Origin of the sequence: Sphingobium subterraneum (assembly GCF_014199435.1) — a bacterium.
GTDB classification, from domain to species: Bacteria; Pseudomonadota; Alphaproteobacteria; order Sphingomonadales; family Sphingomonadaceae; genus Sphingobium; species Sphingobium subterraneum.
On record NZ_JACIJP010000002.1, the window covers coordinates 350,001 to 405,575 of the forward strand.

54 protein-coding genes, 2 tRNA genes and 1 riboswitch (2 of these 57 running past the window's edge) are annotated in these 55,575 nt (G+C 64.1%); of the genes, 24 read left to right on the forward strand and 32 right to left on the reverse strand.

Annotation, left to right across the window (positions count from 1 at the left end):
* Positions 1–1,283 carry the 3' portion of a lipopolysaccharide biosynthesis protein gene (locus FHS92_RS08390; RefSeq protein WP_184079464.1) on the forward strand. 205 nt of this gene lie to the left of the window's left edge, so only the last 1,283 of its 1,488 coding nucleotides appear in the window; its start codon lies off the left edge, out of view; it ends in the stop codon at positions 1,281–1,283.
* 6 nt (positions 1,284–1,289) lie between these two features.
* On the opposite strand, the gene FHS92_RS08395 is transcribed toward FHS92_RS08390, so the two are convergent.
* Positions 1,290–1,718: a CBS domain-containing protein gene (locus FHS92_RS08395; RefSeq protein WP_184079467.1), complete on the reverse strand. Its 429-nt coding sequence runs from the start codon at positions 1,716–1,718 to the stop codon at positions 1,290–1,292.
* Positions 1,719–1,806: 88 nt separating this feature from the next.
* Between FHS92_RS08395 and FHS92_RS08400 the strand changes: the two genes are divergently transcribed.
* Both FHS92_RS08400 and FHS92_RS08405 read left to right on the forward strand, forming a co-directional pair.
* Positions 1,807–2,106 carry a hypothetical protein gene (locus tag FHS92_RS08400; protein ID WP_184079469.1) on the forward strand — a complete coding sequence of 100 codons (300 nt, stop codon included), beginning with the start codon at positions 1,807–1,809 and terminating at the stop codon, positions 2,104–2,106.
* Positions 2,093–2,470: an acyl-CoA thioesterase gene (locus tag FHS92_RS08405; protein ID WP_184079471.1), complete on the forward strand. Its 378-nt coding sequence runs from the start codon at positions 2,093–2,095 to the stop codon at positions 2,468–2,470. The genes FHS92_RS08400 and FHS92_RS08405 overlap by 14 nt, the downstream gene beginning before the upstream one ends.
* On the opposite strand, the gene FHS92_RS08410 is transcribed toward FHS92_RS08405, so the two are convergent.
* The 6 genes from FHS92_RS08410 to hisS form a co-directional block, all read right to left on the reverse strand.
* Positions 2,461–4,023 (reverse strand): DUF4139 domain-containing protein, encoded by a 1,563-nt coding sequence (locus tag FHS92_RS08410; protein WP_221230968.1) that lies wholly within the window; start codon positions 4,021–4,023, stop codon positions 2,461–2,463. The genes FHS92_RS08405 and FHS92_RS08410 overlap by 10 nt on opposite strands.
* Before the next feature lie 136 nt (positions 4,024–4,159).
* Positions 4,160–5,614 carry a DUF4139 domain-containing protein gene (locus FHS92_RS08415; RefSeq protein ID WP_184079475.1) on the reverse strand — a complete coding sequence of 485 codons (1,455 nt, stop codon included), beginning with the start codon at positions 5,612–5,614 and terminating at the stop codon, positions 4,160–4,162.
* A 136-nt stretch (positions 5,615–5,750) separates the two neighbouring features.
* Positions 5,751–6,746: a DUF4167 domain-containing protein gene (locus tag FHS92_RS08420; protein WP_184079477.1), complete on the reverse strand. Its 996-nt coding sequence runs from the start codon at positions 6,744–6,746 to the stop codon at positions 5,751–5,753.
* A gap of 245 nt (positions 6,747–6,991) precedes the next feature.
* Positions 6,992–7,828: a peptide chain release factor N(5)-glutamine methyltransferase gene (gene prmC, locus FHS92_RS08425; protein WP_184079479.1), complete on the reverse strand. Its 837-nt coding sequence runs from the start codon at positions 7,826–7,828 to the stop codon at positions 6,992–6,994.
* A gap of 94 nt (positions 7,829–7,922) precedes the next feature.
* Entirely contained in the window at positions 7,923–9,008 is a 1,086-nt protein-coding gene (prfA, locus tag FHS92_RS08430; RefSeq protein WP_184079481.1) for a peptide chain release factor 1, read from the reverse strand.
* A 100-nt stretch (positions 9,009–9,108) separates the two neighbouring features.
* The gene (gene hisS, locus FHS92_RS08435; RefSeq protein ID WP_246351874.1) at positions 9,109–10,395 is read right to left on the reverse strand and encodes a histidine--tRNA ligase; all 1,287 of its coding nucleotides are present in this window, start codon (positions 10,393–10,395) and stop codon (positions 9,109–9,111) included.
* Positions 10,396–10,609: 214 nt separating this feature from the next.
* On the opposite strand from hisS, the gene FHS92_RS08440 reads away from it, so the two are divergent.
* Positions 10,610–12,580 (forward strand): M61 family metallopeptidase, encoded by a 1,971-nt coding sequence (locus tag FHS92_RS08440; RefSeq protein ID WP_184079485.1) that lies wholly within the window; start codon positions 10,610–10,612, stop codon positions 12,578–12,580.
* A gap of 15 nt (positions 12,581–12,595) precedes the next feature.
* A complete protein-coding gene (gene ppa / locus FHS92_RS08445; protein WP_184079487.1) occupies positions 12,596–13,138 on the forward strand; it encodes an inorganic diphosphatase in 543 nt (180 codons plus the stop codon).
* Between the two features lie 65 nt (positions 13,139–13,203).
* Here the strand turns inward: ppa and FHS92_RS08450 are convergent, their stop codons facing one another.
* Positions 13,204–14,046, reverse strand: a complete 843-nt coding sequence (locus FHS92_RS08450) for an ABC transporter permease (RefSeq protein WP_184079489.1) — start codon at positions 14,044–14,046, stop codon at positions 13,204–13,206.
* A gap of 166 nt (positions 14,047–14,212) precedes the next feature.
* Between FHS92_RS08450 and FHS92_RS08455 the strand changes: the two genes are divergently transcribed.
* Complete coding sequence (locus FHS92_RS08455; protein WP_184079491.1) at positions 14,213–14,884, forward strand: GcrA family cell cycle regulator; 672 nt, start codon at positions 14,213–14,215, stop codon at positions 14,882–14,884.
* A gap of 72 nt (positions 14,885–14,956) precedes the next feature.
* Here the strand turns inward: FHS92_RS08455 and FHS92_RS08460 are convergent, their stop codons facing one another.
* Entirely contained in the window at positions 14,957–15,829 is an 873-nt protein-coding gene (locus FHS92_RS08460) for an outer membrane protein (protein WP_184079493.1), read from the reverse strand.
* 155 nt (positions 15,830–15,984) lie between these two features.
* On the opposite strand from FHS92_RS08460, the gene parE reads away from it, so the two are divergent.
* The 3 genes from parE (at position 15,985) to FHS92_RS08475 (ending at position 19,049) form a co-directional block, all read left to right on the forward strand.
* Positions 15,985–17,964 carry a DNA topoisomerase IV subunit B gene (parE, locus tag FHS92_RS08465; RefSeq protein WP_184079495.1) on the forward strand — a complete coding sequence of 660 codons (1,980 nt, stop codon included), beginning with the start codon at positions 15,985–15,987 and terminating at the stop codon, positions 17,962–17,964.
* Between the two features lie 71 nt (positions 17,965–18,035).
* Positions 18,036–18,254 (forward strand): hypervirulence associated TUDOR domain-containing protein, encoded by a 219-nt coding sequence (locus tag FHS92_RS08470; protein WP_184079497.1) that lies wholly within the window; start codon positions 18,036–18,038, stop codon positions 18,252–18,254.
* A 60-nt stretch (positions 18,255–18,314) separates the two neighbouring features.
* Positions 18,315–19,049 carry an extensin-like domain-containing protein gene (locus FHS92_RS08475; protein ID WP_184079499.1) on the forward strand — a complete coding sequence of 245 codons (735 nt, stop codon included), beginning with the start codon at positions 18,315–18,317 and terminating at the stop codon, positions 19,047–19,049.
* Positions 19,050–19,086: 37 nt separating this feature from the next.
* Here FHS92_RS08475 and FHS92_RS08480 read toward each other — a convergent pair whose 3' ends face one another.
* From FHS92_RS08480 to FHS92_RS08550, 15 genes are all read right to left on the reverse strand, one after another.
* Positions 19,087–19,878 carry a LysR family transcriptional regulator gene (locus FHS92_RS08480; RefSeq protein WP_184079501.1) on the reverse strand — a complete coding sequence of 264 codons (792 nt, stop codon included), beginning with the start codon at positions 19,876–19,878 and terminating at the stop codon, positions 19,087–19,089.
* The gene (apaG, locus tag FHS92_RS08485; protein ID WP_184079503.1) at positions 19,875–20,273 is read right to left on the reverse strand and encodes a Co2+/Mg2+ efflux protein ApaG; all 399 of its coding nucleotides are present in this window, start codon (positions 20,271–20,273) and stop codon (positions 19,875–19,877) included. The genes FHS92_RS08480 and apaG overlap by 4 nt, the downstream gene beginning before the upstream one ends.
* 14 nt (positions 20,274–20,287) lie before the next feature.
* A complete protein-coding gene (locus tag FHS92_RS08490; RefSeq protein WP_184079505.1) occupies positions 20,288–21,496 on the reverse strand; it encodes a trans-sulfuration enzyme family protein in 1,209 nt (402 codons plus the stop codon).
* A 10-nt stretch (positions 21,497–21,506) separates the two neighbouring features.
* Positions 21,507–22,547: a 3-isopropylmalate dehydrogenase gene (gene leuB, locus FHS92_RS08495; RefSeq protein ID WP_184079507.1), complete on the reverse strand. Its 1,041-nt coding sequence runs from the start codon at positions 22,545–22,547 to the stop codon at positions 21,507–21,509.
* Positions 22,548–22,596: 49 nt separating this feature from the next.
* A complete protein-coding gene (gene recO / locus FHS92_RS08500; RefSeq protein ID WP_184079509.1) occupies positions 22,597–23,340 on the reverse strand; it encodes a DNA repair protein RecO in 744 nt (247 codons plus the stop codon).
* A 67-nt stretch (positions 23,341–23,407) separates the two neighbouring features.
* Positions 23,408–24,364 (reverse strand): PAS domain-containing protein, encoded by a 957-nt coding sequence (locus tag FHS92_RS08505; RefSeq protein WP_184079511.1) that lies wholly within the window; start codon positions 24,362–24,364, stop codon positions 23,408–23,410.
* A 111-nt stretch (positions 24,365–24,475) separates the two neighbouring features.
* Positions 24,476–26,440 (reverse strand): excinuclease ABC subunit UvrC, encoded by a 1,965-nt coding sequence (gene uvrC, locus FHS92_RS08510; protein ID WP_184080277.1) that lies wholly within the window; start codon positions 26,438–26,440, stop codon positions 24,476–24,478.
* 210 nt (positions 26,441–26,650) lie between these two features.
* Entirely contained in the window at positions 26,651–27,295 is a 645-nt protein-coding gene (locus FHS92_RS08515) for a F0F1 ATP synthase subunit B family protein (protein WP_246351875.1), read from the reverse strand.
* Positions 27,288–27,782, reverse strand: coding sequence for a F0F1 ATP synthase subunit B family protein (locus FHS92_RS08520; protein WP_184079513.1), 495 nt, complete (start codon positions 27,780–27,782; stop codon positions 27,288–27,290). The genes FHS92_RS08515 and FHS92_RS08520 overlap by 8 nt, the downstream gene beginning before the upstream one ends.
* Before the next feature lie 74 nt (positions 27,783–27,856).
* On the reverse strand, positions 27,857–28,084 hold the full coding sequence (locus FHS92_RS08525) for a F0F1 ATP synthase subunit C (protein WP_070157997.1): 228 nt from the start codon (positions 28,082–28,084) through the stop codon (positions 27,857–27,859).
* A 46-nt stretch (positions 28,085–28,130) separates the two neighbouring features.
* The gene (locus FHS92_RS08530) at positions 28,131–28,889 is read right to left on the reverse strand and encodes a F0F1 ATP synthase subunit A (protein ID WP_221230996.1); all 759 of its coding nucleotides are present in this window, start codon (positions 28,887–28,889) and stop codon (positions 28,131–28,133) included.
* Positions 28,890–28,961: 72 nt separating this feature from the next.
* Positions 28,962–29,297 (reverse strand): AtpZ/AtpI family protein, encoded by a 336-nt coding sequence (locus tag FHS92_RS08535; protein ID WP_184079517.1) that lies wholly within the window; start codon positions 29,295–29,297, stop codon positions 28,962–28,964.
* A 174-nt stretch (positions 29,298–29,471) separates the two neighbouring features.
* On the reverse strand, positions 29,472–29,870 hold the full coding sequence (locus tag FHS92_RS08540; RefSeq protein ID WP_184079519.1) for a YdbL family probable chaperone protein: 399 nt from the start codon (positions 29,868–29,870) through the stop codon (positions 29,472–29,474).
* Positions 29,867–30,058 (reverse strand): YnbE family lipoprotein, encoded by a 192-nt coding sequence (locus FHS92_RS08545; RefSeq protein ID WP_184079521.1) that lies wholly within the window; start codon positions 30,056–30,058, stop codon positions 29,867–29,869. The genes FHS92_RS08540 and FHS92_RS08545 overlap by 4 nt, the downstream gene beginning before the upstream one ends.
* Positions 30,059–30,087: 29 nt before the next feature.
* On the reverse strand, positions 30,088–33,324 hold the full coding sequence (locus FHS92_RS08550; RefSeq protein WP_184079523.1) for an intermembrane phospholipid transport protein YdbH family protein: 3,237 nt from the start codon (positions 33,322–33,324) through the stop codon (positions 30,088–30,090).
* A 142-nt stretch (positions 33,325–33,466) separates the two neighbouring features.
* On the opposite strand from FHS92_RS08550, the gene radC reads away from it, so the two are divergent.
* Positions 33,467–34,201 carry a RadC family protein gene (radC, locus tag FHS92_RS08555; RefSeq protein ID WP_184080282.1) on the forward strand — a complete coding sequence of 245 codons (735 nt, stop codon included), beginning with the start codon at positions 33,467–33,469 and terminating at the stop codon, positions 34,199–34,201.
* Between the two features lie 94 nt (positions 34,202–34,295).
* Here radC and FHS92_RS08560 read toward each other — a convergent pair whose 3' ends face one another.
* The gene (locus tag FHS92_RS08560) at positions 34,296–34,766 is read right to left on the reverse strand and encodes an EF-hand domain-containing protein (protein WP_184079525.1); all 471 of its coding nucleotides are present in this window, start codon (positions 34,764–34,766) and stop codon (positions 34,296–34,298) included.
* Between the two features lie 250 nt (positions 34,767–35,016).
* Between FHS92_RS08560 and purB the strand changes: the two genes are divergently transcribed.
* A complete protein-coding gene (purB, locus tag FHS92_RS08565) occupies positions 35,017–36,330 on the forward strand; it encodes an adenylosuccinate lyase (protein ID WP_184079526.1) in 1,314 nt (437 codons plus the stop codon).
* 61 nt (positions 36,331–36,391) lie between these two features.
* Here purB and FHS92_RS08570 read toward each other — a convergent pair.
* Together FHS92_RS08570 and FHS92_RS08575 are read right to left on the reverse strand one after the other, a co-directional pair.
* Positions 36,392–36,467, reverse strand: a tRNA-Ala gene (locus FHS92_RS08570).
* Positions 36,468–36,635: 168 nt separating this feature from the next.
* Positions 36,636–36,971 (reverse strand): TIGR02300 family protein, encoded by a 336-nt coding sequence (locus FHS92_RS08575; protein ID WP_184079529.1) that lies wholly within the window; start codon positions 36,969–36,971, stop codon positions 36,636–36,638.
* 188 nt (positions 36,972–37,159) lie between these two features.
* On the opposite strand from FHS92_RS08575, the gene aroA reads away from it, so the two are divergent.
* From aroA to ihfB, 6 genes are all read left to right on the forward strand, one after another.
* The gene (gene aroA, locus FHS92_RS08580) at positions 37,160–38,482 is read left to right on the forward strand and encodes a 3-phosphoshikimate 1-carboxyvinyltransferase (RefSeq protein ID WP_184080284.1); all 1,323 of its coding nucleotides are present in this window, start codon (positions 37,160–37,162) and stop codon (positions 38,480–38,482) included.
* Positions 38,479–38,721, forward strand: a complete 243-nt coding sequence (locus tag FHS92_RS08585; RefSeq protein WP_184079531.1) for a CBU_0592 family membrane protein — start codon at positions 38,479–38,481, stop codon at positions 38,719–38,721. Before aroA ends, FHS92_RS08585 begins: the two co-directional genes overlap by 4 nt.
* A 70-nt stretch (positions 38,722–38,791) precedes the next feature.
* Positions 38,792–39,757 (forward strand): methyltransferase domain-containing protein, encoded by a 966-nt coding sequence (locus tag FHS92_RS08590; protein ID WP_184079533.1) that lies wholly within the window; start codon positions 38,792–38,794, stop codon positions 39,755–39,757.
* A 7-nt stretch (positions 39,758–39,764) separates the two neighbouring features.
* Positions 39,765–40,400: a (d)CMP kinase gene (locus FHS92_RS08595; RefSeq protein ID WP_184079535.1), complete on the forward strand. Its 636-nt coding sequence runs from the start codon at positions 39,765–39,767 to the stop codon at positions 40,398–40,400.
* Between the two features lie 194 nt (positions 40,401–40,594).
* On the forward strand, positions 40,595–42,310 hold the full coding sequence (gene rpsA, locus FHS92_RS08600) for a 30S ribosomal protein S1 (protein ID WP_184079537.1): 1,716 nt from the start codon (positions 40,595–40,597) through the stop codon (positions 42,308–42,310).
* A gap of 252 nt (positions 42,311–42,562) precedes the next feature.
* Positions 42,563–42,844 (forward strand): integration host factor subunit beta, encoded by a 282-nt coding sequence (gene ihfB, locus FHS92_RS08605; protein ID WP_184079539.1) that lies wholly within the window; start codon positions 42,563–42,565, stop codon positions 42,842–42,844.
* 50 nt (positions 42,845–42,894) lie between these two features.
* On the opposite strand, the gene FHS92_RS08610 is transcribed toward ihfB, so the two are convergent.
* Entirely contained in the window at positions 42,895–43,443 is a 549-nt protein-coding gene (locus FHS92_RS08610; RefSeq protein WP_184079541.1) for a hypothetical protein, read from the reverse strand.
* A 612-nt stretch (positions 43,444–44,055) separates the two neighbouring features.
* On the opposite strand from FHS92_RS08610, the gene uvrA reads away from it, so the two are divergent.
* The 6 genes from uvrA to FHS92_RS08640 all read left to right on the forward strand — a co-directional run bounded on the left by uvrA (position 44,056) and on the right by FHS92_RS08640 (position 52,693).
* Positions 44,056–47,043, forward strand: a complete 2,988-nt coding sequence (uvrA, locus tag FHS92_RS08615; protein WP_184079543.1) for an excinuclease ABC subunit UvrA — start codon at positions 44,056–44,058, stop codon at positions 47,041–47,043.
* Positions 47,044–47,194: 151 nt separating this feature from the next.
* Positions 47,195–47,285, forward strand: a tRNA-Ser gene (locus FHS92_RS08620).
* 72 nt (positions 47,286–47,357) lie between these two features.
* Positions 47,358–47,798 (forward strand): ParB N-terminal domain-containing protein, encoded by a 441-nt coding sequence (locus tag FHS92_RS08625; RefSeq protein WP_184079545.1) that lies wholly within the window; start codon positions 47,358–47,360, stop codon positions 47,796–47,798.
* A gap of 320 nt (positions 47,799–48,118) precedes the next feature.
* Positions 48,119–48,196: riboswitch (cyclic di-GMP riboswitch) on the forward strand.
* A gap of 148 nt (positions 48,197–48,344) precedes the next feature.
* Positions 48,345–49,472 (forward strand): hypothetical protein, encoded by a 1,128-nt coding sequence (locus FHS92_RS08630; RefSeq protein WP_221230969.1) that lies wholly within the window; start codon positions 48,345–48,347, stop codon positions 49,470–49,472.
* 75 nt (positions 49,473–49,547) lie between these two features.
* Positions 49,548–51,149 (forward strand): ShlB/FhaC/HecB family hemolysin secretion/activation protein, encoded by a 1,602-nt coding sequence (locus tag FHS92_RS08635; RefSeq protein WP_184079549.1) that lies wholly within the window; start codon positions 49,548–49,550, stop codon positions 51,147–51,149.
* Positions 51,150–51,631: 482 nt separating this feature from the next.
* Entirely contained in the window at positions 51,632–52,693 is a 1,062-nt protein-coding gene (locus tag FHS92_RS08640; protein ID WP_184079551.1) for an SDR family oxidoreductase, read from the forward strand.
* 237 nt (positions 52,694–52,930) lie between these two features.
* Here FHS92_RS08640 and FHS92_RS08645 read toward each other — a convergent pair whose 3' ends face one another.
* The 3 genes from FHS92_RS08645 to FHS92_RS08655 are packed head-to-tail and all read right to left on the reverse strand — an operon-like array spanning position 52,931 to position 54,613.
* Positions 52,931–53,647, reverse strand: a complete 717-nt coding sequence (locus FHS92_RS08645; RefSeq protein ID WP_184079553.1) for a GIN domain-containing protein — start codon at positions 53,645–53,647, stop codon at positions 52,931–52,933.
* A gap of 28 nt (positions 53,648–53,675) precedes the next feature.
* Complete coding sequence (locus FHS92_RS08650; RefSeq protein WP_184079555.1) at positions 53,676–54,242, reverse strand: DUF1700 domain-containing protein; 567 nt, start codon at positions 54,240–54,242, stop codon at positions 53,676–53,678.
* Complete coding sequence (locus FHS92_RS08655; RefSeq protein WP_184079557.1) at positions 54,239–54,613, reverse strand: helix-turn-helix transcriptional regulator; 375 nt, start codon at positions 54,611–54,613, stop codon at positions 54,239–54,241. Before FHS92_RS08655 ends, FHS92_RS08650 begins: the two co-directional genes overlap by 4 nt.
* A 462-nt stretch (positions 54,614–55,075) precedes the next feature.
* On the opposite strand from FHS92_RS08655, the gene FHS92_RS08660 reads away from it, so the two are divergent.
* Positions 55,076–55,330, forward strand: coding sequence for an FAD-binding protein (locus FHS92_RS08660; protein ID WP_246351876.1), 255 nt, complete (start codon positions 55,076–55,078; stop codon positions 55,328–55,330).
* Between the two features lie 30 nt (positions 55,331–55,360).
* Here FHS92_RS08660 and FHS92_RS08665 read toward each other — a convergent pair whose 3' ends face one another.
* Positions 55,361–55,575, reverse strand: partial view of a phosphotransferase gene (locus FHS92_RS08665; protein WP_184079559.1) — the end only. The gene runs 853 nt beyond the window's last position; only the last 215 of its 1,068 coding nucleotides appear in the window; the start codon falls outside the window, past its right edge — the gene reads right to left on this strand; the stop codon is at positions 55,361–55,363.

Here is a 55,575-nt window from a genome sequence, read left to right on the forward strand (position 1 = left end):
GTTATGGTCTGGTCAGCGCGCTGGTGCAGGCCGAATCGCTCTCCACCCATCAGGTGCGGCAAGCGCTGGGGATCATGCTTCTGCTCAACGCCGTGCTTGCCGCCGTCCAGCTGGCGGCCGCCCCGCTCGCCGCCGACTATTATCATCAGCCGATGGTGGCCGACCTGCTGCGCGTGCAGGCGCTCATCTATCTGTCGACGCCGTTCACCGCGATCCCGGAAGTGCTGATGGGGCGCAGCCTCGATTTCCGGCGTCCGGCGATCGTCGGCCTGATCGCCGCGCTGGCGGCGGCGGGCGTCGCGGTGGCGGGCGCCATATTGGGCTGGGGCGTGTGGACCCTGGTGTTCGCGCCGATCGTCGGTTTTTACGTGCGCGGGATCGGCTATGCGTTCGCGACGGGGTTCGTGCCGTTCCCCAGCTTCGATTTCCGGGGAGCAGGGTGGATGGTTACCTTCGGCGTATCGCTGCTCGGCGGGCAATTGCTGTGGATCATCCAGAATCAGGCCGACATCTTTATCGGCGGACGCGTGTTGCCCGCGCATGAGCTGGGCCTTTATTCCGAAGCGCTGTTCCTGACGCAGATTTTCGTCAGCAAGTTCATTCCGCCGCTGAACGATGTCGCCTTCCCCGCCTATGCGCGGATGCAGAAGGACCCGACCCGGCTCGCGGCCTCTTTCCGGCGCGGCGTGCGCATATTGATGCTGATCAGTTGCCCGCTCTATTTCGGCATGGCGGCGGCTGCGGGGCCGATCGTCGAGACATTGCTGGGCGCGAAGTGGCTGCCCATGGCGGATTATGTCCGCATTCTTGCGCTCGCCATGCCGTTCATGACGGTGCAGGTAATGTTCGCGCCGCTGAGCAACGCGCTGGGACGACCGGGCACGACCGCCCGCATTTATGGCGTGGGGGCGATCATCATGCCCGTGGCGTTTCTGATCGGTATCCGCTGGGGCGCAACCGGGCTGGCGCTGGCGTGGCTCGCGGGCTTCCCCCTCCTCACCTTTGCGACGATTCGCATTGCAGGCAAGCCCGCCGGCATCGGCGTTGCCGATATGGTGCGGGAAAGCGCGCCCGCGGTCTGCGCGTCCGCCGTGATGGCGCTGATCGTGACGGCGGTGGAGGTCCTGCTGCTGCCCGCCGCCCTGCCCGCGCCGCTCAGGCTGGCCGTGCTGGTGGCGGTTGGCGGGGTAAGCTACCTTCTCCCGCTCTGGATTTTCGCGCGCCCGATGCTGGGCGAGCTGTTCGCACTCGCCCGGCGGCAACCGGCTGCGGCGGACGCCTGACCCGTATCAGGCGCTCTGGATATAGTCGCGCAGCGCGGCGGCTTCCGCCTCGATCTTGTCGATGCGGTATTTCACGAGATCGCCGATCGAGATGAAGCCCACCAGCCCGTGCGATTCGACCACGGGCAAATGGCGGATGCGCCGCTGGGTCATCATCGACAGGGCGGTCATGACCGGCAGGTCAGATGTAACGGTGACCGCCGGGCTCGTCATCACGGACGTAACGGGTTCCGACAGGATCGCCGGGCCGCTGCGTCCGAGCGAGCGCACGACATCGCGTTCCGAGAAAATGCCGATGACTTCGCCCCCATCCACCACCGGCACGCAGCCGATTCGACGCTCGGCCAGGAGCGTGATTGCATCCTGCACGCTTGAATCGCGGCCAAGCTGCACCACTTCATGGCCCTTGCCCTGCAAAATCGCCGATATCGTCATCGATCTCTCCTGTTTCATCGTCGGTTCTCAGTCCGCCCCTTGATGATCCCATTTTCGTCGGCCAAAGGGAAGTCCAAAGGAATGTCGCATGTCTCCAAAAGCGCTAGACGATCCCGAAATTGCCGCCACCGCCTGGGCCCGTTTCCGTGGGTTGATGCGCTGGATGGCGTTGTCGGGCGCACTGTGCGTGCTCGCCGTGCTTGGCTTTCTCTATTGGATCGGCACACCGATGCCGATTCACATGATCATCGCGACAACGGCGGGGGTATGGTGCACGTTCATGCTGGGCACGGCGCTGATGTCGCTCGCTTTCCTGTCCAGCGGCACCGGGCATGACGAGCAGATCGACGATCGGCTGAAAAAGGAAGCAGGCTATGACGAAACGTGACCCGGTGCTGCGCACGATGCCGAGCCCGGCGGACATCAACGCCAATGGCCATATCTTCGGCGGATGGGTGCTGAGCCAGATGGACATCGCGGGTGGTATCATCGCCACACGGGCCGCCAAGGGCGCGGTCGCCACGGTCGCGATCGAGGCGATGGAGTTCATCACGCCCATCCTGTTGCACGACCTGATTTCCGTCTATGCTGCGGTGGAGCGGCGCGGGCGGACGTCGCTCGCCATCCGCATCGATGTCGCGGCGACGCGGACGGGTGTCGATGTTCCCGTGACGAGCGGTCTGTTCACCTTCGTCGCGCTGGACGAGAATGCCCGGCCCCGGCCGCTGCCGCCGGAAACCGATCAATCCTGACGGCGCAGGCTGTAGTCCAGCACCGCCTTACCGTTGGCGGGCAGGGTTAGCGCCCAGAGCCGCCCGCCATCCTTGGGGGTCAGCGTCCTGCCCGACGCGACCAGGTCATAGCCGTCCGTGCGGTCGATGAGGATTTCGACGGGAGCGGGACGATCGAGCGCGCTGGTGAGGGTGACGCGCACGCGGCGCAGCGTGCCGTCATCATCGGTCGAGAGGGTTTCCTGCTGGATGCGGAGCTGATCGTTCGATCCAGCGTCGATTTCGACTTTCTCTCCCACGGCGCGGTCGCGCATCTGCGCATCGGCGAGCAGCAGCTCGTCGTCGGCGCGTTCCTGCATCACCACAAGGCCGCCCGAGGGCAGCGGGATGCCGAGGCCGTCCTTGTCCTTATTCTGCATGCGCAGCGCGATGCCGATCGGGCGACTCGCAGTGTCGCTCTGAAAGGGTGAGAGGGTGGCGCGGTAGAAAAGCGTGAAGGGCACCTTTGCCTTTTGCAGCAGGGCGACCTGTTTCTGGCCGTTGGAAGAAATGTCCACCGGCATGGGCACGCGGTAGAGTTTGAGGTCGCCCAGTTCTTCCTGCCGCGCGATCGAATCGGCGGCGATATTGCCTTTGGCCATGCGCATCGCCTGGGGCGCTGCCGCGACCGCCATTTCATACATCATCGGCATGGGCGGCGCCGGTGGCGGAGGGACCGGCAGGCCCCACGCATCATGCGTGCTGGTGCTGTCCATTGGCCAGCATTGCAGGTTGAGCACCGGCGAAGGCGGCTGGGCGACGAGCGTGCCGAAATCGCTGGTGCGGTTGGGCGCGCCCGCGACCGCGAGCAGCTGCGCGCCGTCGAAACCGGCGCTGTTGCCATTGGCGAGCGTCAGCCAGGCGAACAGGTCGAGCGTTTTGCCGTCCTCCGCCACGCGCGCGACATAGCTTGCGCCCCAATCGAAGCCGGTGGCCAGATAGGTGAGGGTCACGTCGACCGTGGTGGCGCCGGGGCTGGCGGTGTTGACCGTGAACGTGGGCTTGGCCGAAAGGCCTTCCGGCACGCCGTCATAGACGATCGTTTCGGGCAGGCCCGAGCAGCGCAGCGCCTCCACCCCCTCCGCCGTTTGCAGAACGACCGCGTTGTTGGGGCCGGAGCGGATGATCGCGTCGCTTTCGCTGACCTTGCCGGTCTGGCGATTCGTGCGGCGCAGATGAACGCGATTGCCGAGCCACCCGTCGAGCAGCGAGGCGGGCGAGAGCAGACGCGCGTCGCGATTCTTTTCCGATACGCCGCCGGGAAGGCCCGTGACGACCGCGCTCACCGCGAGCATCCCGTCGGCCACGCCCTCGAAACGGATCGTGCTTTCCCCGGCGGGAAGGGTGATGCGGCGCTTTTCCGATACCAGCGCATAGCCGTTGGGCCAGCGCGGATCGATCCGCCCCTCGCCGCGGTTCGGATCGCGATAGACGGTGACCGAAGTGGCGAGCGGCGCGGCGGAGGTGACCACCGGCTGGGCGAGTGCAGGGGAGAGGGCTAGTACGGCCAACAGCATCCCCACGGCTACTTTCACCCACCCCCGTTCGGTCTGAGCCCTTCGACTGCCTGCTTGCGGCAGGCGCTCAGGACAGGCGCAGTCGAGAAACGTCACGCGATGCATCTCGACTACGCTCGATGCGAACGGAGTTTTGGCGATTGGACCCACGTTATTAATACCGGGTCTCGAACGTCGCGGTCACACTGGTCTTGCCATTGGCGGGGACGGCCACGGTCCAGACGACCGAATCGGCATTGCGGCGCTTGCTCGGCGTTGATTCGGAAAGGACACGGGTGTCGGCCCAGTAAAAGTCGAGGCCCGCTTGCACCAGATCGACGCTGATCGCGTCCGGTTTGGCGTTGGTGATGTCGTAGCGCATGGTCGTCCGCCACTTGGTATCGGTGATGCGCGTGCGGGTTTCGACCACCGGCTGCACCTTCACGTCGAACGCCTGGCCGGTGACGAGCGCCAGCTCGCTGCCCATCGGCGTGTGGCCGATGCCGTTCTCGCCGATGAATTGCGGCGCACCGGCGGCGTCCTTCATATAGAAGCGCACCGTCCCGGCCGGAAGAGCGTCGCCCAGCCCGCCTTTGGCGGAGGTCGAGAATTTGACCGTGCTGTTGAAGCTGACGGGCTCGCTTTGAGTGCCCAGCCAGGGGTTCGTATATTCCCACGTCGCCTTGGCGGGGACGCCCTGCACGTCGAGGAAGCTCACCTGCTTGGTCTGTGCGTTGGCGATCGTGGTGCGCGCGCCGATGGGGTAAAGATAGAAGTCGCCCAGCCGTTCGCGCCCCGGCGTTTCGGTGCCGGCAGTGCGGATGCCCGAAGGCGGCTGCGGGCGGTAGATGCTGCGGTTGTAGACCTGCGGCCGGTCCTGCTGGTTGACGCTCCCCGCAACCAGCAGGGTGTTGGCATTATTATAAGTGGTGCCGCTGTTGTTGGTGAGCGTGACCCAGCCCTGCACGTCGATCCGGCCTGCCTTCGCATCGAAGAGCGCGACATAATCGGCGCTCCAGCCCAGACCTGGCGTCAGATAGCGCAGCGAGGCAGGCCGCGTCCCCGCCCGATCGCTGTTCACGCGGACCGAGAGCGTCGGGCGCGCGCGCAGGTTGGGCGGGACCTTGTCGAAGATCACCCGCACGGGCAGGCCGTCGTCGCGCAGCACCTCGATCCGGTTGCCGATCTGCAGCACGACGCCGCCATTGACGGCCAGCACCTTCGCCTGCTCGCGGGTTTCCGCGCCGGTGCCGGGGTTGGTGCGCACGATCGTCACCGTTTGGCCGACCGCCTTTTCCATCAGCTTGTCGGGGGACAGCAGATCGAAATCGAAATTCTGTTCGATGATCGACGTTCCCGCCGCGGCGAAGGACAGGGTTTCCGGGCGGATCTGCGCCGATACATCGGGAAATTCGATCCGGCTGGTGCCGCTGCCGATGTTGAGTTGCCGCACGTCCTGCACCAAAGCAAGATTGTCGTTATAGATGGTGACGGACATATCGCCCTGCGCGCTCGGCCCGGTCGGGTTCTGCGCGGCGGCGCCATTATCGTCCTGCGCGATCAGCGGCGCAGCGGATGCGCTGGCCAGCAGAAGGGCGAGCGTGAAGGCGGCATATTTCGGGGCGATCATCGGCATTCTCCTGCGTCTTTCCTGCCCATGTGCCCGGCGCGGACCACGCGCACAAACAAAAAGGCGATGCATTGCTGCACCGCCTCTTGATCGCTGACACAGGATGATCCTGCGATGAACGGTTCGCCGTATCTGCTTATTGCGCAGCTTCCACGTCTACGCGGCGGGGGCGACCCCGTTTGCGCGGCGCAGGCGCGGGCTCTTCGGCGGTTTCGGATATGTCCGGGCGCGGGATGGCGGGCGGCAGGGCAGCAAGGTCGAGACCCAGGCTCTCCTGCGGCGCTTCGTCCTTCGCGACACGCGGCGGACGGCCGCGACGGGGACGGGGTGCAGGCGCTTCGGGGGCGGACGCTTCCGGCGTCGTTTCGATCACCGCATGTCCGGCACTGCCGTTGGCGACAGGAACCGCATCCTCGGCCGCATCCCGGCGGCGGGGCGCGCGGTCGTCTGAGCGCGGCGTCCGATTGCGGGTGTTGCGGACCGGCTCACGGTCGTCCGCCGCGTCACGGCTGTCTTCGCGTCCCGGGTCGCGCCCATATTCGCGGGGCTGGTCACGGCCCTGATCCCGTCCGGCCTGATCGCGGGCTACGTCCCGATTTCCATCGCGATTGCCGTCGCGGTTGCGGTCCCGGTTACCGTCGCGATTCTGGTCGCGCGGCTCACGCCCCTGATCGCGGGTGTCGCGGCGCGGCTGCTCGCGCATCTGCTGGGGCTGCTGCCCGCGGCCACCGTCACCACGGCCGCCGTCGCTGTCCGCGCTGGTGTAATCCTGCGCGCCATCCTCGAACGAACTGCCTTCGCTGTCCTCGCCGAAATCGTCGAAGCCCTCGTCGTTGCGACGGAAGCGTGCCTGCTGGCCCTGGCCCTGACCCTGTTCTTCCTGACGCGAGCGGTTGTCCGCCAGCACTCGGAAATAATGGTCGGCAAACTGGAGATAATATTCCGCGTTGACCCGATCCCCCGCCAACTGGGCGTCGCGCGCCATGTTGCGGTACTTCTCCAGAAGCTGGGGAGCATTGCCACGCGCGCGGTTGTCGATCCGGTTGCCGTTGTCGCCACCCCGGTTTCCACCATTGGGGCGGCCATTGTTCCGGCCGCGATTGCGGCGGCCGGCCTGACGATTATTGATCAAATCTGGGTCCTTGCTTCAATGCCATCCCTGTTGCACTGTCCCCGGAAGACGCCAATCGCACCTTGCGGGTTCGGGCCGATCATCCGCCCGGACCTCCAGTCTGCCAGAGGTGGGCCGCACCGTCATGACTTGGGGAGTGGAAGGATCCCGTTCCCTCTGAACAGAGACCATTCCTGCGCCCCCTCTAACCGCTCCGGAGGAAAAAACCAAGAAAAATTCGCTTCGCAGCCAGGATGGTTCTGCTTTTATCTGTTCCGCATTTGCACAGACAGGCAACGGGCGCGACCACCCAGATCGCGGTGGAGGGCAACCGCCAGCCCTTCGGCGGCAAACAGCGCGGCAGCACTCTCACCCTGATCAAAACCGATCTCAATGACGGCGATCCCTGCGGGCGCGAGCAGGCCCGGCACTTGCGGGGCGATGACGCGGTAGGCATCCAGCCCGTCGGCCCCCGCGAACAGCGCCAGATGCGGTTCATGGTCGGCCACATCGCGCGGCAAGAGAGCGTGCGTGGAAATATAGGGCGGGTTGGCGAGAATCAGGTCGAAGCGCGTATCCAGCCCCTCCCCCCAATTTCCCTGTGCGAAGCTCGCGCGATCGGCCATGCCGGTGCGCCGGGCATTATCGCCCGCAATGTCCAGCGCAGCTTGCGAGAGGTCGACCCCCAGGCCAGTCGCGTCCCGCCATTCGTCGAGCGCGGCGAGCAGCAGGGCGCCCGAACCGGTGCCAAGATCGAGAATGCGCTGCGGCGGCGTGCGCCCCGCGAAATGCGCGACCGCCACCTCGACCAGCGTCTCGCTGTCCGGCCGGGGGGTGAGCACATCGGCGGACACGCGCAGGGTCAGCGTCCAGAAATCGCGCGTGCCGGTGATGTGCGAGACCGGCTCTGCATCCATGCGGCGTTCGACCAGCGCCGCGAAGCCGGGCGGCACGTCCATGCGGTGGAGATGGAGGATCAGCTCTTCGCGCGTGATCCCGGCGGCGTGCGCCATCAACAGTTCGGCGTCCAGCCGGGGCGTATCACTGACGGTCGCGATGCGGGTGGCGGCGTCGCGGAGGGATTGGGCGGCTTCTCCTGTCACTGCCCCCTCCGTTCGTCTCGAGCGCAGTAAAGAGACATCACGCGTGGCATCTCGACACCGCGCGATGCGGACGGAGAGTGTACAGCACCTGAATTCACCCCACCCCGTCCAGCTGCGCAAGGCGGGCGGCTTCGTCTTCGGCGATCAGCGCGGAGATGACCTCGTCCAGCCCCGGCCCTTCCAATATTTCCGGCAGGCGGTGGAGGGTCAGGTTGATGCGGTGGTCGGTGACGCGCCCCTGCGGGAAATTATAGGTGCGGATGCGCTCGGACCGGTCGCCCGATCCGACCATCGCCTTGCGCGCGCCCGCCTGCTCGCTGTGCGCCCGCTCGCGCTCCAGCTCGTAAAGGCGGGTGCGCAGCACCTTCATCGCCTTGTCCTTGTTCTTGTGCTGGCTGCGCTGGTCCTGCTGGATGACGACGAGGCCGGTGGGAAGATGGGTCAGGCGCACCGCCGAATCGGTGGTGTTGACGTGCTGCCCGCCCGCTCCGGACGCGCGGTAGATGTCGATCTTGAGGTCGGCGTCGTTGATCTGCACGTCGACGTCCTCCGGCTCGGGCAGGACGGCGACGGTGGCGGCCGATGTGTGGATGCGCCCGCCGCTTTCGGTCGTCGGCACGCGCTGGACGCGGTGGACGCCGCTTTCGAACTTCAGCCGCGCGAACACGCCGACACCCGTGACGGAGGCGACGACTTCCTTGAACCCGCCGACTTCGGACGGGCTGGCGGAGATCAGTTCCATCTTCCAGCCGCGTTCGTCGGCATAGCGCTGGTACATGCGGAAAAGATCGCCCGCGAACAGCGCCGCCTCGTCGCCGCCGGTCCCGGCGCGGATTTCGAGCATGGCGGGCTTGTCGTCGGCGGCGTCGCGGGGAAGAAGTTGCAGCGCCAGCGCGCGTTCCGCCTGCGGCAGCTCGACGCGCAGGGACTGCATTTCCTCCTGCGCCATCGCGCGCATCTCGGCATCGGCCTCCGCCCCACTGGCGAGGGTTTCGAGATTGGCGATTTCGGTGTGGAGCGCGGCGAGCGCCCGCGCGGCCTTCACCACCGGCTCCAGCTCGGCATATTCCTTGGAGAGGCGCACGAATTCCTGCGGATCGAGGTCGGGCCGGGCCATGCTCGCCTGCACCTCCTCAAACCGCGCCTCGATCTGCGCGATGCGGGCGGGGGAGATGGTCATTACACCACCCTCCGTTCGCCCTGAGCCTGTCGAAGGGCAGTACTATTCTTAGAGAAGGACAAGGCTTCGACAAGCTCAGCCCGAACGGAGAGGGGTGCGATCATTGTGGTGCCTGATCACCTGTCAGCAGATCAACAATGCTGCCGGTAGCGTCCACGGCACGTCCGAGCGACATACCGTCAAGCAACGAAAAAGGTATCTGACCTAAATGCTCAATGGGCTGCTTGGTCTGCACACCCGTTTGCAAGTTACGTACAATAGCAACATCTTCCGCCAGTTCGTCGTCACCAATTATAACTGCGAACTTGGCGCGGGCATCGTTCGCCCGTTGCATCCGCTTTTTGATATTACCGCGATATCCCATTTCGCAAACAAGGCCGCTGCGACGCAATTCGGATAGAATACGAACAGCAACCTTTTCTGCTGCTTCGCCCATGGGGATAAAAGCAACATCCAAAGCATCGCTTTGGATGTGATCAAGCAACATCCCCAGCCGCTCGATCCCCGCAGCCCATCCGACAGCCGGAGTCACCGGCCCGCCCATATTCTCGATCAACCCGTCATAGCGCCCGCCGCCGAGCACGGTGCCCTGTGCGCCGAGGCGGTCGGTGACGAATTCGAAGGCGGTGTGGCGGTAGTAATCGAGGCCGCGCACCAGCCGGGCGTTGCGTTCCCACGCCACCCCGGCGGCATCGAGGCCGCTCGTCACCTTGTCGAAGAAGGCGGCGGCTTCGTCGCTCAGATACGCGTCGATGCCCGGCGCGGCGTCGACCACCGCCTTGTCGCGCGGATCCTTGCTGTCCAGGATGCGCAGCGGGTTGCGGGCGAGGCGGTCGACGCTGTCCTCGCTCAACGCGTCGCGGTGTCCTTCGAAATGCGCCACGAGCGCAGCGCGCCATGCGTCGCGGCTTTGCGCGTCGCCCAGCGTGTTGAGCGTGAGCGTCACGCCGTCATTGATGCCCAGTTCCTTGAGCAGCTGGTCGGCGAAGCACAGAAGTTCGACATCGGCGAGCGGTTCGGCCGCGCCGATGATTTCCGCGTCGATCTGGTGGAACTGGCGGTAGCGGCCCTTTTGCGGGCGCTCGTAGCGGAACAGCGGGCCGTGGGTGGCCACCTTCAACGGCGCATATTGCTGCCAGCCTTCGGTAATGTACGCGCGCGCGATGCCGGCGGTGAACTCCGGGCGCAGCGTCAGGCTGTCACCGCCGCGATCCTCGAAGCTGTACATTTCCTTGGCGACGACGTCGGTGCTTTCGCCCAGCGAGCGGGCGAACACGGCTGTCGCTTCGAACACCGGCACCTCGATCCGGCGGAAACCGTAAAGCTTGCGGACGCGCTCAAACGTGTCGACCACATGGGCGAAGCGGTCGGCGCTGTCGCCCAGCATATCCTGCGTGCCGCGGATCGGGCGGGGGGTTTCGGGGCGTTTCGTCTTGTCCTGAGCCATAGGCAGCGCGTCTAGCGGGATTTTCCGTCCAAGGGAACATGCCTGTTTGCGACGGGGCGAAGCCCTGAGCGGGGTGGACGGACGGGCAAAGGCACGTCATTCTGCATCCGCTCTGTCGGGCATTCCAGAACATACGAGATCAGAAAGAGTGTGCATGCGTTTTCTCCTCACCCTTCCGCTGCTGCTGGCAAGCGCGTCCGCGCTGGCCCAGGGGCCTGCGACGGCGCCCGCCGCCCCGCCGCCCGCGAACCGATCCGCGCCCATCGCGCAGCCGGTCGTCAACACCATCCCGGAAGCGCGCGACATCGCCTATCCGGGCACGATGCTGCTGGAGGTCGACGCGACCGACACCGCGCGGCGCATCTTCCGCGTGAAACAGACGATCCCGGTCGCGTCCTCCGGACCGATGACGTTGCTGTTCCCGGAATGGCTGCCGGGTAATCACGGGCCGCGCGGCCAGATCGACAAGCTCGCCGGGCTGCGCATCACCGCCAATGGCGCGGAAGTGCCATGGACGCGCGATCCGGTGGACGTCTACGCCTTTCACATCAGCATCCCCGCCAATGCGCGCTCGATCGTCGCGGAGTTCCAGTATCTCTCCGCCACCGCGCCCAATCAGGGGCGGATCATCGTCACCCAGAGCATGATGAACCTGCAATGGGAGGCTGTCTCACTCTACCCGGCGGGCTATTATGTGCGACAGATCCCGGTGCAGGCGAGCGTGACCTGGCCCGAGGGATGGCAGGCGGCGACCGCGCTGCGCGGCAAGACCAGCGGCGCGACCACCCGTTACGACACGGTCGACTATGAGACGCTGGTCGATTCGCCCGTGTTCGCCGGACGCTATTTCAAAGCGTTCGACATCGGCACAAACGTGAAGCTCAACGTCGTGGCGGACAGTCCCGCGGAGCTGGAGGCCAAGCCTGATCAGATCGCCAAGCACGCCAAGCTGGTGGACGAGGCCGACGCGCTGTTCGGTGCGCGCCATTTCGACCATTATGATTTCCTGTTCGCGATCACCGACGAGATGGGCGGCATTGGCCTCGAACATCATCGCAGCAGCGAGAATGGCGTCGATACCGGCTATTTCACCAAGTGGGATGACGGACCGGGCGACCGCAACCTGCTGCCGCATGAATATGTGCACAGCTGGGATGGCAAGTTCCGTCGCCCCGAACTGCTGTGGACGCCCGATTACCGGACGCCGATGCAGGGCAGCCTGCTGTGGGTCTATGAAGGCCAGACGCAGTTCTGGGGCTATGTGCTCGGTGCGCGATCGGGTCTCTACAGCAAGGAGCAGACGCTCGACGCCTATGCGTCGATCGCCGCACGTCTCGATACCGCCAAGGGGCGCAGCTGGCGGCCGATGGGTGACACGGCCAATGACCCGATCATCTCCGCCCGTCGCCCGAAGGGGTGGACGAACTATCAGCGCGCCGAGGATTATTACAACGAGGGCCTGCTGATCTGGCTGGAGGCGGACGGCATCATCCGGCGCGAGAGCAAGGGCGCAAAAGGCCTCGACGATTTCGCGCGCGCCTTTTTCGGCATCAAGGATGGGGACTGGGGGCAGGTCACCTACACCCGGCAGGACGTGATCGACACGCTGAACGCGGTGCAGCCCTATGACTGGGCGGGCTTCCTTGCGACTCGGGTGGACCGGCCGACGAGCGAAGCGCCCAAGAACGGCTTCACGCTCGGTGGATACCGGCTGGAATATACCGATACGCCCAACAGCACGACGCGCGAGATCGAAAAGGCCCTCAAGGGCGTCGATCAGTCCTATGGCGTCGGGTTGATGGTGAAGGGCGACGGGGAAATTACCGCCGTGATCTGGGACAGCCCCGCCTTTCGCGCGGGATTGACGGTCGGGCAGAAGGTCATCGCCGTCAACGGCACCGAATATACGCCCGATCTGCTCAAGGGCGCGCTGATCGCGGCCAAGGATCCCAAGCGGCCAGTCGAGCTTCTCGTGCGGCGGGAAAAGGCATTTACTACGATAAAGCTCGATTATTCGCTCGGCTTGCGCTATCCGCGCCTCGCCAAAACTGGAGAGGGTGAGGGCAGTCTTGATCGGCTGCTCCAGCCAAAAACAACAACCGCCCCGAGTAGCAACCCGAAGTAACAGGCCTTTTTTTTCATGAATATCGACATGATCGCGGTGGGTGAAGATCCGCCGCACAGCCTCAATGTGGTCATTGAGGTGCCGACCGGCGGCGAACCCGTCAAATATGAGTTCGACAAGAAATCGGGCGCGCTGTTCGTCGACCGCATCCTCCACACGCCGATGCGCTATCCGGCCAATTACGGCTTCGTGCCGCACACGCTTTCGCCCGACGGCGATCCGCTCGATGCGCTGGTCGTCGCGCGCTCGCCGTTCATTCCCGGCTGCGTCGTGCGGTGCCGCCCGATCGCGGTGCTGAACCTGGAAGACGAGCATGGCGGCGACGAGAAGCTGATCTGCGTACCCGACGACGCGACCTTCCCCTATTACAGCGACGTCAGCGAAAAGGCCGACCTGCCCGACATCGTATTCAAGCAGATCGAGCATTTCTTCACACACTACAAGGATCTGGAAGCCGAGAAGTGGGTGCGCGTCGGCACCTGGGGCGGCGCCGAGGAAGCCCGGCAGATCACGCGCGAAGCGATCGAACGCTACGAGGACGCCAAGAAAGCGGGCTGATCGGCTGGCAGTCTGGAAACGATAGAGTGCGCCGGGAACTGGCGCACTTTTTTGTGCCCGCTTGCTCAGGGTTTGATCTTCCAGCCCCGGCGGAGCAGCGCATAAGTGAGCGCGCAGAGCGCCACGTTGAGCACGACCAGCACCGCGAATCCGATACCGACGTCGCTGTCCGCTGCCGACAGGAACCCATAGCGGAAGCCGGAAATCGCGTAGAAGAACGGATTGGCGTGGCTGATCCCCCGGAACAGCGGAGAGAGCCGGTCGACCGCGTAAAAGGTGCCCGACAGCAGCGAGAGCGGCGCAATCACGAAATTGGTGACGGCCGCGGCGTGATCGAATTTTTCCGCCCACAGCGACGTCAACAACCCCATGAACGCCACAAAGGTCGAGCCGAGCAGGGCAAAGGCGACCACCGCCCACAGATGTACGGGCAGTACATGAACCCCCGGCCAGGCGAGCATCGCCAGCCAGATGGCGGCCCCGACCATGAGCGCGCGGGTAACGGAGGCCCCGACCAGCGCGAGCATCAGCTCGCCGGTCGAAATCGGCGGCATCAGATAATCGACCAGCGTGCCTTGAATCTTGCCGACCAGCAGAGAAAAGCTGCTGTTCGCGAAACTGTTCTGCACCATGCCCATCATGATGAGGCCTGGCGCGATGAAATCCGGGAACGGCACGCCAAGCACCACGCGCCGCTGACCACCGAGCGCGACCGAGAAGATCACGAGAAACAGGAGCGTCGTGACGGCGGGCGCCCAGATCGTCTGCAGCTGCACCTTCATGAAGCGGCGCACTTCCTTGCGGTAGAGCGCGCGCGTCCCGGCCCAGTTGATGTTGCGGATTCGCTGGACGCCCGGCTCGGCCAATATGGGTGAGCCGGAGAGACGATTTTCGGGCTGGCTGTTCATCGATTGATCGACTATCGGGTGCTGTTGCCCCCGGCAAGTGCAAATGCAGTGCATCGCACAGGCGCCGCCATTGAAGCGGCGGACGCCGGGGACCATATGAATTTCACGGGCTTGCCCGACATCATTTCGCGCCGGAAGGCGACGCAGAACCAAGGAGTATCGTCCATTGTCCTGGACCGATGAACGCATTGAACAGCTCAAGGGCATGTGGGAAAAAGGCATGACCGCGAGCCAGATCGCGGACGAACTGGGCGGCGTCAGCCGCAACGCAGTCATCGGGAAGGCGCATCGGCTCGGCCTGCAGTCCCGCCCTTCGCCCGTGAAAGCCACGGACGTGCCGCGCAAAAAGCCCGTGACGGCGCGTCCCGAGGCGGAGTCGGACACGACCCCGGAACCCGCGGCAGCGGCCCCGGTTGCGCCCAGCGCGCCGGAACCGGCGCACGCCGCGCCTGCCGAGCCTGCACCTGCCCTCGACGCACCCGCGCCGACTGCGCCCCCCGCGCCCCGAATCGTTTCGGTCGGACCCGGTGGCTTCCTGCGTCAGGGTCCGGGCGACCAGCAGGCGCCGATTCCCCCGGCGCCGCCGCGCCGCCTGGTTCCCGCCAAGCCCAGCCCGGAGATTGCCGACAAGACCAGCCTGCTCGATCTCACGGAGAAGATCTGCAAATGGCCGATGGGCCATCCTGGCGAGCCGGACTTCCATTTCTGCGGCGAAAAGGTGAACCCTGGTTTCCCCTATTGCGTCGAGCATTGCGGACGCGCCTATCAGGCGCAGCTGCCGCGCGGGACGCGCCGTCCGCCGCCGCCCCTGCCCTTTGGCGGACCCCGCGTCCGCTAACGGCCCGCACGCTGACATAAGAAAGGCCGCCCCGGTGACGAGGCGGCCTTTTCTGTTGGATCGGATGTCCGTTTAGAAGCGGAAGCTCGCCGTGACCCGAACGTCCTGCGTCACGAAGCGATCGTTCGTGCGCGCAAAGGTTGTGCTGCCCGACGGGGTGATCACGAACGGGTTGGTGAGCGAGGGAGGCGTACCCTGACCCGCCGTCACGCGATAGTCGTTCGGATTGAAGCGGGTGTATTTGTAGAGGACGCCGATCGAGAAATTGTCGGAGACTTTCTGCTCCACACCGCCACCGGCGACCCAGCCCCAATCATGCTCCTTGCGGTTGGACTCGGTGAACGTGTTGAACGTGTTGGTCGTGTTGAACGCGTTTTCGAACTTGCCGTATGCGACACCGCCGGTTGCATAGATCAATGTGCCGGTCGGCACGGCAAAACCGGCGCGCAGGCGGGCAGCGGCGTTCCAGTCAAGCTTGCGGGTCATGACATAGGCGGCCGGGGTGGTGCTGAAGCCGGAAACGCTGTTGCTGACGAGCGAGCGCCCGCCCTCGATCACGCCACCCACAACGAGGCTGCCCATCTGCATATCGTAACCGGCGTGGACTGCCCAGCCGACCTTGCCGTCACGGTCGCCACGGCAACCGTCCGCTGCGCTGCCACCCTTGGCAAAGCCGCGGCAGAAACCGGGCGAGAAGGCGTTTGCGCCGCCAATGGTCGAAACCGTGTCACCGAAATTGCCGTCGTTGTTGGTGTCGAACCCGATCCGCTCGTTCTTCTCGCGATCGGTGTTGGGCTGCCAGGTGTAGCCGAGAGACCCACCGATATAGGGGCCAGTCCAGTTGGTTGTCGGACCGCTGCTGGACGCGTCGTCCTGCGCCATGGCGGGGGCCGAAAGTGCCAGCGCCGAGACAACGCCGATGGCCAAAGAACGTGCAAACTTCATGATAATCCTCCCAAATGAGCGGCCCGCTAACGCAGGTGCAGCATAGAAGGTTGCCAACTTTGCGGTGAGCTGCGTCGATTAGGGTGGTGAACGGCGCTGGCCTGCCCCATCCATGCCGCTTGCATGAGGGCAGGCCCGCCCCCTATAGCAGTGCCATGTCCGACGATCTCTTCGCCGCAGCCTCCCCGTCCACCACGCAGAATTACGACGCTTCCTCGATCGAGGTGCTCGAAGGACTGGAGCCGGTGCGCCGCCGTCCGGGCATGTATATCGGCGGGACGGACGAGCGCGCGCTTCATCATCTCGCCTCCGAAGTGCTCGACAATGCAATGGACGAGGCGGTGGCGGGGCACGCCACGCGGATCGAAGTGACGCTGGAGCCGGGCAACCGGCTGACGATCACCGACAACGGACGCGGCATTCCGGTCGATCCGCATCCGAAGTTCCCCGACAAGTCGGCGCTGGAAGTGATTTTGACAACCCTGCATTCGGGCGGCAAATTTTCCGACAAGGCCTATGCCACGTCAGGCGGGCTGCACGGCGTCGGCGTCAGTGTCGTCAACGCGCTGTCGGTCGACACGCTGGTCGAGGTCGCGCGCAACAAGGAGCTGTTCCGCCAGCGGTTCAGCCAGGGTCATCCGGTAGGCGGTCTGGAAAAGGTCGGCGCGGCGCCCAACCGGCGCGGAACGAGCGTGAGCTTCGTGCCGGACAGCGAGATCTTCGGCGAGATGAAGTTCAAGCCCGCGCGGCTGCACCGGCTAGCGCGGTCGAAGGCCTATCTGTTCGCCGGGGTCGAGATCCGCTGGAAATGCGCGCCCGAGCTGATCAGCGACGAGACACCGGCGGAAGCGGTGTTCCAGTTCCCCGGCGGCCTGGCCGACCATCTGCGCGAGCAGGTCGGCAGCCGCGAGTGCGCGACCAAGGACTTTTTTTCCGGCACGCAGGATTTCACCGGATCGGTCGGCCGCTCCGAATGGGCGATCGCCTGGCCGCTCTGGTCGGACGGCAGCTACAGCTGGTATTGCAACACCATCCCGACACCCGATGGCGGCACGCATGAAGCGGGGCTGCGCGCGGCGCTGGTAAAGGGCATCCGCGCATTCGGCGAACTGGCTGGCGTCAAGAAAGCAAAGGACATCCAGGCGGAGGACATCATGTCCTGCTGTGAGGTGATGCTGTCGATCTTCATCCGCGATCCGCAGTTCCAGAGCCAGACCAAGGACCGCCTCACCAGCCCAGAGGCCGCGCGCATGGTCGAGGGTGCGGTGCGCGACCATTTCGACCATTTTCTCACCGACAATATGGAGCGCGGCAAGGCGCTGCTCGCCTATGTCATCGACCGGATGGACGAGCGGCTGTCGCGCAAGGCCGACAAGGAGCTGAAGCGCAAGACGGCGACGTCCGGCCGCAAGCTCCGCCTGCCCGGCAAGCTGACCGATTGTTCGTCGAACGCGCCGGAAGGCACGGAAATCTTTATTGTCGAGGGCGACAGCGCGGGTGGATCGGCCAAGCAGGCGCGCGACCGCAAGACGCAGGCGATCCTGCCCATTCGCGGCAAGATCCTGAACGTCGCGTCGGCGACCAGCGCCAAGATCCTTGCCAATACGGAAATCGCCGACCTCATTCAGGCGATCGGCTGCGGTACCCGCAAGGACTGCAACCCGGACAATCTGCGCTACGAACGCATTGTCATCATGACCGACGCCGATGTCGACGGTGCGCATATCGCGACGCTGCTGATGACGTTTTTCTTTCAGGAAATGCCGGAGCTGGTGAAGCGCGGGCACCTCTACCTCGCGCAGCCGCCGCTCTACCGGCTCGTGTCGGGCGGCAAGAGCCTCTATGCGCGCGACGACGCCCATCGGGTCGAGCTTCTGGAAAAAGAGTTCAAGGGCAAGAAGGTCGAGGTCAGCCGCTTCAAGGGGCTGGGTGAGATGAACCCTTTGCAGTTGCGCGAGACGACCATGGACCCCAAGACACGCGGCATGATCCGCATCACCTTGCCCCAGGAATATGAGGAACAGGCGGTGGTGCGCGATCTGGTCGACCGGCTGATGGGCACCAATCCGGCGCACCGCTTTGCCTTCATTCAGGAGAATGCGGCGGCGGTGGACGAAGACATGATCGACGCCTGATCGGCTCTGTCCGGCGCAACGGCGGCAACCTCCTGACTACCCCCGCGTTGGCGGGAAATCAGGAGACCATCATGACAAAGTCACACGAGCGCGAACCCAAGAAAGGCGATCACGTCACCTGGAACAGCCATGGCGGCGAAGCGGAAGGCACCGTTGTGCGCAAGCAGACCAGCCCCACGCAGATCAAGGGCCATAAGGTTGCCGCCAGCAAGGACAACCCGCAGTTCATCGTTGAGACGGACGATGGCAAGCGCGCCGCGCACAAGGCCGAAGCATTGCACAAGCGGTAGGAATAACGCCCGTAAGGGCAGGGAACGGATACGGCTGCGCCACATTGGCGTTCAGCCGCTATGCGCCTGTCTTCTGTCTTTGGTATCATCAAAATGGCGGCGGTGATCGTCCTCCTGCTGCTGGGCGGGCTGATTGCCTTTGCGTTCCTGAAGCCCGGCCCGCAGGATGTGCCATGGACGGCGCTGCGCCTCGGTGACCCGGTCGGGATATTCACCGGACGCAAGATCGCCGCGCTGACGGCGCAACGGGAGCAGTGCATCGGCCTGTTGCGCAATGCCGGGCTCGTGGTTGAAGCATTGCCGCCGTTGCGCTTGTCCGAGCAATGCGCCGCGCCTGATCGAGTCAGGCTGGCACCGGGGCAGGCAATGCTGGTGCTCAGCCCGACATCGGTTGCACCTTCCTGCCCCGTAGTGGCGGCGACGGCCGTCTGGCACTGGCAGGTGCTCCAGCCCGCAGCCCAGCGGATCTTCGGCACATCGCTCCGCGAAATCGAGCATCTCGGCAGCTTTTCCTGTCGCCGCATCTACGGCCGTGAAACCGGCACATGGAGCGAGCACGCCACAGCGGACGCGCTTGACGTGAGCGGCTTCGTGCTCGCCGATGGCCGGCGCATCTCGGTCGTGCGCGACTGGTCGGATACCGGAGACAAGGGGACGTTCCTGCGTATCGCGCGGGATGGAGCATGCGGGCTGTTCGCGACGGTGCTGTCGCCGGACTATAACGCGGCGCACCGGGACCATTTTCACCTCGATCAGGCGGAGCGAGGGAGCATGCGCTGGCGCGTCTGCCGGTGATCCGAACTCTGTGCTGGCTCGGTACTTGCGCGTGCTCTCAGGTCGTCAGCGCCTCGACCAGCGCCTTGACCTTTTTCTGTCGCCATTGCGGCAGCGGCGCGATCAGCCAGTAGCCGAGGCGAGCGGCCTGCGGTTCGCCGACCGGGCGGACGCGTCCCTCCGCAAGCGCGCGTTCGGCGAGCAGCAAGGGGACGGTCGCGCGGCCGAAGCCATGCGCCGCCGCCGCGATGGCAAGACCTCCGTCCGCCACGCGCATGACCGCCGGTTCATCGCCCGATGGCGAACCCGGCCAGTCGATCCGTGCATCCGCTCCGCCGCCGGGCGCCTCGACCGTGACGCTCAGCGCGTCACCGATCGCCACGCCCTCATGCTCGCCCTCACCATCGGTCAACCGCACGGCGAGATCGAGGTTCGCTTCGGTGAAATCGAGCGTCTCGTCCACCGCGATCAGGGTGAAATGCAGCCCGGGCTGGCGCGCGGCATAATCGGCAAGGCGCGCCTGCAGCCAGCATTCGGTGATGTCGCGCGGCGCGGCGATGGTGAGCGCCATGCTCGATTGCCCGGCCTGCATCGCCCGCACGGCTTCCTCGAACATCAGGAAACCACCCCGCAGTGCTTCGAGCGCGCCTTCGGTCTCGGGCGTCAGTTCCAGCCCCTTGGGCGTGCGGCGAAACAGCACGACGCCCAGCATGTCCTCCAGCGCGCGGATCTGCTGGCCGACGGCAGCGGGGGTTACCGCCAGCTCGTCGGCCGCGCGGGTAAAGCTCAGATGACGGGCCGCGGCGTCCAGCACGCGCAGGCCGTTGAGCGGCAAATGGGTGCGCTTCATTCGGCCACCGCGGGCGCGACGAGGGCGAAGCGGGGAATGGCGACACGCAGCGCCCGCCCGTCCGCCGCGATCATCGTGTAATAGCCCTCCATCACGCCGGTCGGCGTGGCGAGCGGGCAGCCCGAGACATAGTCATAGGATGCACCCGGCTTCACCACCGGCTGCTCGCCGACGACGCCTTCGCCCTCGACATGATGGACTGCGCCGCGTCCGTCGGTAATCTGCCACTTGCGGGTGAGAAGCTGGACCGGCGCATCGCCTTCATTCTCGATCCGCACATGATAGGCCCAGAACCAGCGCCCGCGATCCGGCTCCGACTGCTCCGGCAGGAAGCTGACGGCGACGCGCACGATGATGTCATCGGTTTCCGCGAAAAAGGGGAAAAGCGCCTTCATCGCGACAGAATCCCCTATAGTCCGGCGGCAGTCAATGCTTGATCCAGGTCTGCGATGATATCCTCGGGATCTTCCAGCCCGACATTGATGCGAATCATCCCCTCGACCACGCCCATCGCCTCGCGCCCTTCGGCACCGACGCCGTGATGCGTGGTCGACGCCGGATGCGTCAGCAGCGTGCGCGAATCGCCGATGTTGTTGGAAATGTCCGCCAGCTCGAGCGCATTGAGCAGCGTGTGCGCCTGTTCCCGCCCGCCATCGAGGATGAACGAGAAGATCGGCCCGCACGCCTTCATCTGTGCCATGGCGAGATTGTGCTGCGGATGGCTGGCAAGCCCGGGATGCAGGATCTTCGGCACACGCGTCTCGACAAATTTGCCGACCGCCAGCGCGTTTTCCGACTGACGGCGGGCGCGCATGTCGAGCGTTTCCAGACCCTTCAACACCACCCAGGCGTTGAACGGCGCGAGCGTCGGGCCGGTGTTGCGCTGGAAGGGAAGCAGCACATCGTTGATGAAAGCCTCGCTGCCGCACACGGCCCCAGCGAGCACGCGGCCCTGCCCGTCCATCAGCTTGGTTGCGCTATAGGCAACGACATCCGCACCGAAATCCATCGGCCGCTGGAGCGCGGGGGTGCAGAAGGCGTTGTCGACCACCGTCGTGATGCCATGCGCCTTGGCGAGGCCGCAGACAGTGGCCAGATCAACGATGTCCATCGTCGGATTGGCGGGCGTCTCGAAGAAAAACACCTTCGTATTGGGACGGATTGCCTGCTCCCACGCGGCGTTGTCGCGCGAATCGATCGTGGTCGTCTCGATCCCGAACCGGGGGAAGAGGCTGTCCGTCAGCCAGCGGCACGATCCGAACGCCGCGCGCGCCGCAACCACATGGTCGCCCGCGCTGAGCTGGCACAGCAACGCCGCCGTCATCGCCGCCATCCCGCTCGCCTGCGCACGGCACGCGGCCGCGCCCTCCATCAGGGCGATACGCTCTTCGAGCATCTGCACGGTCGGGTTCTGCAGCCGGGAATAGGTCATCCCGTCATCGTCCCCCGCAAAACGCGCGGCGGCGGTCTGCGCGTCGTCATAGCAATAGCCCGACGTCAGGAAGAGCGCTTCCGACGTCTCGCCCTGCTCGCTGCGCCATGTGCCGCCGCGCACGGCCTGCGTTGCAGGACGCCATTGGGAAGTGATCGCGCGATTTCGTCCGGTGGTGCGTTTCATGCTTGGTTCCTTACAGCGCCGCGAGCACCGCGTCGCCCATTTCACTCGTCGTCATCGTGCCGCCGAGATCCGGCGAGCGTGCGCCGCCCGCCAGCGCCTTGGCGACGGCCGCTTCGATGCGATCGGCGGCGGCACCCTGGTCCAGCGAATAGCGCAGCATCATCGCAGCGGAAAGAATAGTCGCAAGCGGATTGGCCTTGCCCTGCCCCGCGATGTCCGGCGCGCTGCCGTGGATCGGTTCGTACAGGCCCTTGCCGTTCGCATCGAGCGAGGCGGACGCCAGCATGCCGATCGACCCGACGCACATGCTCGCCTGATCCGAGAGGATGTCGCCGAACAGGTTGCCGGTGACGATCACGTCGAACTGGCCGGGATTGCGCACCAGCTGCATCGCGGCGTTGTCGACATACATATGGCTGAGTTCGACGTCGGGATAGTCCGCCGATACCTCGATCACCACGTCGCGCCAGAGCTGCGAGGTTTCAAGCACGTTCGCCTTGTCCACCGAGCAGAGCTTGCCCCGGCGGGCGCGGGCAGCGCGAAAGGCGCTGTGCGCGATGCGGCGCACTTCGGCCTCGTTGTACGACATGATGTCATAGCCTTCGCGCAGGCCATCGGCGGTCTTGCGCATACCCTTCTCGCCGAAATAGACGTCGCCGTTCAGCTCGCGCACGATGACGAGGTCGATCGCGCTCGCGACTTCGGGGCGCAGGGCGGAGGCATCGGCGAGTTCCGCGAACATCTTCGCCGGGCGCAGGTTGGAGAACAGCACCAGTTCCTTGCGCAGGCCGAGGATCGCCTGTTCCGGGCGCAGATGCCGCTCCAGATGGTCGCAGTCGAAATCGCCGACCGCGCCAAACAGGATGGCGTCGGCGCGCCGCGCCACGTCGAGCGTCTCGGGCGGCAGCGGATGGCCGACCGCCTTGTACGCCGCGCCGCCCACCAGCGCTTCCTCATAGGTCAGGTCCAGCCCGAGCGCATCGAGCACGCGACGCGCCTGCGCGATGACCTCCGGCCCGATCCCGTCCCCCGCCAGCAGCGCAATCCGCATGTCATTCTCCCTCAAAAATGCTGCCGCCCGCATATGAACAGGAGCGGGCTTACGCAACCGCTCTTTTGAGGCGCTCGACCAGGCGTTCGCGCGCGGCGAGCACATCCGCGCGCCGTTCGATGAGAATCGAGCGGGTGAGGAAGTGGCCGGTGAGCGCCAGCCCGTCGAGAATGTCGGCCCACTCGGCCACCGCGCTCCCCTCCGGCCGCAGGAAGGCGGGCAGCGGCAGGAGCTTCGCTTCATAGCCGACTGCCCCGGCATCGCTGACCCCTGCTCCGGATCGTGGGCTGACGAACCGAACGCTGGCCTCGTCCGATCCGGTGACGGTGCAGCCGGACAGGTCCAGCCCGAAGCCCAGCTCGGCGAGGAGCAGAAGCTCGTAGCGCACCAGCGCCACCGCCCATCCCCGCGCCGCAGGAGCCGCCTCCACCGCGTTCAGCACGCCGTCGAGCGCAGCGTAGAGCGCCGGATAGGCATTGTCCTCCGGCAGGGCAGTGGCGGTGAGCGCGCAGGCCCAGTCGATCGCGGCGGCGGCGAGCGGCTCCGCCAGCAGGGGCGCGATGCTGTGCGCGAGTTCGACCGTCAGGCCCGCGAGCTGTTCACTGGTGCGCGCGCGAAAGTCCGCCTGCACCCGGTTACCCGGAACCAGCACCGCCCGCATCGCCCGCGACCGCCCGCCCCGCACATAGCCGCTCGCCAGCCCGTCGCGCGGCGTCAACGCCCGCACGATCGCACCATGCTCGCCATGATGGCGAACCGCGCAGAGAATGGCGGGGGTGGTCAGGGAGGGCATGTGTGGTTCTGCTACCCCCTACCGCCATGCCGGTCGATGACCGACCCCGACAGGGGAGCGGCGGGCATCACCCGTTGCGGAACCGCAAGGTGACGGTGAGGCCGCTGGCCTGCCAGTCGATCGTCAGCTCACCCTTGCGGGCGCGAACGATGCGGTCGATCAGCTTGAGGCCCTGTCCGCCGGCGCGGTCCTGCGCCTCCACGGCTTTCGTCGACTGTTCGGTCCAGATGAGGCTGAGTGCGGCGGGTTCGGCGTGGGCCGTGACGTCGATCGTCCCGCCATGGGCAAGCGCACCATGCTTGGCAGAGTTGACCGCGAGTTCGCCCAGCACCAGCGCAATCGCATCGGCCTGCCCCTGTTCGATCAGCGCGGCGGGCAGGGGCGCGATGGCAATGGCGCAGTGGGGCGACTGGAATGGCGAAATCAACGCGGGAATGAGCGTCGCGAGGTCACACGGCACGTCCTGCGTCGAAAACAAGGCCTGCGCCGCACTCAGCGAAACGAGCCGACTCTGCATATCATCGGCAAATTTTTCATGCTCCGGATTGCCGCGCGCGAAGCCGAACAGCAGGCTCGCGATCATCGTGTAGGTGTTCTTGAGCCGATGCCGAAGTTCCGCCGCCGACACCACCAGCGCCTGACGCGCCAGTTCGGTCTCCGTCACGTCGCGAGACACCGCCAGAAAGCCCGTGTCCTGCCCACGCGTATCGGTGACGCGCGACACGGTGACATGCCACCAGCGTGGATTCCCTTTTGCGGTGGGGCAAAAGGCCTCGAATCGAACGGTCCTGCCGGACAGCGCATCGGGCATCGCCGCCAGAATGGTCTGTTGGCTCTCCTGCGGCCAGAAGGACGCCCAAGGCCGTCCCCGCAGATGATCAAAATTGTCGATCTCCATGGCGCACAGGCCGTTGCCGTTCATCCACTGAACGGAGCCATCCAACCCCAGCAATTTGACGCAATCTACGCTCTGATCAAACACAGCCGCCAAGGTCTCTGCGGAAAGGGCAGCCGTGTTCAGCACAAATTTCCGTTCCTTCCCGTCGGCACCCGACGAACGCCGATGCCGGACGTCAGATAGCAATTCGGCGCATGGGGTTAAAGGTGCAATCCAACCGAACTCGATCGCTCCCCCTCACCCGTGAAAATAGTCATACACCGTCTGCGCGACCGCCTTTGACACACCGGGCGCGCGTTGGAGGTCGTCGAGGCGGGCTTCGCGGACGGCCTTGGCTGTGCCGAAGTGCATCAGCAGCGCCTTCTTGCGCGCGGGACCGATGCCTGGAACTTCGTCCAGCGAGGAGACGGTGATCGCCTTGCTGCGTTTCTGCCGGTGCGCGCCGATGGCGAAGCGGTGCGCCTCGTCGCGCAGGCGCTGGACGTAGAAGAGCACCGGGTCGTTGACCGGCAGGCTGATTTCCCGCCCATCAGGCAGGTGAAACACCTCGCGCCCGTCGCGGCCGTGGTGCGGCCCCTTGGCGACGCCGACAAGGGGGACATCCTCCACGCCTAGGTCGGCCAGGATCTGCCGTGCCGCATTCAGTTGCCCCTTGCCGCCGTCGATCAGGACGAGGTCGGGCCAGTCGGTACGGTGATCGTCGGCATCGGGCGCGCTCGGTGGCACCTCGCCGGGCGAATCGCTCCCCGCTTCCTCCTTCAGCAGCGCGCCGAAGCGGCGCTGGAACATCTCACGCATCATCGCGAAATCGTCGCCGGGCGCGGTCTCCGGGTTCTTGATGTTGAACTTGCGATAGGCGTTCTTGCGGAACCCCTCCGGCCCGGCGACGACCATCGCGCCGAGCGCGTGGCTGCCCTGAATATGGCTGTTGTCGTAAATTTCGATGCGTTCGGGCGACTCGCCCAGGTCGAACAGGTCGGCGAGCGAGCGGAGAAGTTTGCCCTGCGTTGTACTTTCCGCCTGCCGCCGTTCGAGCGCTTCGGCGGCGTTGCGGCGCGCCTGCTCGATCAGCTTGGTGCGCGGACCGCGCTTGGGCGTATCGATGCGGACCTTGTGCCCGGCCTTGACGCACAACGCCTCCGCGATCAGCTCGCACTCCTCCAGCAGCCGGTCGGTGAGGATCTGGCGCGGCGGGGGCACGTCCTCGTAGAACTGGAGGAGGAAGGCGCTCAGCACCTCGTCCTCGCTGACTTCGCTGGTGTGAACGGGGAAGATGGAATGGCTGCCGCAATTCTGGCCGCCGCGCACGAAGAAGGCCTGAATGCACATCGCTCCGCCGTGGGCGGCGAGCGCGAAGATGTCCGCATCTTCCAGCCCCTCGCCGTTGATCGCCTGTGCGGTCTGGATGAAGGTGAGCGCCTTCAATCGGTCGCGGAACACGGCGGCGAGTTCGAAGTCCATATTCTCCGCCGCACGCTGCATCGCATCGGCGAGCTTGGCCTGCACGCCGGTCGCCTTGCCGGAGAGGAAATCCTCGGCATCCGCCACCAGTTCGGCATAGCCCGCCGCGTCGATCCGCTCCACACAGGGGGCCGAACAACGCTTGATCTGGTAGAGCAGGCAGGGGCGGGATCGGTTGGCGAAGAAGCTGTCGGTGCAGCTGCGCAGCAGGAACAGCTTCTGCATGGCGTTCAGCGTGCGGTTGACCGCGCCGCCGCTGGCATAGGGGCCGAAATAGCGGCCCTTTGCCTTGCGCGCGCCGCGATGCTTCTGAATACGCGGGAAGGGATGGTCGTGGCGAACGAGGATGAACGGGAAGCTTTTGTCGTCGCGCAGCAGCACATTATAGGGCGGTCGGTAGCGCTTGATGAGCTGCGCTTCGAGCAGCAAGGCTTCCGCCTCGCTGTTGGTGGTGACGATGGTCATCGAGCGGGTCTGCGCGACCATGCGCTGCAACCGTTTGGGCAGGCGCGTGATCTGCACATAGTTGCTCACGCGGTTCTTGAGTGCCTTCGCCTTGCCGACATAGAGCACATCACCCCGCGCATCGACCATGCGATAAACGCCCGGCCGGGCGGGCAGCGTGGCGAGCACGTTGCGGATCGCGGCGACGCCCGCGTCGATATCCGGCTGGCCCAGGCCGCGCACGGCATAAGCGGAATTCTCTTCGCTGAAACGGTCGGGAACGGGGGGAAGCGCCATCATGCCGATGTAGAAAGACCGGACTGGATTGCCCAGCCCGGTCAATAAGAATATTCGCGCGAGTAGCGTTCTATCGGCCGGGCGATATGCTCATGACAACCGTTCGTCCTGAGTCGGGACTGAGCTTGACGAAGGTCCGTATCGAAAGACAGCCCTTCGATACGCCATTTCGACTTCGCTCAAGGACTACTCAGGACGAACGGCTCGTGGTTAGTTGATGGTACCCAGCGCCTTGATGGTGCTGTCGACCATCGCCTTGTCGGCCTTGGCATCGTGGTTCTGCGCGATGAGCGCGGCGGCGGCCGATGTCGCGGCGGACACGGCGCGGCTGCGGATGTCGGCGATGGCGGCGCGTTCGGCGGCACCGATCTTGTCTTCGGCCATCTTCTGACGGCGCTTGACCAGCGCAGCGGTGCTCGTCTTCGCGTCGGCCAGCAGCAGGGCGGCTTCTTCCTCGGCACGAGCGCGCAAGGCGGCGGCGTCGTTTTCAGCCGAGGCGAGCTTGGCCTGATACTCGGCCTTCAGCGCTTCGGCTTCGGCGCGCAGCTTGGCGGCTTCGTCGAGCTGGGCACGGATCGTCGCGATGCGGCTGTCGAGGCCACGCGTGATGAGCGCAGGAACCTTCTTCCAGATCAGCACGCCGATGAAGATCAGCATCGCGAGGCTGACGATGGCGGTCGCGTTCATAAAGCCGCCGGCTCCGCCGATCGCGGGATCGGGCGCATGCGCTTCGGGACCGCCATGCGCTTCCGTCATGGCGTGAACGTCACCCTGCAGATCCTGCGTCTTGTCCGCCTGATCGAGATTGTGGGCAACCGCGTGCGACGGGTTGGTCATGTTCATTTCCTCAGCCATGGGCCAGAGCCGCCTTTACGGCTGCCGCGGCGGCTTCCGGTGTTGCCTGCGCACCGGAAATCTTGGCGACCATGTCACGGGCGGCATCGGCCGACACCGCTTCGATCTCCTGAAGAGCCGACACCGATGCGGCGCGGATCGAGGCTTCCGCCGCGCTGATCTTTTCGGCGATCTTGGCGTCGGCGGTAGCGATCTGCTTTTCCGAAGCCTTGGCGGCCTTGGCTTTTGCTTCGGCCACCATAGCCTGCGCTGCCGCGCGGTTGTCGGCATCCTTGGCGCGCTGTTGCGCCTCGATTTCGTCGGCACGGGCAAATGCCGCCTTGGCTTCGGCCAGATCGCCAGCGATCTTGCTGTCGCGCGCTTCCACCGTCGACTGGATCTTGGGCACCATGCCCAGACCGATGACGAAGAAAACCAGACCGAACGTAATCAGCAGCCAGAAGATCTGGCTGGAATAGGTTGCGGCGAGTTGCGCTATCTGAGGCATTGCACCCGTCCCAAGAATGAGCGTGCGCGGGCGGCGATCATCGTCCGCCCGTCACACAAGAAAAACGTCGGTGTTTAGGCGACGAAGATCAGGATCATCGACACAACGAACGCGAGCAGACCGAGAAGTTCGGCGGCCGCGAAGCCGATGAACAGACGGCCCTGCTGGCCATCAGCGGCCGACGGGTTGCGCAGCGCGCTTTCGAGGAACGAGCCGAAGACGTTGCCCACGCCCAGAGCGGCCATACCGGCACCGATTGCAGCCAGACCGGCACCGATCAGCTTTGCGGCTTCTGCGTCCATAACGATAACTCCTTTTCTAAACCTGTATAAAATGTTGACGAAATTCTCAGTGCAGATGCTCAGCGTCGTTGATGTAAAGCGACGTGAGCAGTGCAAACACATAGGCCTGAATGCAGGCGACCAGCATTTCCAGCGCGCTGATGCCGATCATCAGCGCGAAGCTGGGGATGCCGACGAGCGCGCCGTAGCCGACGCCCGCATTGGTCGAGTTGATGACGAAGCCAGCCAGCACCTTCAGCAGCACGTGCCCCGCCGTCATCGCGACGAAGAGCCGCAGACCCAGCGAGAAGGGGCGCACCATAAACGAGACCAGCTCGATCGGGAAGATCACCGGGATCATCGGCAGCGGCGTGCCGTGCGGCACGAACAGCGAGAAGAAGTGCAGCTTGTGCTTGAAGAAGCCAACGATCAGCACGATCGAGAAGCTGAGCACCGCCAGAGCACCGGTCACGGTGAAATGGCTGGTGAAGGTGAAGGGGTGCACGCCCACAAGGCCGAGCGGCAACAGGCCGAGCAGGTTCGCCAGCAGGATGAACATGAAGAGCGAGAAGACATAGGGCATGTACTTCTTGCCCGCGCTGCCCGCATTTTCGAGCAACAGCTTGTCGATGAAGCCGGTGAAGAATTCCACCGCCGCCTGCCAGCGACCGGGAACCAGTTCGCGCTTCATGCCGCCCGCAACGAAGATCCACAGCACGATGGTGGTCGCGACCATCCACAGTGCGCTGTTCGTGAAGGCGATATTGTGACCCGCGAGCTGCCAGTGATCGGTGCCGAACAACGGCTCGATCGAAAACTGATGCATCGGATCGATTTTACCAGACTCTGCCACGCAAGACCCCTGAACGCTCGTTCTGTTACTGCGACAAAAGCGCCCTCATTCCTTTGGACGCTTCGTCGAAATCCGGATGATGTTCCTGAAGGCCACGATGATCCCCATAAAGAGGAAAACCAGCAGGAGCCATGGGCTGGTTGGGTGGCCGAATTTCCCGAACATTTCGTCCAGGAACCATCCAACCAACGCACCACCGGCAAGCCCCCCGATCAGTTCGGCCAGTACGCGGTTGCCGAGGCGGGTGTTCTCATCCGCTTTCGGGTCGGTCTGACCAGTCCTGACCTGTTCCTGACGCTCGGCCCGCGCGATTCGCTGTTGCAGCGATGCGATGCGGGCGTCTTCGTCAGCCGGGTCCTGCCCGGGTCCATCCTCCGCCATTCCGGCCTCCTTTCCCGCGCGTATCGCGCAATCGAGAAAGGCCATGAACGCAAGAGACTGCACCCGTCAAGGCGCGGCCCGTTTAGAAAGGGGAGGGATACAAGTCAACCGGAGAGCGCACCGGTGCGGCCAAACTCTTTCGCATGCGCGAACGAGACGCGAAAACAGCCGGTATCAGCCCGCCGTCGCGCAGTAGGACGGCAGCGCAATGGGCGCTGCGCCCTTGGTCTGCCATGCGCCGGAGCCGATGCGGTAGACCTGGCCGGTCTTCACGCGGTTGGACAAAGTCTGGCATCCGGTGGCGGCGGCGACATCCGCGACGGTCACCCCGCGCTTACTCGCAAGGTCGGTATAGGCGGCACGGCGCTTGATGTTGATCGCCTCGACTTCGGCGCGCACGTCCGCGCCGACCGACCCGGCAATGCCGAGATAGCCGTCGGATTGCTCGCCCACGGCACCGCTCGCCATGGCGGCCGCGACCACGCCGGATTGCGCGCGGGCGGGGGCGGACAGGACCAGACCGGTGGCGACGACGCCCAGCGCGGCGGCGATGAAAAAGGCTTTGCGTGTCATTGCGGGAACAACTCCGGATTGTTGGTGATCAGCTCTTGCGCGTCCTTTTGCAGACGCACGACCACTTCCTGCTGCACCTTGACGTTGAGATTGATTTCGATCGGCTTGTCGGGAGCCTTCACGGTGATGCACCCGCCGAGCGAGAGCAGCAGCAGCGCGCCCAAGACGGGCGGGGCCGGTGACTTCATCCGCCATGCGCGATCATCCTCATATGCTCTCATTTCTTTTCCCCTGATACGCCAGTGTCGCTTTCGCGCGGCTGAACGGCAAGATGGTTTTGTTTGACCGGCTGAAATCCGTCGCCGAGCTGGCTGCGGATCAGGTAGCTCGGGTCGACGAACGACTTGGCGGTGTTCATAAGTCCCCGGAACGGCGCGCTAATCTTGATGTTGAAGATGAACGGCAGGCCGATGAACTGGCGCGCGATCGGCTTGGGCACGGCGCTCAGCTCACCCCGGTTGACGCCGTTGAAGGCGACCTGCGTGACGATTTCCCCGTCGATCGCCCCATCCATAAGGATGGTCAGGCACTTATATTGCAGGTTTTTGAGCGCGTCGAAGGCAAGTCGGCCGAATCGCCCCAGATTCTCGTTCGACACCTGCCCGACATAGGCGAGCGTGCCGCCCTGCCGGTTGCGATCGCAGGGGACGTCGAGCCCCTCGATATGCTGGATCACCAGCGGCGGCATTCCCTGTTGCCGGGCCACCAATATGCCGCCCACGATGCGGCCGCCCTGCGCGTCGAACACCATCGGCAGCAAGCCATCGAACGTGCCGGTGGCCGAGATATTGTCGAGCTCCATCGTATTGATGAACGCGCCCGCATCCATGCCGAGCACCCGGAAGGTGAGGTTGCGGGCGCGTTCCGCCCCGAAATCCATGACGCTGGGGAGCAATGTCAGTTCGCCGCCGGAGAAGGGCCAGCGCCCGCCCTCGACACCGACCTGCTGGTTCGGGAGGAGCTGGTAACGGATCACGCCGTCGACGACTTCGATGCCCGGGTTGATGCTGCGCACGGTAGCGACCTGCCCCGGTGCGGTGACGAGGCCGATGAGGTCGGTGAAGCGCAAGGTCGTCGACAGCCCCTCGACCGGACCGAAGGCGGCGGCGAGGTTCATGCCCTGCGTGGAAAATTCACCCGTGCTCGTTACGCCGCGCGACGTCCAGCGCACCTGCCCGCGCCCGGTGACCGTGCCGCGCGCGTTGGCGACCACGCCGAGCGCGAGGCGCGTCACATCCTCTGGCTGGGTCGCGGCATCAAAGCGCAGCGCATCCACCACCATGTCCGCCTGTCCCGTGCCGGAACCGAGATCATGCGTTACCACCACCCGGCCGACCGGCGCGTCGGTGCGTGGCACGACGAACAGCCCCTGCGCATCAATGCGGCTGTTGGCGAGGGTCAGGCGGAAATCGCGCGACACGAGCGGATTGAAACGGTCGGGATTTGCGGCGTCGATCACGGTGATCGCGCCGTTGAGGGCGAGGGCGCTGTTGACGAAACTCCAGCGCGCATTGCCGTCGCGCACCAACAGGGGAACGGCGCCGATCTGCCCCTCGATCCCGCCCGCGGTGCCACCCAGCCCACCGCGCAGCGACCCGCCGGCCAGCGTCGCAGCGGAGAGACGGATCGGCGTGTCGGAACGCCCGATCAGCAGCTTTGCATGGGCGAGAGTGAAGCGCCCGTCGGCCAGCGTCGCCCGCGCCATGTCCGCGGTCAGGAGCATCGGATTGTCGCCCAGCGCACCGTTTATCCGCAGCGCGCGAATCGTCCCGCCGCCCGCCACGCGGCCGTTGTTGACCGCCAGCAAGCCAGCGGAAGTGGTGGGGCACAAACGCAGGTTCGTGCGGCCGATGACCAGCGATCCCGTGCGCAGGCTGGTGAAACGCAGCGGCGCGCAGGCGGGATTGACGCTAAGCGCGCCATTGCGGCGCAGGGTCGCCTCGACGGGCAGGGACAGGCCGCGCACGCTGCCCCCCGCGAGCGGTCCGTCAAGGGTCAGCGCGGTAAAGATCCGCGTGACGCCGCCCGCGGAAGCAACGAAGCGGACTGGCTCCAGCGCGAGCCGCGCGCCCGACGCGACATAGGGCTCCGCGAAGAGTTGCCCGGATACGCCCCCGTCCGGCGCGGCGCGCAGACGCAAGGCGGCCACCGGCAGTCCACCTCCCTCGCTCGCCAGACTACCGGTCAGGGTCCAGGCGCTCATGTCCTTTTGGGCGGGCCAGCGCGTATCGAACCGCCCGCCCTCGCTCAAACGGATATGGGCGCCGCTGCCGCTTGTGAAATCGAGCGCGGAGAGCGTGGCCTCTCCCGCATTGCCTGCACTGCTGGCGGCAAAGCGGAAACGGGTGCGGTTGTCGCGCTGCGCGGCGGCCAGCGCATCGGCGAGGCGCCGAACGAGGGGAGCAACCGGCGTGCCCGACCCGGCCGTGCGCAGGCTGGCGAGGCCCGATGCGCTCAACCCGGACAGATCGGCGACGTCCCCCTGCCCTTTCGCCTGCATCCGTCCACCACCGAAGGACCCGGCAGCGCGGATGCTCCCTGTGCCGGTGTGCAGCGTGCCCGCCCGAAGCGCCGCCAGCCCCAGCGTGGCCTCGCCCCTCGTCGCTTTTGCCATGCCGTCGAAACGGCCGGCGAGCGTCGGGCCTGCAAGCGTTACGCCCTGCGCCCGCGCCGCGCTGGCCGCCCCTTTGACGCTGCCCGTCCAGTGGTCGAGTTGCGGGGAAAGACGCAGGTCGATCTGCGCGGCGAGGGCTGCGAGCGTCACTCCTCCATCCGCACAGCGCAGGGCGGGCGCACGCACGGGTCCGGTCACATGGGGGCTGCCCTCGCGCAGCCGGATGGCGAGATAGGCGGTCAGGCGGGGCGCCACGCACCCGGCCATCGCCGCATTGTTCATCAGGGCGGCGAGTTGCCCGGCGAAACCGGATTGCAGATTGCCGCTGCCCGCGATCGTCATGCCCATCGGTCCGGCATCGGTTTCCAGCCGGATCCGCGAATCGCTGAGGCGCAGATCGATGTCGGGCAGGCTGAACGGCGCGGTCGAGGACGAATCGCGAAATTTATCCAGTTCGCCCAGCCGCAGCGTGCCGCCCCGGGCATCGCCATAAAGCCGCGCGCCTGTGACACGCACGGCCACGACACGCGGTTGCACCGCGCCATAGCCCAGATCGATCTCGACGGCCTTTGCGAACAGTTCAGGCCGCACCGGATCGCCCAGCACCAGATTTTCGATCCGCTGGGTGCGCACGCCCACCTGCACGAGATCATAGCGGGCGCGGACATCGCGCGCGGCAAGCGAGCGGGCGATGAAATCATCGGCAATCGGCTTGCGCTGGATCCACAGCACGCCGAGCACCAACACCACAAGGCCCAGCGCGACGAGCGTCCAGCGGAGGCCGCGACGCCGCGCGGCGGGCGAGAGGTCGTCGCCTTCCGATGCCGCCGCTTCCGTCATTTCGTTCCGCCTGTCACGCGCGCTCACACACTCCTGTCCCGGTATCCTTGTGCCCATTGCTGCCCAAACGCAAACTGAACGGCGAATATCCTTGCCGGGTGCGCGGCCAGTGCTTAGCCCTTGCACGATGAGTGGGGGCACGATGAACGGGGGATTGTTCGACGACGGGGCCGCGCAACCGCAACAGAGCGTGCGCGATGGGGCCAGCCATGACGGGTTCGGGCATCGTGCCCGGCTGCGCCAGCGGCTCGCGGAGGGCGGGCCGGACGCCCTGATGGATCATGAGCTGGTCGAATATCTGCTCGCGCTGGCCATTCCCCGCCGGGACACGAAGCCGCTCGCCAAGCGGTTGATCGCCGAGTTCGGCGGCATCGGCGGTCTCCTCAATGCGGACTGGCAGGCCTTGTCGCGAATCACCGGGATGGGCGACACCAGCATCGCCGCGGTCAAGATCGTGCAGGCGGCGGCGCTGCGCATGCTGCGCGCGCAGGTGAAAGACCAGCCGGTGCTGGCGAGCTGGCAGGCGCTGCTCGATTATCTGCGCGCGGACATGGCGCACATGACGATCGAGCGGGTGCGCGTGCTGCACCTCAACGCGCGCAACATGCTGATCCGTGACGAGCATATGGGTGACGGATCGGTCGACCAGGCCGCGATCTACACGCGCGAGGTCATCCGCCGTGCGATTGATCTGGGATCCAGCTCGCTCATTCTCGTCCACAACCATCCGAGCGGGTCGCCCCAGCCCAGCCGTCAGGACATCGACATCACCCGCCAGATCGTCGAGGCGGGCAAGCCGTTCGGCATATCGGTCCATGATCACATCATTATCGGCGCCGAAGGATATTCCAGCATGCGGGCGATGGGGCTGCTTTAGCGCGTCTGGTCGAACGGAAGCAAAAAAGGAGCAGCATGGTTGATCCATGCTGCTCCCGGTGCGACCCGATTGTACGGGTTATCATGTGGACGGATTAACCGCCCAGATAGGTGGTCAGTTCAGCCTTGGTGATAGTTGCATTTTTGTCGGCGTCGGCCGTCGTAAAGGCGCCGTCCGCCCAAGCGGTCACTTCAGCAGCCGGCATCTGCTTGCCGGTCGCCTTCATTTCCTGCTCCTTCAGAGCGACAAGCCACTTGGAAAATTCCGGTTTGGAAAGCTGACCGGACTTGTCGGCGTCATAAGTCGGGAACTCTGAATCGACAATCTTGGCGATGTCCGAAGCGCCCGCAGGCTGCGCGGCCGCCGTCGTAGCCGTGTCCGCTGTTGCGGGCGAAGCCGGAGTTGCGGGTGTTGCCGGGGTCGCGGCGGTGGCGCCCGTCGCGCTATCCTGCACTGCGCCCGTTGCCGGGGCGGCCGGAGCAGCCGGGGTCGCTGGTGTCACGCTTTGCGCAAAGGCGGGGGCCGCCGCCAGCAGGGCAGCACTGGTCAAAAGAGTACGGATCATAACATTCCTCCACTTGGTGAAAATGCCGTGAGGCACGAAAGCTGTTCACCCCCAACGCCCAGTTAAGGACGTGGTTTCGCCGGGCAACCCTCCCGTTCCCATCCGTCCGCGTCTGCGTACCGCCCATCCCACCGCCGTGCGAAAAGTGCGGCGAGATGTTGACGAAAAAGGCGGCCTTCGCGCCATTGCCCCTGCCCTGTCATACTGCTAGGCGGCCGGTGATCCTTCCTTTTGCAACAAGAGTCGCCTTATGGTTCCGCGCTATTCCCGCCCCGAAATGTCCGCGATCTGGGAGCCGGAAGCGCGCTTTCGCATCTGGTTTGAGATCGAGGCGCACGCGACCGACGCGCTCGCGGAACTCGGCGTGGTCCCGAAAGCGGCAGCCAAGGCGCTGTGGGACTGGTGGGCGACCAACCCCGCAATCGACGTGGCCGCCATCGACGCGATCGAGGCTGTCACCAAGCATGACGTGATCGCGTTCCTGACCTGGGTTGCGGACAATGTGGGCGAGGAAGCCCGTTTCATGCATCAGGGCATGACCAGTTCCGACGTGCTCGACACCTGCCTTGCGGTGCAGTTGGCGAAGGCATCGGACATCCTGATCGCCGATCTCGACGCTCTGCTCGCCGCGATCAAGCGCCGGGCGTTCGAGCATAAGCTGACCCCGACAATCGGCCGCAGCCACGGCATCCACGCCGAGCCGGTCACCTTCGGCCTCAAGATGGCGGAAGCCTATGCCGAATTTTCCCGTGCGAAGCAGCGCCTGATCGCCGCGCGTGCGGACGTCGCGACCTGCGCGATTTCCGGCGCAGTCGGCACCTTCGCGAACATCGATCCGCGCGTGGAGGACCATGTCGCTGCCAAACTCGGCCTGACCGTCGAACCCGTTTCCACCCAGGTGATCCCGCGCGACCGGCATGCGATGTTCTTCGCGACGCTGGGCGTCATCGCCAGCTCGATCGAACGGCTCGCGACTGAGGTGCGCCATCTGCAGCGCACCGAAGTGCTGGAGGCGGAGGAATATTTCTCGCCCGGCCAAAAGGGATCGAGCGCGATGCCGCACAAGCGCAACCCGGTGCTGACCGAGAACCTGACCGGCCTCGCCCGCATGGTGCGCAGCGCCGCCCTGCCCGCGATGGAAAATGTCGCGCTCTGGCATGAGCGGGATATTTCCCACAGTTCGGTCGAGCGGTTCATCGGCCCGGACGCGACCATCACGCTCGACTTCGCGCTGGGGCGGCTGACAGGCGTGATCGACAAGCTGCTGATCTACCCCGAGCGGATGATGAAGAATCTCGACAAGATGGGCGGCCTTGTCCACTCGCAGCGCGTGCTGCTCGCCCTCACGCAGGCGGGCGTCAGCCGCGAGGACGCGTACCGCCTCGTTCAGCGCAACGCGATGAAGGTGTGGGAATCCGATGGGGCGCTTTCGCTTATGGAGCTGCTGAAAGGCGACACCGATGTCACCGCAGCGCTTTCACCGGAGGCGATCGAGGAGAAATTCGACCTCGGCTATCATTTCAAGCAGGTCGACACGATCTTCGCGCGCGTATTCGGCGAGTAGCGCTCCACAAAGCCGCCTGCGCGCGCAACGCGCCTGTGCATGATCGGTGGCGAAAGGGAAATGGTGGAGCCTAGCGGGATCGAACCGCTGACCTCCTGCATGCCATGCAGGCGCTCTCCCAGCTGAGCTAAGGCCCCATATCCATTTGCGCAGCGGCGGCCGGGAAGCGGGCCGATGCGGGGACCATGCCTTTAGCAACAAGGCGCCCGGTTCCCAAGGGTTTTTCGGGCCGGGAGCGTCCTGAAACATCCCCCGATCCGGTGAGGCGCTGCCTTTAGGCGAGCAGCGCCCCTTTTTGCAAGTGCTTAATTGTCGTCGCTGTCGTCGTCGGTCCCGGCATCAAGGCCGAGATCGTCGTCACCACCCAGATCGACGTCATTGTCCGGCGAGTCGCCGTCCTCATCCACGTCGATATCGATGTCCAGATCCTCGTCGACCACGGCGAGATCGGCATCGACCACTTCCACGACCTTCTTGGGCGCTTCCTCATAGGGAAGCGGCTGCTTGGACTTGAGGATCGGTTCAGGATCCCACGCGCCGCCGCAGTTGATGCAGGTGACGGGCGAATCCTTGCCCAGATCGTAAAAGCGCGTCGCGCATTTCGGGCAGGTCCGTTTCGTGCCCCATTCAGGCTTCACCATGTGCCGCCGTCCATCCTTCAGATATAATGCAAAATCGCCAAAGCCGCCCGAAGGACAGTTCCTCCGCGCGAAGTGAGGCGCGCCTTGCCATAGCCGGACGGCGCTGTCAAAAGCCGGGTCGATTTTTGTGCAAAGAAAGCGTCCGTCCCGCAATGTCGTCTTCCGATTCCGTATCCGCTGCCGTTTCCATGCGCTTCGATGCCGCGCCGGGCGCTCTGTCGGGGACGGTCGAGGTGCCGGGCGACAAGAGCATATCGCACCGCGCGCTGATGCTGTCCGCGCTGGCGGTGGGCCGGAGCCGCGTCGAGGGGCTGCTGGAGGGGGAGGATGTGCTTGCCACCGCGGCGGCGATGCGGGCGATGGGGGCACGGATCGAGCGCGAAGCGGACGGCATCTGGCATATTGATGGCGTGGGCGTCGGCGGCCTGCTGCAACCGCAGACCGCGCTCGACATGGGCAACAGCGGGACGTCGACCCGGTTGCTGATGGGTCTGCTCGCCAGCCACGACCTGACCGCGACCTTCGTGGGCGACGCCTCGCTCAGCAAGCGGCCGATGGGCCGGGTGATCGATCCCCTGAGCCAGATGGGCGCGGAGTTCACGGCGAGTCCGGGCGGGCGGTTGCCGCTGACGATGCGCGGGACCGTGCCCGCCGTGCCGATCACATATCGCCTGCCGGTCGCGAGCGCGCAGGTCAAAAGCGCGATCCTGCTCGCAGGGCTGAATACACCCGGCATTACGCGTGTGATCGAGCCGATCCCGACGCGCGACCATAGCGAACGGATGCTGACCGGTTTTGGGGCGCATATTAACATTTCTAATAACGCTGACGACGAGCGGGTTATCGAAGTCGAAGGTGAAGTTGAATTGAGGTCAATGAACATCAAAGTTCCTGGCGATCCGTCTTCAGCAGCGTTTTTATTGGTTGCTGCATTAATAGTCCCAAATTCAATAATTACAGTTAGAAATGTGACAATGAACCCTACTCGTGCAGGCTTGGTAACTCTCCTGGAAAACATGGGCGGGAAAATTATTAGGAAAAACCCTCGCTTTTTAGGTGGTGAGAGTGGTGAGATCGTATACGATCTTCAGGTTATGCATTCGGTCCTTACGGCAATCGAACCCGATCCGGCTGCCGTGCCGAGCATGGTCGACGAATTCCCGGTCGCCTTCGTCGCCGCCGCGCTGGCGCAGGGCCGCAGCGTGTTTCGCGGCCTGCACGAACTGCGCGTCAAGGAAAGCGACCGCATCACCGTCATGGCGGACGGACTGCGCAGCATCGGGGCGCGGGTCGAGGAGATCGAGGATGGCCTTGTCATCGACGGCACGGGCGGCGAGGCGCTGGAGGGAGGCGCGACGATTGCCACGCACCTCGACCATCGCATCGCGATGAGCTTCGCCGTCGCGGGGCTGGCGTCCCGCAAGGGCGTGACCATCGACGACATGCGCCCGGTCGCGACCAGCTTTCCGGGCTTTGTCGACCTGCTGCGCGCTCTGGGCGCGGGCGTGTGAGCTCGCTCACAGCCAATATCGTCGGCTTGCTGGGCAGCGCACTGATGGTGATCGCCTATGCGTACAGCAATGTGACGAAGCAGATGAACTTCGTGCTGTTCAATGCCCTCAATCTCGTCGGGGCGATCCTGCTCGGCGCATCGCTCACCGTGCATTACAACATGGCGTCGATGGCGCTGGAGTTCGTATGGGGCGGGGTCGCGCTGTTCGGGCTGATCAAGGCGTGGCGGGGGCGTTGACCGTTCTTGCACTTTTGGTCGTGATGTAAGATGCCAACGATTGCGGGGTGAAACAGGGGGGAATTTGTTGGTGTCTGAGCATCTGAACTGCAATGCGTGCGAAGCACCCCTGGGCCCGTGGCTCTCTATGTCCATCGACGCGATTAAAAATCAGCCCACCCCTTATTCGGCGGTTAAAAAATGCTCGGCATGCGGGCTGGGAATGCTCGATCCCTTACCCCCGGCGGACGCTATCCCCTCATTCTATGTGCTTGACAGCTATTATACCCATGGCGATGGACATGTTGTAAAACGCCCCCCCACAATCGCCGACAAGATATTGACGAAATTGGCGTGGCTGATGGACAGACGACGTCCTTTCGAACCAGCACAAATCGCGGAGCGCCTGCCAAAAGGCGGAAAAGTGTGCGATCTGGGTTGCGGGCACGCACACCATCTGAAAAGATTCCTCGACCTCGGGTTCGAGGTGACTGGCGTTGACCCTGATGCCGCAGCACGAGAATTTGCCGCATTGGCGGGGATCACTGTCGAGGCCGGAACGGGCGAAGATGTACCCGATACGTTGTCCGAGGGCAGCTTTGATCTGGTCCTGATGACCCATTCACTCGAGCATTGTCGTAATCCTCGCAAAGCGCTGGAGAATGTCTTTCGCCTCACAAAACCCGGCGGTCTCTGTTACATCGAAGTCCCGAACTGCACGGCGGAGCATTTCAAGACATTTACCGTTTGTTCGACGATGTTCGACGCTCCTCGTCATATGTATTTCTTTTCACCGACAAACCTGAAGCAATTGATGAGAAACATCGGTTTTGTGCCAATAGATATGCTCTATGATGGCTATGTACGGCAGTTCGATCAAAGCTGGCGTGGCTGGGAAACCACAATCGCGGACCGGTTAGCTTCACACGATCCTAGTCAGAAACCCCGGCGCCATAGTTTCTTTTCGTCCGTGCTGCTTCTCCTCCGTTCTTTTTGGCGCTCCCCAGACGAAAAATACGACTCGTTCGGGCTGCTGATGCAGCGGCCCCAGGTGTGAGGGTACGTTGATCATCGCCGTTGATGGGCCGGCCGCGTCGGGCAAGGGGACGATCGCGCGGGCGCTGGCCAAGCATTATGGCTTGCCGCATCTCGACACCGGGCTGCTGTATCGCGCGGTGGGGCTCAGCGTGGCGCAGGCCGGGGGGAATGCGCGCGATGCAGGCGATGCGCTGGCGGCGTGCGGGTTCGACGATGCGCTGCTCGCCGATCCGCGGCTGCGTGACGAGGCGACGGCTGCGCTGGCGTCGATCGTCTCGGCCCATGCCGAGGTGCGCGCGGCCCTGATGGCGCGGCAGCGGGCCTTTGCCGCGCAGCCCGGTGGCGCGGTGCTCGACGGGCGCGATATCGGCACGGTGATCGTGCCGCAGGCCGACGCCAAATTGTTCGTTACCGCCAGTCCGGAAGTGCGGGCGCAGCGACGGCTGGCGGAGATGAGAGCGCATGGCCTGACCGGCGACCGTGCCACCCTGACGGCCGAAATCGCCGCGCGGGACGAGCGAGACCGCAACCGCGCCAACGCGCCCTTGCGCTGCGCGGATGACGCGGACTTGCTCGACACCAGCGAAATGGCTATAGACGCGGCCGTCCGACAGGCGATTGCCCTGGTGGACGCGCAGGTGGAACGTCGGCGGCAACGCTGAACTGCAAGGGCAAGGCGGCGAAGCACCTGGCACGGCCAGATCTTCGGGCGCCCTTTTTGTCATTTCTCCCACTCACGCGTTTTCCGGCTGTTTTCTGGGGGATACGCGCGTTCGCATGGGGCGGCGCGGGTGGTTTGGCCAAAGACCTCCGGACACAACCGGATGGCCAGCAACGACGTACAAGGACTGAACTTATGGCCTCTACGGCATTTCCGTCGCGGGATGATTTCGCGGCACTTCTCAACGAATCACTGGGTGGCGAAGACGGCGGCTTTGAAGGCCGCGTCGTAAAAGGCACCGTTACCGCCATCGAGAACGACATGGCGATCATCGACGTCGGACTGAAGAGCGAAGGCCGCGTTTCGCTGCGCGAATTCGCGATGCCTGGCCAGAAAGCCGACATCAAGGTCGGCGATGAAGTCGAAGTCTATGTCGATCGCGTCGAAAACGCCCATGGCGAAGCGATGCTGTCGCGCGACCGCGCGCGCCGCGAAGCCGCATGGGACAAGCTGGAATCCGAGTTCACGGAAAATGCCCGCGTCGAAGGCGTCATCTTCGGCCGCGTCAAGGGTGGCTTCACCGTCGATCTCGACGGCGCCGTCGCGTTCCTGCCCGGCAGCCAGGTCGACATCCGCCCCGTGCGCGACGTCACCCCGCTGATGGACATTCCGCAGCCGTTCCAGATCCTCAAGATGGATCGCCGCCGCGGCAACATCGTCGTGTCGCGCCGCGCCATTCTGGAAGAAACCCGCGCCGAACAGCGCAGCGGCCTCATCCAGACGCTGGCCGAGGGCCAGATCATCGAAGGTGTGGTCAAGAACATCACCGATTATGGTGCGTTCGTCGATCTGGGCGGCATCGATGGCCTGCTGCACGTCACCGACCTTTCCTACAAGCGCATCAACCACCCGAACGAGATGATCAACATCGGCGATACCGTCCGCGTGCAGATCATCCGCATCAACCGCGACACGCAGCGCATCTCGCTGGGCATGAAGCAGCTGGAAAGCGATCCGTGGGAAGGCGCATCGGCCAAGTATCCGGTGGGTGCGAAGCTTTCGGGCCGCGTCACCAACATCACCGAATATGGTGCGTTCGTCGAACTGGAGCCGGGCATCGAAGGCCTGGTCCATGTCAGCGAAATGAGCTGGACCAAGAAGAACGTCCACCCCGGCAAGATCGTTTCGACCAGCCAGGAAGTCGACGTTATCGTGCTCGAAGTCGACAGCGACAAGCGCCGCATCTCGCTCGGCCTCAAGCAGGCGCAGAACAATCCGTGGGATAATTTCGCGGAGCGCAACCCGATCGGCAGCGTGGTCGAGGGCGAAGTCAAGAACGCCACCGAGTTCGGTCTGTTCATCGGCCTGGAAGGCGACGTCGACGGCATGGTTCACATGTCCGATATCGCCTGGGGCATTTCCGGCGAAGACGCGCTCAACCTGCATCGCAAGGGCGAGATGGTGAAGGCCATCGTGCTCGACATCGATGTCGAGAAGGAGCGCATCAGCCTCGGCATGAAGCAGCTTGAAAAGGGTGCGCCGGGCGTCGGCGCGGCCACGAGCGGCGGCACAGGCGGCCTGCAGAAGAACGCCATCGTCACCGTCACCGTGCTCGAAGTGCGCGACGGCGGCCTGGAAGTGCAGGCGGGCGAAGACGGCGTCACCGGCTTCATCAAGCGGGGCGATCTGGGTCGCGACCGCGACGAGCAGCGCTCCGAGCGCTTCCAGCCCGGTCAGAAGTTCGATGCGATGGTCATTGGCTTCGACCGCAGCAAGAAGCCCAACTTCTCGGTCAAGGCGATGCAGATCGCCGAAGAGAAGCAGGCTGTGGCGCAATATGGTTCGTCCGACAGCGGCGCATCGCTGGGCGACATCCTGGGCGAAGCGCTGAAGGCGAAGAGCGAAGGCTGATCCGCAGGGACGGGGCGGTCCGCCTGGGTGGACCGCCGCTTTCCGGTATAAAGACCATGATCCCCTGCTGGATGCCCGGCGGGGGATTTTTTTATCCCCTCTCCATCCTCGAACAATCAAATTATCCAATTCCACAATTTAGTGTATTGAAACGGCACGATTTTATAATAATCCTGCTGATTGTCATTTTCTTCTGCTTTGGGTATGACACTCCCGTCGTGCGCGTGGGGTCGCCCGGCACTGGGAGGGCAAATGATCCGTTCGGAGCTTGTTCAAAAACTAGCGCAGCAATATTCCGATCTCACCTTGATCGAAGTCGAGCGCATAGTGGATCTTTTCTTTAACGAAATCAGCGAGCAACTGGCGTCTGACGGGCGTGTGGAACTGCGCGGCTTTGGCGCGTTCACCACCCGCGCGCGGGAGGCACGCACCGGCCGCAACCCGCGCACCGGACAGTCGGTTTCGATTGACGCAAAGAAAGTGCCGTTCTTCAAACCCGGCAAGGAAATCCGCGATCGCCTGAACGCGAAATAAGTCGAACTTCCGGCGCCGGAGCAAGCGCTCCGGCATCCGGCGTGTTTGCCTCAGTTGGCGGCTTTGCTGATATCGACCTTTTCCACCCATTCCGGGTAGAAGCTGGGTTCCCGGTTCGACCATCCGATGGCGGTCGCCGCGGCCTCGCTGATCGACTGGAGCAGCACGCGCCGCTTGTCCGGATGAAGGTGCGGCAGACTCGCCGCGGCGCAAAACGCGCCCGGCAGCCACGGCCGCGCACCCGCGCCGATCAGCCGTTCATACAGAAAGCGGTAGGCGGCGAAGCTGATCAGCCGGTCCTGCCCCAGATCGAACGCGGATACCGTGACCAAGGGCGCCATGAACGGCTCCACCTGTTCCAGACCGCTGTCGTCGGGGACCATGGCACGAATTTCGTTGATCCGCCCGTAGACCCGCGCCTGCGCCCGGATGCTCGCGGCTTCCACGACGTCACGCGACCACAGTTCCATGGCATCGCGGCGGTTGAGCGCAATATCGAGCGACCGCCGGATGTAGCGCTGCGTGGAAGAAGGAAAACTGGCGAATTCGCGCATCTCTGCCAGGGTGATAGAACCGTCTGCCGACTTACTGAAACCCATATGTGCCTCCGACCCTTCTCGTCTGGACAATGCATCATGCGCCCACTTCGGTTAGCAAAGGCTTAAGCACTTGTATTGCCCCTGTTCATTATCGATCAGAATTTATTGTGCAGCGCAACATAAAATATGCGTGCTTGCGACGGATTGAGGGTGAGAGTCCCTCATCCGCCATGGATTGAATGGCGGGGCGGGCTCACAGGGCAGGCTTTGGCCAAACGAAAAACGCCTCCGGCGCAAGGGATGGCCGGAGGCGTATCCTGATGCTGTCGGGCATTGCAGGATCTCTCAATCTGTTGTGCGGAAAGGTTTACAGGCACCACCACGCAGCGCATCCTGTGCGCTGTCGCTCTGCATGTCACCCCTTGAGCGCCCCACCGCCCCCGCGAATCGATCACTTACGTAGCGTAATACGGGGCTTGGTTTCAATGGAAATGTATAAAACGGACATCGGGCAGGATGCCGTAACGGCAATCCGCCTTTTTTGCCGTAGACCTTCCATTCTGGGTGCGCGCGCCTATCTGATTGTTATTGCATGAGGCCCTTGCCCGCGCAGAACAAATCTGGAACAACTGCCGCTATGAAGACTCCCTTTCTCTTGAGAGCGACCGCCTAATGCTGACCCATATCAGCGTCCGTGGAGCACGCGAACACAATCTGAAGGGCATCGATGTCGACCTGCCGCGTGACAGCCTGATCGTCATTACCGGCCTGTCCGGATCTGGTAAGAGTTCGCTGGCGTTCGACACCATCTATGCCGAGGGGCAGCGCCGCTATGTCGAGTCGCTGTCCGCTTATGCGCGCCAGTTTCTGGAAATGATGCAGAAGCCGGATGTCGAGCATATCGATGGCCTGTCTCCGGCGATCTCGATCGAGCAGAAGACCACCAGCCGCAATCCGCGATCGACTGTCGCCACGGTGACAGAGATTTACGATTATATGCGCCTGCTGTGGGCGCGTGTCGGCATTCCCTATTCGCCCGCCACCGGGCTTCCCATCAGCGCGCAGACGGTGAGCCAGATGGTCGACCGGGTGATGCAGCTGCCCGAGGGAACGCGGCTCTACCTGCTCGCGCCGGTGGTGCGGGGACGCAAGGGCGAATATCGCAAGGAACTGGCCGAGTGGCAGAAGGCGGGTTTCACCCGCGTGCGCATCGATGGCGAATTTTACGAAATTCAGGATGCCCCGGCGCTCGACAAGAAGTTCAAGCACGACATTGAGGTGGTCGTCGACCGCATCGCAGTGCGCGACGACATTCAGACACGGCTCGCCGATAGCTTCGAGACCGCGCTGAAGCTGGCCGAGGGGCTGGCCTATGTCGATCTGGCCGATGGGGCGGTGGCGGAACTCGCACAATCTCTCGTCACGCCAGCGAAGGCCGGGGTCTCAGGCGACGACAGCGCGACCATGCCCGAGATCCCGGCCTTCGCCGGGATGACGGATCAGGGGAAGATGAAAGGTGCGGGCATCCCCGCCAACCGCATTGTCTTTTCCGAAAAATTCGCCTGCCCGGTTTCCGGTTTCACCATATCGGAGATCGAACCGCGGCTGTTCTCGTTCAACGCGCCGCAGGGCGCCTGCCCGGCGTGTGACGGGCTGGGCGAAAAGCTGTTGTTCGACGAACAACTGGTGGTGCCGAACGAAGCGCTGTCCATCAAGAAGGGCGCGGTCGTGCCCTGGGCGAAATCCAACCCGCCCTCCCCCTATTACATGCAGGTGCTTTCCAGCCTGGCGCGTGAGTTTGGTTTCTCGCTCGACACGCCGTGGGCAGAATTGCCCGGCGAAGTGAAGCTCATCATCCTGCACGGCACGGGCGGCAAGCCGGTGACGCTGCGCTTTCAGGACGGGCGCAAATCCTATGAGGTGAAAAAGCCGTTCGAGGGCGTGATCGGCAACCTCAACCGGCGCATGCTCCAGACGGAAAGCGCGTGGATGCGCGAGGAACTGGGCAAGTACCAGACGGCGCAGCCGTGCGAAACCTGTGGCGGGGCGCGGCTGAAACCGGAAGCGCTGAGCGTCAAGATCGCGGGCGAGGACATTTCCATTTCCACGCGCCGTTCCGTCGTGGACGCGCTCGCCTTCTTCACCGCCCTGCCCGACCAGCTCAACGGCCAGCAGAACCAGATCGCCAAGGCGATCCTCAAGGAAATCATCGAGCGGCTGGGCTTCCTCAACAATGTCGGCCTCGATTATCTCAACCTTGACCGGACGTCCGGCACGCTGTCGGGCGGGGAGAGCCAGCGCATCCGCCTCGCTAGCCAGATCGGATCGGGCCTGTCGGGTGTCCTGTACGTGCTGGACGAGCCGTCGATCGGCCTGCACCAGCGCGACAACGACCGGCTGCTCATCACGCTGAAGCGGCTGCGCGATCTTGGCAACACGGTCATCGTGGTCGAGCATGACGAGGACGCGATCCGCAGCGCCGACTATATCGTGGACATGGGGCCGGGCGCGGGCGTGCATGGCGGCGCGATCGTCGCAGAAGGGACATTGGCGCAGGTTCTCGCGAACAAGGGCAGCCTGACCGCCGACTATCTCAACGGCACGCGCCGGATCGAGGTGCCGGTCAAGCGCCGCAAGGGAACGGGCAAGAAGATTACGGTGCACAACGCGCGCGCCAACAATCTGCGCGGCGTGACGGCGAGCATTCCGCTCGGCACCTTCACCTGCATCACCGGCGTGTCCGGATCGGGCAAGTCGAGCTTCACGATCGACACGCTCTACGCCGCGAGCGCGCGGGCCTTGAACGGCGCGCGCATCATCGCGGGCGCGCACGACAAAATCACCGGGCTTGAGCATTGCGACAAGGTGATCGACATCGACCAGTCGCCGATCGGGCGCACCCCGCGCTCCAACCCGGCGACCTACACCGGCGCGTTCACCAACATCCGCGACTGGTTTGCGGGCCTGCCCGAAGCGCAGGCGCGCGGGTACAAGCCGGGCCGGTTCAGCTTCAACGTCAAGGGCGGGCGGTGCGAGGTGTGCTCGGGTGACGGCCTTATCAAGATCGAGATGCACTTCCTCCCCGACGTCTACGTCACCTGCGAGGAATGCCGCGGCAAACGCTACAACCGCGAGACGCTGGAGGTGAAGTTCAAGGGCATGAGCATCGCCGACGTGCTCGACATGACGGTCGAGGATGCGGTGGAGTTCTTCAAGGCCGTGCCGCCGATCCGCGACAAGATGGCGATGCTCGCCGAAGTGGGCCTGGGCTATGTGAAGGTCGGGCAACAGGCCACCACCCTGTCAGGCGGCGAGGCGCAGCGGGTGAAGCTTGCCAAGGAGCTGAGCCGCCGCGCCACCGGCAACACACTCTACATTCTCGACGAACCGACCACCGGCCTGCATTTCGAGGATGTGCGCAAGCTGCTCGAAGTGCTGCATGCGCTGGTCGACCAGGGCAACAGCGTGGTGGTGATCGAGCATAATCTTGACGTTATCAAAACCGCTGACTGGATCATCGACATGGGGCCGGAAGGCGGCGTCAAGGGCGGGGAAGTCGTCGCGGAAGGCACGCCGGAAACCGTCGCGAAGAACAAGCGCAGCTTTACCGGCGGCTATCTTGCCGGGATGCTGGCGGGGGAAAGCGTCGCGGCGGAGTGATCCGACGGCTTGCTTCGGATCCACGCTGCGCTGCCCCCGCCCCCGGACGCAGGGAAGCGGGCGCGGGCCAGGCTGCATCGCGCGCCGCACCCCCATCAAGCCGCTTGCCAGCCCCGATCCGAGCGGCTAGACGCCGCGTTCCAGAGCATGCGGAGCGGTGGCCGAGTGGTCGAAGGCGCTCGCCTGGAAAGTGAGTATACGTCAAAAGCGTATCGAGGGTTCGAATCCCTCCCGCTCCGCCATTCAGTCTGCCCCTATCCAATCTCCGGCCGATACTGGCTCGCATATCACAGCTCGGGCTGAAGGAAGTGCCCGTGATCACGATCACGGGTTTGTCCGAAGCGCAGGAGCGCAGAATTCGCCTTGCCGATAACAGGATCGCACTCCTCGCAGGCTGGGATCCCGATCTGGTGCGGTCGGAACTGGATTTCGTCGAAAGAAGCGGACTGGAAGCGAAACGAGACTTTACCAGCCCCATTCGACAGGTGATCGTCGCACGGTATGTCTTCTTGGCCCACATGATTGCATCGATCGTGTTCGATTGGAACATCGTCGGCGAGACAACAAGAGGGCAGAGTTTCATGCGGTCGCGACGTCGAACGGCATCGTCCGCCGCGGCTCGGACGGATATTGACGCTTCATCATCGACAACCGGTTCTACACAGGTCCGTCAACGCGCCCGCTCTGCTTTTTGCATTTTATCTGGGCTGACAGCGTTGTATCGGACCCGGGAGTCCGTAGCTGAAAGACTGTGACATAGCGGTCATTATCGCGCCATGCTAGGATTGTCGAAAGGCGTCATTCGAATGCGCAAGCTCGTCGTGGTTTGATCGACGCCGCCGACTATTCATCAATCCACCATTTATACACCAACTTCGGTATTTCTTATTAGGTGCCGGACGTTGCCGGGGTCAGCTCTATTGCCTCGCGACGATGAAACGGCACTGTGACTGAAATCGCTCAACAGCTATCCTGCCCTGCCGTTACCGTCGGAAAAAGTAGCTAGCGGCGCATTCACCTTCATTTTCCTGAACTATTTCAATAGCTAGGATTTGATAGATGTGGATCACATTGATCCCGACAAAGGCAAACCGGTGGCGACGCCGGGACGCAAAGCTTCCGGCCTTGGACACAAGGTAGCGGGGTTGCCGAAACTAACGCGGCTCGGGGTGCGAGTGGTCGGCTGATGGCCGATAACATGGCCACGAGCCGGCGTCTGCCCGCACAGTCCGATGAACGAAGAACTTCGTGCGAACCCTGGCTGCCTATCCCGACAGGAGGCATCACAGGAGACGATGGACATGGCACATTCAACATCTGCAAAGACAATAGGGCAGGGTCCCCTGCCGATTATGGCTGCGTGTTCGGCACTGGCATTGCTGCTGAGTGCGTGCGAAACGAGCGGCAGCGGTCGCATCGCAAGCGTCGGCACCCCGCCGCCCGGTTCGGGCAGTGGCGGTGGAACCGCTGATAACGAAAGCGGCAGCGGGTCCGGTGGAGGTGGTGGCACAGGTACCGGAAATGGCGACGGAGCCAGTTCCGGCGGTGGTTCGGGCGGCAGCGGAGGCTCGACAGGCGGTGGAACCGCAGGGGGCGGGTCTGGACAGAGCGGCGGCGGAGGCTCCCTGCCCGCCATCGCCCAGCCGGTGACGCCCGTGTTGGTCGCGGCTGGCAATGCGGTGCTGGGAGTAGCGGACGGCCAAGGCAACATCACGACGCCCATAGCTACAGCCCTGCCGGTGACCCAACCTGTTACGGGAACGATCACACGTGTCTTGACCGACACCGGCACCGTGCTCGTTGATGCGGGCGAAGGGCGGACGCTGTTGCTCGAAGGAGCGCGCGGCGTGGTAGGCGACGTTGTCTCCATTAACCTGGCAGGCCAGACGGTCATTACAGGATTGGACGGGACGACCGGGGCAATCGGCGTAGGGGCCCTGGGCAACACCCAACCTGTCGGGACTGTCGCATCGCTGGGCGTGTTGAACGCTGGTAATACTGCACTTGCGTCGGTCAACGGACTGGCTGACGTGCGCGTAACCAACGTAACCGCGTCGAGCGGAGGCGTCGCGGGCGATCTGCTCAATGTCGCACTCGGCGGCAACCAGCTGCTTGGGAGCGGTAACCCGGCGCTGATCAACGCCTCTGTGCTCCCGTCCACCACGCCCATCGTGGGTGCGGGCGGGACCGGCAGCGTGCTGGGTTCGGTGGGATCGACCGTTTCCTCGGGTGTGGGCTCCGTAGGTTCCGTCGCCGGCTCGGTCGGTGCGACGTTGGGCGCGGGCGGAGCGGCCACGGCAAATGTCGGAAGCGGCGGCGCATCAGTCGGTGCAGTGGGAGCCGCGGGAGCCGCAGCGGGCGGCAGTGTGCTAGCTCCGGTGACCGGCACGCTGAGTGGTATCGGCAACACGTTGGGGCTGCATCGCTGACGCAAGCCTTCCTGTGTGCGGCGGGCGTTGCCGATCGCCCGCCGCCACCCTTGCTCCTGTTTGCGGAAGGTTCTTATGGTCACGCTCCTGTCAGCAGCCACAACCCTGCTTGCGCTCGCTCAGCCGAGCACCGCTGTTCTTTCCCCGCCGATGATCCGCTCGGGCGATCAACAGGCCCCTGTCCAGCCCGGCGATGACGCATCGCCGACGACCCATACAAGCCAGTCGGTCGCCGTGGAGGCAGCGGACGGAGCTGTCCCGATCCGCAGCATCGGCTTTTCCGGTATGGATGCGCCTTTGGCTGTAGCGGACGCCGCGCGGCCCTATGTCGGGCGAAAAGCGACACGGCAAACGCTGGCGGAGCTGGCACATGCCATTTCTCGCGCTTATTCCCGCACCGGGATCGCCCTGTATACAGTGGCTATTCCCCGGCAGGATTTCGGCTCCGGCCATGTCCGCGTGCTGCTGGCCGAAGGGTTCGTCGAGGATATCGCCTTTCCCAAGGGCGCTTCTTCGCTTGTTGAGGCTTACGCCGCGCCTCTTCGGGCCGAGCGGCCCCTGCGTCGCCGTACCTTGGAGCGCTCGCTGTCGCTGATGCGCGACATACCCGGGGCGCAGGTCGATGCTACTCTGCTACGCGGGGATGAACCCGGAGGCGTCCGCCTTTCTGTCACGCAAGAGCGCAAGCACAGCGATCTTGCGTTCGGATATGATAATCGCAGCCAGAGCGGTCTGGGCGACGGACAATTACGCGCCTCAGCGAAGCTTTACAGCCTGTTTCAGGACGGCGACCGGACCGAACTTGCCGTGCTCACCGCCGGTGACCTCAAGCACTATCGCTATGCGGGGCTGGGCCACCAGATGCCGATCGGCGCCCAGGGCTTGGTTCTGGGACTCTCTGGTTCTTGGCTGGACACCCGGCTGAAGGGGCAGCCGATTACGGGCGAGGCACAGACACTCGGCCTTTCACTCTCCTATCCTATTATCCGGGGCTACAAGCGCAATCTGACGGTAAGCGCCGGCATCGATGGGTTGAACAGTAATGCTGCCTATCTGGGTGCGGTGGTTTCATCGGACCGCATTCGGGCGGTGCGCGCTGCGATCGGCTTTGCGGAAGCAGGTCCGAGAAGTGCGCTTAGCCTCGCTGCGACGGTCACCCAAGGGCTCGACATATGGGGCGCTCGCGGACTGCCGGGCTTTACAGACATACGGTTCACGAAGATCGTCGCCAACGCCCAGGTTGACCGCGCACTGGGCAAACGCCTGGTGGGCCGGTTGCGCCTGACGGGCCAGTACAGCGACGATCGGCTGGGCGGGAACGAGCGGATCGTTATCGGCGGTGCGGACTTTGGCAGGGCGTTTGATACCGCCTTGCTGAGTGGCGATCGGGGAGCGGCAGGCTCGTTCGAAATGGCGCTTCGCCCGTCTTTACCAGAACGCTTCAAGGGAACAGAAGTCTATGCGTTCATTGACGGTGCGCGCATCCGCGTGCTGGAGCGCCTTGCCCAGCCAACGGCCGATTACTCGTTCGCTTCGGCCGGAGGTGGATTGCGGATGGCCTACACGCCGCGTGCTTCGCTGTCGCTCGAAGGAGCCCGAGCGATCAAGTGGCCGTTCGCCGGCCCCGATGGCAGCTGGCGCGTCAATATAGCCTGGTCGTTGAAACTCCGCCGATAGGAATCCCGCATGCCGCGGATGAGGCGGGATGATTGAGCACGTCCGATATTCGAGGGTCACCGGGTCGCGGCCAGAATAACCGAGACTGTCTTGTCGGGTTGGTCCCATGCGGGGAAGTGTCCACTAGGCGCAAACGAATACAGATCTGCCCAGGGAAAAAGCGGTTATGGCACGCGCCGCGCTGAACGTGATGCATCTTGCGTCTTTCTCATTATTAGAAGCGCCGACGAACAAGATCCGATGATGGGCCACAGCCAGCTTTCTCCACCCGCCTTTCGCCGAAATCCGTTTCACTGTCGCCGGATCTTGGGGTCACTGCCGGAAATTCTCGCAGGGAGGTGGTCACCAGATAAACGGACCCGGCGCGCTCAATTCACCGGGCATTTGTGGAACGTCGCTTAGCGAGAGCCGTTCAGGAATACACGCAACATGGATTTGCCGTCAGCCACGCTGCCGTCCGGACCCAGAATGGGAGCATGACGATGGCGAAGAAGGCACTGATTGCGGGCGTTAGCGGCATCGTCGGAAGCGCGACAGCACAATTGCTCTTGGAGCATGGTTGGGAGGTGGATGGCTTAGCGCGGCGCGCGACGGATCAAGCGGGCGTTCAGCCTATTCTTGCAGACCTTCAAGACGCCGACGCAACCGCCATGGCCCTTGCCGATTGCCGCCCCGATGCGGTGTTTATCACAACGTGGCTACGCCAGAACAGCGAAGCGGAGAACATCCGGGTCAACGCGTCCATGGTCCGTAACCTTCTTAAGGCTCTGCGGGAAATGGAAGGGCCGCGCCATGTCGCACTGGTTACCGGTCTCAAACATTATCTCGGCCCCTTCGGGGCCTATGGTCAAGGCAGTTTGCCGCAAACCCCGTTTCGGGAGGAGCAAGGTCGGCTCGAGATCGAGAACTTCTATTACGCACAGGAAGACGAGCTATTCGCTGCGGCGGCACGCGACGGCTTCACTTGGAGCGTCCATCGGCCTCACACCGTGATTGGCGTGGCCGTCGGCAATGCCATGAATATGGGCACGACATTGGCTGTCTACGCCACGATTTGCAGGGAGACCGGACGACCCTTCATCTTCCCTGGCTCGGCCGCGCAATGGAATGGCCTGACCGACATGACCGATGCTCGTCAATTGGCCCGGCATCTGCTCTGGGCGACGACGACACCGGCTGCCGCGAATGAGGACTTCAACATCGTCAACGGCGATGTTTTCCGATGGAGCTGGATGTGGGGCCGCATCGCGGCATGGTTTGGCATCGAACCTGTCCCGTTCGACGGCGCCGTCCGTCCTCTGGAGCAGCAAATGGCGGCAGATGCCGCCACGTGGCACGCCATTGCCATACGGGAAGGCCTTCTGGAGCCCGACCTCCAGCGTCTGGCATCCCCTTGGCACACCGATGCCGATCTCGGTCGCCCCATAGAGGTAGTTACCGACATGTCCAAGAGCCGGAGAATGGGGTTCAGGGATTACCAAGCAACTGATGATGCATTCTACACGCTGTTCGAGCAACTTCGGGCTGGCGGGTGGATTCCGTAGTTTGCTGGACGTTTGGATAGCCGTTGAGCCGGTCCAACCCAGATCTACATGGGATGCGCCAATCAGCAGAGTACGGCTCATGCGGTCGAATTCCGTCTAGCTAGCCGCCATTGGTTCAGGCTGACACGCCGACCGGGTCAAGGACGTTGAGCGCCCTCAATGGAAGGTCAAAATAAGTGGGAAGCGCACTGTCAGCGTCTATTCGGCCCGAGCTAAAGACGCGCAGGGATTGATGCCCTAGTAATCATGATCGATAGACCCGATGCCCACCGCACGGCTGTTCAGTTTCCCCGGCTTCTGATGAAGCGACAGGTTGCCGATGCCGGCCATATCCGCATCCACCGTTCCTGCGGCGCTGATCTCGACATTGCCGACGCCATTGATCTTCACGGTCGCGTCCTTCGCCTGCACATCCTCAAGGTCGATGTTGCCGACGCCATTAGCGATGACTTCCAACTTGCCGACCGTGCCAGCGGCCTCAACATCTGTCGGGCCATCGACATTCAGGCGGAATTCCGGCTGCTGCATATCGCGCAGACGGACGGCGCCTGGTGCTTGCAGGCTCAAACCGGTGAGCCGCGGTGCGACGATCGTCACCCTGATCCCTGAATGATGCCGCTCCATTTTGTCCAGAGACAGCCTGCCATCGGCCCAGCGCAGAGCCTTCAACGCGCGGTCCGAACCGGAAATCACCATGCGGCTTTCCATGCCGCGCCGATAATCGAGCGTTACCGGCACGTCGATGGTTAAAGGGGTGGCCCCATCGAAAGAGACGGTCCTACTCGTCTGCGGGCCATAGTCATCATCATCGCGCCAATCCATCATCCAGTCGATATGGCTTCTGCTTCCTATGCGCTTTGCCACATCGTCTCCGCCGATGGCCCACGCACCCCCGAGGGCGACAATGGCCAGGCCGATTCCACTGGCGCTGACGATAAGGAGTTTCCTGATCATGGTCCGTGTATCCTTCATCTTCCGGCCCTCATGCTTCGGGATCGATGGCGGGCTTGAGCACCCGATAGTGCAATCGGCCGAACCACAGGATCGCGTTCACCAAACCGATCGAGCCGATGGTCAGGAGGGCGGTTATGCCCGTCGCCGCCGCCATCAGGCCAAGCCCACAGAGAAGCGCGGCAACCGGTCCCCCCGGAAACCCGCTGAACGGGCCGATGATCAATATGCCGCCGCCCGCCACGAACAGGCCGAACATCGCAACATAGAGGCCGATCACCACGCCGATCACCGGCAGCAATATCGGGATCAGTACGAGGATATCGAGCGCTCCCAGCCCCAGAAAGGCGACCACCGCACCCACTGCGGACGAGGGCGTGCGCACCTCCTCCCACCGCTTGATGCCCGCCTCAAGCCTCAACTCGCGGGCAAGACGGCCGGGATCGCCCAGCGCCTCTACCACTTCGGCGTCCGAGCGACCTTCTTCGCGCGCGGCTTCGAAATGAACCTCATAGTCGTTCATGATATCGTCGATCGAGGCGGCGGGCATGCCTTCCAGCCCGCGCCGCAGCCGTTTGAGAAATTCGTCGCGTGTCATGCCTGATCCTCCGGCTGCGCTGCGGTTTGGGGGTCGGGGGTTTGGGGGTCGGGTTGGTCGAGCAACCCGTTCACGGCGTTCGTGAAGCTGCGCCAGTCGGCAAGCTGGGTCGCCAGGCTCGCCTGACCCGCATCGGTCAGCCGATAATATTTTCGCGACGGGCCCGAGGACGATTCGACATGGTAAGTCGCGACCAGTCCATCGCCCTGCATCCGTCGCATGAGCGGGTAGATGGTTCCCTCCCCCATATCGACTGCGTCGGCCAACCGGGACGCAATCTCATAAGCGTAACTGTCGCCGCGCGCGAGCAGCGCCAGAACGCAGAGCCCCAGGACACCCTTCTTGAGTTGGATTTCAATCACTTCCGGCACGAATCACCTCATCGCTTCGAGAAAGTGTATATTGCATGCTATTGTGTATTGCAAGGTAGCTTGCAATGCTTTGTCGAGGCGCGAACCGATGGTGGGGCCGCTCTTGATTCATTAACGAAGGGCGGCTTGGCCCTGGTTAGCGTTGAAAAGCTGCCGTTTCGGTGTGTCAGACCAAACAGCCTAGCCTTTATGCCGTAGATTGCCGCCAATCGCTTCCGCACGTGCCGCCCGCATCGAGACATCTGGCCGATCCACGTCACCGATCGATGCAGACCTAGAAGAAATTAATAGACAAGGCTGATTGCGTGATGGGGCGAGAGAGGTGATCCGCGCAGAAGGCGGCGGGTGGCAAGGGTAGCGCATTCACCAGGACAGCGGCTCTTCCACGTCCGGACCATGGACATAAGGGTGCAGCTGAATGCCTGAGCCACCACACCCGGCCACGTATCGCACTTGGGCGTGATGGATCAGGGACCCTATTATGCCGTAAAGATGGAATCCGGCGCTCTCGGTACGGCTGGTGGTCCGAAAACCAATGGCAACGCACAGGTGCTCGACTGGAGTGGCAATCCCATCCCTGGTCTCTACGCCGCAGGTAATGCAATGGCTGCTGTGCTGGGGGAAGCCTATGGCGGCGCAGGAGGCACGCTCGGGCCGGGTATGACCTTCGGCTACATCGCCGGTCGGCATCTCGGCACCCATATCTCCAACCACTGAACCGGGTAGGCAACCGGCCGGGCGAGACCGTCACGTCAGCGCAGAGAGCGCATCGACCGCCACGCGTGCCAGAATGGGAAAGCTCTTCGCGCGGTTTGCTGCCTCTGCGTTGCTGGCAGTCCCGCGTAACACCCGGCCCTTGATTCCGTGGAAAATGGCCGCCAGCCGGAACAGGTTGAAGCCGACGTAGAACGCATAATCCGGGATGGCATCGCGCCCTGTCCGCGCGCAATAGTCAGCGATAT

What these genes read in the sequence shown, in the direction of transcription:
- FHS92_RS08395 (WP_184079467.1), bottom strand. Translation starts at nt 1,718, where the DNA reads ATGACGATATCGGCGATTTTGCAGGGCAAGGGCCATGAAGTGGTGCAG.
- FHS92_RS08400 (WP_184079469.1), top strand. Translation starts at nt 1,807, where the DNA reads ATGTCTCCAAAAGCGCTAGACGATCCCGAAATTGCCGCCACCGCCTGG.
- FHS92_RS08405 (WP_184079471.1), top strand. Translation starts at nt 2,093, where the DNA reads ATGACGAAACGTGACCCGGTGCTGCGCACGATGCCGAGCCCGGCGGAC.
- FHS92_RS08415 (WP_184079475.1), bottom strand. Translation starts at nt 5,614, where the DNA reads ATGATCGCCCCGAAATATGCCGCCTTCACGCTCGCCCTTCTGCTGGCC.
- prfA (WP_184079481.1), bottom strand. Translation starts at nt 9,008, where the DNA reads ATGACCATCTCCCCCGCCCGCATCGCGCAGATCGAGGCGCGGTTTGAG.
- hisS (WP_246351874.1), bottom strand. Translation starts at nt 10,395, where the DNA reads ATGCTGGGCGACAGCGCCGACCGCTTCGCCCATGTGGTCGACACGTTT.
- FHS92_RS08440 (WP_184079485.1), top strand. Translation starts at nt 10,610, where the DNA reads ATGCGTTTTCTCCTCACCCTTCCGCTGCTGCTGGCAAGCGCGTCCGCG.
- ppa (WP_184079487.1), top strand. Translation starts at nt 12,596, where the DNA reads ATGAATATCGACATGATCGCGGTGGGTGAAGATCCGCCGCACAGCCTC.
- FHS92_RS08450 (WP_184079489.1), bottom strand. Translation starts at nt 14,046, where the DNA reads ATGAACAGCCAGCCCGAAAATCGTCTCTCCGGCTCACCCATATTGGCC.
- FHS92_RS08460 (WP_184079493.1), bottom strand. Translation starts at nt 15,829, where the DNA reads ATGAAGTTTGCACGTTCTTTGGCCATCGGCGTTGTCTCGGCGCTGGCA.
- parE (WP_184079495.1), top strand. Translation starts at nt 15,985, where the DNA reads ATGTCCGACGATCTCTTCGCCGCAGCCTCCCCGTCCACCACGCAGAAT.
- FHS92_RS08470 (WP_184079497.1), top strand. Translation starts at nt 18,036, where the DNA reads ATGACAAAGTCACACGAGCGCGAACCCAAGAAAGGCGATCACGTCACC.
- FHS92_RS08475 (WP_184079499.1), top strand. Translation starts at nt 18,315, where the DNA reads ATGCGCCTGTCTTCTGTCTTTGGTATCATCAAAATGGCGGCGGTGATC.
- FHS92_RS08480 (WP_184079501.1), bottom strand. Translation starts at nt 19,878, where the DNA reads ATGAAGCGCACCCATTTGCCGCTCAACGGCCTGCGCGTGCTGGACGCC.
- apaG (WP_184079503.1), bottom strand. Translation starts at nt 20,273, where the DNA reads ATGAAGGCGCTTTTCCCCTTTTTCGCGGAAACCGATGACATCATCGTG.
- FHS92_RS08490 (WP_184079505.1), bottom strand. Translation starts at nt 21,496, where the DNA reads ATGAAACGCACCACCGGACGAAATCGCGCGATCACTTCCCAATGGCGT.
- leuB (WP_184079507.1), bottom strand. Translation starts at nt 22,547, where the DNA reads ATGCGGATTGCGCTGCTGGCGGGGGACGGGATCGGGCCGGAGGTCATC.
- recO (WP_184079509.1), bottom strand. Translation starts at nt 23,340, where the DNA reads ATGCCCTCCCTGACCACCCCCGCCATTCTCTGCGCGGTTCGCCATCAT.
- uvrC (WP_184080277.1), bottom strand. Translation starts at nt 26,440, where the DNA reads ATGGCGCTTCCCCCCGTTCCCGACCGTTTCAGCGAAGAGAATTCCGCT.
- FHS92_RS08515 (WP_246351875.1), bottom strand. Translation starts at nt 27,295, where the DNA reads ATGGCTGAGGAAATGAACATGACCAACCCGTCGCACGCGGTTGCCCAC.
- FHS92_RS08520 (WP_184079513.1), bottom strand. Translation starts at nt 27,782, where the DNA reads ATGCCTCAGATAGCGCAACTCGCCGCAACCTATTCCAGCCAGATCTTC.
- FHS92_RS08525 (WP_070157997.1), bottom strand. Translation starts at nt 28,084, where the DNA reads ATGGACGCAGAAGCCGCAAAGCTGATCGGTGCCGGTCTGGCTGCAATC.
- FHS92_RS08530 (WP_221230996.1), bottom strand. Translation starts at nt 28,889, where the DNA reads ATGCATCAGTTTTCGATCGAGCCGTTGTTCGGCACCGATCACTGGCAG.
- FHS92_RS08535 (WP_184079517.1), bottom strand. Translation starts at nt 29,297, where the DNA reads ATGGCGGAGGATGGACCCGGGCAGGACCCGGCTGACGAAGACGCCCGC.
- FHS92_RS08540 (WP_184079519.1), bottom strand. Translation starts at nt 29,870, where the DNA reads ATGACACGCAAAGCCTTTTTCATCGCCGCCGCGCTGGGCGTCGTCGCC.
- FHS92_RS08545 (WP_184079521.1), bottom strand. Translation starts at nt 30,058, where the DNA reads ATGAAGTCACCGGCCCCGCCCGTCTTGGGCGCGCTGCTGCTGCTCTCG.
- FHS92_RS08550 (WP_184079523.1), bottom strand. Translation starts at nt 33,324, where the DNA reads ATGACGGAAGCGGCGGCATCGGAAGGCGACGACCTCTCGCCCGCCGCG.
- radC (WP_184080282.1), top strand. Translation starts at nt 33,467, where the DNA reads ATGAACGGGGGATTGTTCGACGACGGGGCCGCGCAACCGCAACAGAGC.
- FHS92_RS08560 (WP_184079525.1), bottom strand. Translation starts at nt 34,766, where the DNA reads ATGATCCGTACTCTTTTGACCAGTGCTGCCCTGCTGGCGGCGGCCCCC.
- purB (WP_184079526.1), top strand. Translation starts at nt 35,017, where the DNA reads ATGGTTCCGCGCTATTCCCGCCCCGAAATGTCCGCGATCTGGGAGCCG.
- FHS92_RS08575 (WP_184079529.1), bottom strand. Translation starts at nt 36,971, where the DNA reads ATGGTGAAGCCTGAATGGGGCACGAAACGGACCTGCCCGAAATGCGCG.
- aroA (WP_184080284.1), top strand. Translation starts at nt 37,160, where the DNA reads ATGCGCTTCGATGCCGCGCCGGGCGCTCTGTCGGGGACGGTCGAGGTG.
- rpsA (WP_184079537.1), top strand. Translation starts at nt 40,595, where the DNA reads ATGGCCTCTACGGCATTTCCGTCGCGGGATGATTTCGCGGCACTTCTC.
- ihfB (WP_184079539.1), top strand. Translation starts at nt 42,563, where the DNA reads ATGATCCGTTCGGAGCTTGTTCAAAAACTAGCGCAGCAATATTCCGAT.
- FHS92_RS08610 (WP_184079541.1), bottom strand. Translation starts at nt 43,443, where the DNA reads ATGGGTTTCAGTAAGTCGGCAGACGGTTCTATCACCCTGGCAGAGATG.
- uvrA (WP_184079543.1), top strand. Translation starts at nt 44,056, where the DNA reads ATGCTGACCCATATCAGCGTCCGTGGAGCACGCGAACACAATCTGAAG.
- FHS92_RS08630 (WP_221230969.1), top strand. Translation starts at nt 48,345, where the DNA reads ATGGCACATTCAACATCTGCAAAGACAATAGGGCAGGGTCCCCTGCCG.
- FHS92_RS08635 (WP_184079549.1), top strand. Translation starts at nt 49,548, where the DNA reads ATGGTCACGCTCCTGTCAGCAGCCACAACCCTGCTTGCGCTCGCTCAG.
- FHS92_RS08640 (WP_184079551.1), top strand. Translation starts at nt 51,632, where the DNA reads ATGGCGAAGAAGGCACTGATTGCGGGCGTTAGCGGCATCGTCGGAAGC.
- FHS92_RS08645 (WP_184079553.1), bottom strand. Translation starts at nt 53,647, where the DNA reads ATGATCAGGAAACTCCTTATCGTCAGCGCCAGTGGAATCGGCCTGGCC.
- FHS92_RS08650 (WP_184079555.1), bottom strand. Translation starts at nt 54,242, where the DNA reads ATGACACGCGACGAATTTCTCAAACGGCTGCGGCGCGGGCTGGAAGGC.
- FHS92_RS08660 (WP_246351876.1), top strand. Translation starts at nt 55,076, where the DNA reads ATGGATCAGGGACCCTATTATGCCGTAAAGATGGAATCCGGCGCTCTC.